Origin of the sequence: Bradyrhizobium sp. CCBAU 53421, assembly GCF_015291625.1 — a bacterium.
Lineage (GTDB): Bacteria > Pseudomonadota > Alphaproteobacteria > Rhizobiales > Xanthobacteraceae > Bradyrhizobium.
The window spans coordinates 2,666,542-2,724,212 of sequence record NZ_CP030047.1; the positions used below are offsets into that span (position 1 = coordinate 2,666,542).

The following is a 57,671-nucleotide window of genomic DNA, read 5'->3' on the forward strand; positions in this document are numbered from 1 at the left end:
GGCCGGAATTCGAGCTTCAGGCCCTGCTCGCCCTCGTCGACCGTGAGGTTTTCCCGCAAGTTGCGCAGGAACAGGCCGGTGAAGATCTGGTCGGTCGAGACATCGAGCAGCGTGCCCTCGCGCGCGCCCTGACGGACCGCGGCAAAGGCGCGCGGGTTGTAGCGCTCGCGGTCGAAGCGCACCCATTCGATCTGCATCGGCAGCACGTAGCGGCTGGTGACGCCGCGCTCGGTGGTTTCGAAGAAGATCAGCCAGGGCCGGTTGTCGCCGATGTCGCAGAACGGGATCGCGGAGACCAGCGTCGGCTGGATCGCCTTCGCGGAATGCTCCGGGTACCAGCGCGTGCGGGCGAGATGGCCGGGCAGCACGTCGTGCTCGAACACGCCGCGCTCCCGCGCCAGCGAGGTCCAGGTCGAATTCAGCGGCACCACCAGGGTCTCGAATTCCGGCACCGCCCGCGGCTTCACCGGCTCGGATTTGTCGCGCTCCTGCAACTGGAACCAGTAGAAGCCGTACGGCGCCAGCGTGATCATGTAGGGCAGCTCGCCGATCGCCGGGAAACGCGTGCGCCCGAGCATCTCGAGCGGAATGCGGTCCTTGAAGGCGGAGAGGTCGAGCTCGGTCGCCTGCGCCGAGCGCGACAGATTGGCGACGCACAGGATGACCTCGCCCTGGTACTGCCTGACATAGGCGAGCACCGAGCGGTTCTCGGGGCGGATGAAGGTCATGGTGCCGCGCCCGAAGGCAAGCGTCGACTTGCGCACCGCGATCAGCCGCTTGGTCGCCGACAGCAGGGATGACAGGCTGCGCGACTGCGCCTCGACATTGACGGCCTCGTAGCCGTAGACCGGATCCATGATCATCGGCGCGTACAGCCGCGCCGGGTCGGCGCGCGAGAAGCCGCCATTGCGGTCCGGCGACCATTGCATCGGCGTCCGCACGCCGTTGCGGTCGCCGAGATAGATGTTGTCGCCCATGCCGATCTCGTCGCCGTAATAGATGATCGGCGTGCCGGGGAACGACAGCAAGAGCGAGTTCATCAGCTCGATCTTGCGCCGGTCATTGTCCATCAGCGGCGCAAGGCGGCGGCGGATGCCGACATTGATCCGCGCGCGCGGGTCGTTGGCGTAGGTCGACCACAGATAGTCGCGCTCGACGTCGGTGACCATTTCCAAGGTCAGCTCGTCGTGATTGCGCAGGAACAGCGCCCATTGGGCCGCTGCCGGAATGTCGGGCGTCTGGCGGAGGATGTCGGTAATCGGAAAGCGGTCTTCCTGCGCGATCGCCATGTAGATGCGCGGCATCAGCGGGAAGTGATAGGCCATGTGGCATTCGTCGCCATGGCCGAAATATTCCTGCACGTCCTCCGGCCATTGGTTGGCCTCGGCCAGCAGAATCTTGCCCTTGGCATAGGCGTCGAGCTCCCGGCGCAGCCGCTTGATGATGGCATGCGTCTCCGGCAGGTTCTCGTTGTTGGTGCCGTCGCGCTCGCACAGATAGGGAATGGCGTCGAGCCGGAAGCCGTCGACGCCGGTGTCGAGCCAGCGCTTCATCACCTGGACGATGGCGCGCACCACGCGGGGATTGTCGAAGTTCAAATCCGGCTGGTGCGAGAAGAAGCGATGCCAGTAGAACTGGCCGGCCTCGGGATCCCAGGTCCAGTTCGACTTTTCCGTGTCGGTGAAGATGATGCGGGTATCGAGGTATTTCTGGTCGGTGTCGCTCCAGACATACCAGCTGCGCGCGCTCGAATTCGGCGGGCTGCGCCGCGCGCGCTTGAACCAGGCATGCTGGTCCGAGGTGTGGTTGACGACGAGCTCGGTGATGACGCGCAGGCCGCGTTTCTTGGCCTCCTGGATGAAGCGCTTGAAGTCCTTCATCGTCCCGAAATCGGGATTGATGTCGCCATAGTCGCCGATGTCGTAGCCGTCGTCGCGGCCGGGCGAGGGATAGAACGGCAACAGCCACAGCGCGGTGACGCCGAGCTCCTGCAGATAGCCGAGCTTCTCCGTCAGGCCCGCGAAGTCGCCGATGCCGTCATTGTTGCTGTCGGCGAACGCCTTGACGTGCAGCTGGTAGATGATCGCGTCCTTGTACCACAGCTGGTCGGCGGTCTCGGTCGCGATCTTCACCTCGGTATTGACGGAGGAGAAAACGTTCATGACGGCTCCTTCAGGCGACACAGCGCAACAGCAACGCGGGATCGCGCGCAGGATCTAGACGCAAGCGGGTGCCCCCCCATTCGAGCGCATGACGCTCGCCGGTGACAAGGTCTTCCACGGCCGTGACGGGGCGGCGGGCATCGCCACGGCCGACCATGACGTCGCCGAGCGGAAGCCAGACCTCACGCAACTCGCCTGATAATGCAACCGCGGCCGCGATCACATTGCCCTGATCGGCCGCCTCCTTGACGAAGCCGATCACGTCGCCGTCATCGACATTGATAAAGCGCAGATTGGCGAATTGTTGCAGGGCCGGATTGCCGCGCCTGATCTGGTTGAGGGCCGCGATATAGGGCTTGATGTTCCCGGCCTGATCCCAGTCGCGGACCTTGACCTCGTATTTCTCGGAGCTGAGATATTCCTCGCGGCCGGGGAGCGGCGTATGCTCGAGCAGTTCGAAGCCGCTATAGATGCCGTAGCTGCTTGAAAGCGTCGCGGCCAGCGCGAGACGCGACTTGAACATCCAGGATTCGCCGCTTTGCAGGTGGAAGGGCAGGATGTCCGGTGTGTTGACGAAGAAATTCGGCCGAAAGAAGTCACGCTCGGGATACGAGGTCAACTCGCCGAGATACTGTTCGAGCTCGAAGCGCTGCGTGCGCCAGGTGAAGTAGGTATATGATTGCGTGAAGCCGAGCTTGGCGAGGCCTTTCATCAGTTTCGGCCGGGCGAAGGCTTCGGAAAGGAACAACACGTCGGCATCGCGGTCCTGCACCTCGCGGATCAGCCATTCCCAGAATGCCAGCGGCTTGGTGTGCGGGTTGTCGACCCGGAAGATCTTGATGCCCTGTTCGACCCAGAACAGCACGACGTCGCGCAGCGCACGCCACAGCGCGGCTGCATCCGCCGAGCCGAAATCCGGATTGACCACGTCATCCCAGCGTTGCGGCGGATGTTCGGCCGCGCGCATCGACCCGTCCGGGCGTCGCTTGAACCACTCCGGATGCGCGGTCAGCCAGGGATGATCGGGCGAGCATTGCACCGCGAAATCGAGCGCGACCTCCAGGCCCTGCGCCCGGCATGCCGCGACGAAAGCGCGAAAATCGTCGAGCGTGCCGAGCTCCGGATGCACCGCGTCGTGGCCGCCCTCCGCCGTGCCGATCGCGTAGGGACTGCCGGGATCGCCTGCCAGCGCGATGGCGGCATTGTTGCGGCCCTTGCGATGGGTTCGCCCGATCGGGTGGATCGGCGCCAGCAGCACGACGTCAAAGCCCATCGCGGCGATGTCGGGAAGCCGCGCGACGCAATCGTTGAAGGTCGCGTGCACGCCCGGCGTCCTGCCCTGGCTGCGCGGAAACATCTGGTACCACGCGCCGCTGCGCGCCCGCGGCCGGTCTGCGGTGAGGGGATAGAGCTGCGATCGCACCAGGTCGCGGCGAAACTGGCTGCCGGCCATCGCTTCGCGCAATTCCGGTGCGAGCAGCGCGCCCGGCTCGCCGGTTTGCAGGAAGATCTCGCACTGCCTGATGATGATTGCGGCCGCGGCAGGGCCCCCGGCCTGCGCCCGGGTCAGCATGCCCGCGCCCTCGACGGCATCCAGCGTGTGGTCGCCGCCGTCGCGCTGCTTCTGCTCGAAGCGATGCCGCCAGCTGGCGAATTCGTCGGTCCAGGCTTCGATCGCGAAGCTGTAGCGACCGGGTCGCTCGGGCACGAAGGCGCCGCCCCAGCGGTCGTCGCTGTGCGGCGTCATCGGCACGTATTGCCATTCGGCGTCGCCGTCGTGCCGCCACACCAATGCCGCGGATATCACATCATGTCCGTCGCGGTAGATGTCGGCCCACACCGCGACAGGTTCGCCCGCAATGCGCTTGACCGGAAAGCGGCCGCCATCAACCGACGGATACACATCGGTGATATGAAAAGTGCCATGGGCACTCTCGACAGGCCGGAGGGTTTTGTTCACGGTGATGCCGCCATTGAAAATGCAAATGACGTCCCGGCGCCGGGAAGGAGGCGCGCCAGGCCCATATAGAAAGCCGCTCGCCGGGCAATGGTTCCCGGTGGGAACGCCGGATAGGGTAGAGCGTTGAACATCAACTATCCCTTTCCCGTATCTGTACAATTTAGCAACGATCCCAATACCGTTGCGAGCAGGCAGCGTGCCGAATGGACCTTTACGCCAAAGCCCAGACCCTGGGAATCCAGACCGAGTATATCGATGGTAGCGGTCACCGCCGTGTGACAACCCCCGAGGCGCTGACGGCGATCCTCGCGGCGCTGCCGCCCCAGACGCCGCGCCGGCTCGTCGCCGATCCCGTGGTCGTCAGAGCCGGCCATGGCGGGCAGACGCAGCTCTCCGAAGCGGCCCAGCTTCCGGTGCAATGGAAGCTCACGAGCGGCACTGCGGTGCTCGCACAAGGCGAGGTGCATGAGCGGAGCCTGACGTGGCCGTCCGGCTTGCCCGAGGGTGTGCACCGGTTGCAGCTCAAGGACGCATCGGGCAGCGAGGAGCTGCCGGTTCTGGTGGCGCCGGAAGCCGCGTTCGGCGGCGCGTTCGAGCGCTGCTGGGCGATCGCGGTGCAGCTCTATGGCGTGCGGTCGGCGCGCAACTGGGGCATCGGCGACTTCACCGATCTGCAGGGCCTGCTCGAATTTGCCCATCGGCTCGGCGCCGACGGCATCGGGCTCAATCCGCTCCACGCGCTGTTCGACGATCGGCCCGGCGATTGCAGCCCATACTCGCCGAACAGCCGGCTGTTCCTCAACGCGCTCTATATCGACGTCGAGAGGATTCCCGAATTCCGCGTCGATGCCGAGACGCAGGCCGCGCTGGCGCAGCTCCGTAGCCGCGACATGGTCGACTATGTCGGTGCCGCGGCGCTGAAATGGCCCGCGCTGCGCGCCGCCTTCGCGGCCTTCAAGGCCAATCCCGGCCTCGGCCGCTGGCAGGATTTCGAGGCCTATCGCAGCGAGCAGGGTGCGCTGCTGTCGCGCTTCGCCTGCTTCGAGGTGATGCGGCACAAATTCAACACACCGTGGTGGGAATGGCCGGACGAGTGGCGGCAGCCCAGTGACGCGGCGTGCGCCAAATTGCGCCGCGCCCGCGACACGGCCGCCGAGGTCGAGTTCGTCGAATTCGTGCAATGGACCGCGGACCGCCAGCTCGGCGCCTGCCAGACGCTGGCGCACAGGCTCGGCATGCGGGTCGGGCTCTATCTCGACGTTGCCGTCGGCGTGCAGTCGGACGGCTTCGACGCCTGGAATGAGCAGACCGCGATCTCGCGTCATCTCGGCGTCGGCGCGCCGCCGGACCCGCTCAACACCGCGGGCCAGGACTGGGGACTTGCCGGCTTCAATGCCGCGGGCCTCGAGCAGCGCGCGTTCGAGCCGTTCCGGCAGATGCTGCGCGCCTCGATGCACCATGCCGGCGCGATCAGGCTCGACCACGCCTTCGGGCTGAAGCGGCTCTATCTGGTGCCGCGCGGATTCGGCCCGGCCAACGGCGCCTATGTGCTGATGCCGTTCGAGGCGCTGCTGGCGGCGACCGCGCAGGAGAGCGTGGCGAGCCGCTGCGTCGTGATCGGTGAGGACCTCGGCACCGTGCCCCCGGGGTTCCGCGAGCAGATGAACGGCTGGGGCATCTGGTCCTATCTGGTGATGATGTTCGAGACCGACGATCAGGGCATGTTCCGCAACGCCGACTATTATCTGCCGAATGCGCTGGTGACGTTCAACACTCACGACCTGTCGACCTACGCCGGCTGGCGCTCGTTCAGCGACCTCAAGACCAAGCGCGCGCTCGGGATCGATCCCGGCGAGACCGACCAGGGGCGCTGGGACGCGCTCGGCCATCTCGACGACGTGCTGCGCCGTCACGACATCCACCACAATGATTTCTATTCGGTGGTGAGCTTCATGGCGCGGACGCGATCGCGGATGATGGCGGTTTCGATGGAGGACCTGCTCGGCATCGTCGAGCAGCCGAACATCCCGGGCACCGTCTACGAGCATCCGAACTGGAAGCGGCGGCTGCCGGTCTCGCTCGAGCATCTCGCGTCGGCGATCGACGTCGATGCGCTCAAGCGTGCAACCCGCGAGCGGTCGCACGCCGGATAACGCGGAGCACGGCGCGTGGCCTCTCGGATCGAGGACTATGGACTGATCGGCGATTGCGAGACCGCGGCGCTGGTCGGCCGTGACGGCTCGATCGACTGGCTGTGCTGGCCGGCATTCGGCTCCGACGCCTGCTTCGCGGCGCTGCTCGGCACGTCGCGGAACGGGCGCTGGCTGCTGGCGCCCGCTGGCGAGATCAGGCAGACCTCGCGCCGCTATTGGGACGATACGCTGATCCTGGAGACCCGCTTCGAAACCGAGCACGGCGTGGTCGCGCTGATCGACTTCATGCCGCCGCGCGGCAATGCCTCCGACGTGGTCCGCCTGGTGCGTGGCATCAGCGGCCGCGTCAAGATGCACATGGAGCTGGTGATCCGCTTCGGCTTCGGGGTCGATGTCCCCTGGGTGAGAAAGAACCCGGACGGCGAGGGGCTGCTGGCGATCAGCGGGCAGGACATGACCGTGCTGCGCACCCCAGTCGAGACGCACGGCGAGGATCTTACCACGCTGGCCGATTTCGAGGTCGGCGAGGGCGACACCGTGCCGTTCGTCCTGACCTACGGCGCATCGTTTCAGCCGGTGCCCGAGCCGATCGATCCCGCGGCGGCGCTGAAGGACACCGAGGACTACTGGAAGGAATGGTGCAGCCGTTCGACCTATGACGGCAGCTATCAACGCGGCCTCGTGATGCGCTCGCTGATCACGCTGAAGGCGCTGACCTTCAGGCCGACCGGCGGCATCGTCGCGGCGCCCACCACGTCATTGCCGGAAAAGCTCGGCGGCGCGCGCAACTGGGACTACCGGTTCTGCTGGCTGCGCGACGCCACCTTCACGCTGCTGGCGCTGATGAATTCGGGCTACACCGAGGAAGCGGCGGCATGGCACAACTGGCTGCTGCGGGCCGCGGCCGGCGCGCCGGCCAACATACAGATCATGTATGGCATCCTGGGCCAGCGGCGCCTGCTGGAATGGGAGGCCGGATGGCTGTCCGGCTACGAGGGGGCGCAGCCGGTGCGCGTCGGCAATGCCGCGCATGCGCAGCTTCAGCTCGACGTCTTTGGCGAGCTGATCGACGCCTTTCACCAGTCCCGCATGGCCAAGCTGAAGCTCGACGAAGAGAGCTGGTCGCTGGAGTGCACCGTCGTCGGTCATCTCGCCGACGTCTGGGACCAGCCGGATCACGGCATCTGGGAGCGTCGCGGCACTCCGAGGCACTATGTGTTCTCCAAGGTGATGTGCTGGGTCGCCTTCGACCGTGCCATCAAGAGCGCGGAGCGGTTCGGCTTCAAGGGACCGCTGGTCAAATGGCGGGTGCTGCGCGAGGCCATCCATCGCGACGTCTGCCGGCGTGGCTTCGATCCCGATCTCAACAGTTTTGTCGAGAGCTACGGCTCAACACTGCTCGACGCCAGCCTGCTGCTGCTGCCCTCAGTCGGCTTCCTGCCGCCGGACGATCCACGCATCCGCGGCACGATCGCGGCGGTCGAGCGGCACATGATGCGCGACGGCTTCGTGCTGCGGCACGATCCGCGCGAGGTGTCCGACGAAGTCCAGCCGATCGAGGGCGCATTCCTGGCCTGCAGCTTGTGGCTTGCCGACGCCCATGTGCTGGCAGGGGACCTCGACAAGGCGCAGACCATGTTCGACCGCGTCGTGGCGGTCGCCAACGATCTCGGGCTGCTGGCGGAGGAGTTCGATTCCGGCGCCGGCCGCCAGACCGGCAACTTCCCGCAAGCGCTGACCCATATCGCGCTGATCAACACGGCGCACAATCTCAGCGCCGCCAGGGCCGACGCCGAGAAGCCCGCGGTGCAGCGGTCGACCTGATCAGGCCATCGCCCTGCTCGGCGGCATTCGTCAGTGCAGGTCGATCGGCGGGTACGGCGTTCCCGGCGGCACGCCGAGATAGAGATATTCGAGGCCGAACTTGGCGGCGAATGCAGAGGCCACGTCATCGAGCAGGATCTGCCCCGACGCGTTGAGATGCAGCTCCGGGCGGGTGAAGCCGTTCAGTGTGAACGCCGGCAGCGTGTTCTCGTTGATCAACAGATCGTCGAATGTGTGCGCCACATGGGTGAGGTCGGCGAGGTTTCCGGCGATGTCGCTCACGACAGCGCCGTTGGCGCTGAAGCCGGTGATGGCGAGCGGCGAGGTCGGCGGATTGCCGGCCGTCACGACATGGTCGAACACCAGCTTGCTCGGATCGCCAAGCAGTGCGCTTGCCGCAGCATCGAACGTCGCCGTGCCACCGTCGTTCAGCGAAAGCGTCGGCGATCCGCCCGCGAGATGAACGGCCTCGTCGAAATCGAGCGTGAACTGGATCGTCGATCCGGCGGTCTGCGTGCCGCCTGCGGGGGCAGCGGTGATGTCGGTCAGGTGCGGCGCGATCGTGTCGATCTGCAGGGTACCGGCCGGATTGCCGATCGCGCCGGTGAGATCGGCATCGTGATTGAACTGGTCCTTCATCGTGCCGCCATGCAGGTCGGAGCCGATGACGGCAAGGTCGGGCGTGTTTTCGCCGGCGGCCACCGTGTATTGGTAGGTCAAGGCGTTGGTGCCGCTGCCGCTCACGAACGACGCGAAGCCGCCGTCGTTGAGCAGCAGATGCGGTTGACCGGTGACGGTCACGTTCTCGTCGAACGTCAGCGTGAAGGTCACGACGTGACCGGCATTCAGATCGCCGGACCCGGCCGTGATGCCGGTGCCCGAGGTGGTCACCGACGTCACGCTGGGTCCGCCGAAGATGAAATCATCGTCGCTGAGGTCGGTCTTCGTCACATTGTCAAGCGTCAGGATGTTGCCGCCGAAATCGATGACGGTGTCGGCTCCGGCTTGCGTGGCGAGTGCGAGCACGGCCGCGAGGTCGTGAATGCCGGCTGCCTTGAACGATCTGAGATCGATCCTGTCGTCGGTGCCCGCGCCGGCGATGAAGTCGGTGATGACGTCAGATCCGCTTCCTGCCTTGAAGACGTAGGTATCGTCGCCGGCGCCCAGCCTGATCAGATCATTGCCCGCGCTGCCAACGATGACATCGTCGCCCGCGCCGCCGTCGATCGTCAGCTTGATCGACCCGGCGCCGAGGCCGGACGCATCGATGTTGTCGGCGCCGCCAAAGCCGTTGATGATCAGAGAGTCGTTGGCAGCTTCCTGACCCAGAATCGAGACCTCGGCAGGCAAGCCGTCGACCAGAATGGTCCCGCCGCTCTGGGTCACCGTGATCCGATCGATTCCACCTGTGCCCTCGACCGTCACGGTATCGGCCGCGCCGTCGCCGGTGCCGCTATTGGCCGGCGAAGAGAGGTCGACGAGGACCTGCTTGACGTCGGTGCCCGCCAGATCGTGGATGGTGACGTGATCCGCTCCGCCCAGCGCGTGGAAGGCAATCTTCTCGATGCCATTGAGGTCCATCGTGACGTTGGCGACGTCCCGGGTCATGCGCACCCGCGACCCGTTGGCCGAGATGTCGATGTTCTCGGCAATATTGGCACCGTTGAATTGCAGGGTGTCGGTACCGGCCCCGCCCTCGACCATGTCGCTGCCGTCGCCGGGATTCCAGATGTAGGTATCGTCGCCGTTGCCGAGCAGGGCGGTGTCGTTGCCGCGTCCGCCGGTGACGACGTCGTTGCCGTTGCCGCCGATCAGGAGGTCGCTGCCGTCGCCGCCGGTGATGGTGTCGTTGCCGTCGCCGCCGTCGAGCGTGAGCGAGATCAGTGGCGCGAGCCCGTTGCCGGCCGTGATGATGTCGTCACCACCGCCGGCGTGGAGAACCAGGTTCTCGGTCGTGCCGATGTCGACGGCGAACGGATCGGGACTGGTCCGGTTGAGGCTGACATGGCTGCCATTGGCCGTGATGGTGAACACCTCGGCGGCGTCCTCGCCGTCGATGACGGCGGTATCGTTGCCCGCTCCGCCATCCAATGCGACCGGCGGCAGGCCGCCCGCGCTTGCGTCGAGCGTGACAGTGTCGTTGCCGTCCTGGCCGAGGATGCTGATGGCTGTCGTGTTGGCTGTGGCAGAGGGGCCGCCCGTGATCGGAACCGCGCCACCGTCGACCTGGATGTTACCTGCCGCTTCGCGGCCCGTGGTGATGGCGTTGTCGGCGGCGTCGCCGGTGACGGTGAGGACCCCGGCGGCGAGATCGGCGGTAACGGCCATGAATTGCGCTCCACAATATTGGCGGGTCTGGGTGCAGACTCGCGGAACTAACGTGATTGGCTGCGTCAGGAAAAATTCCTGGATGCGAGCGGCAGCAACCAAACGTGACGCAGGTGCTTTGCGAACTCCTCGATCGATCGCCGATGAACCGGCTTTGGGATAGTCGAGTGGAGCCGCGGATCGGTCGGGCGACAAATGGCCGCGCGATCACTGTGATGCGATCACATGATCAGTGTGACTCGATCGGATGTGGTGGACTGTAATCCCGGTCACGCTGCGGCCCGCGTTCGATCACGCGGGGAGCGATCATCCGGACGCTTCAGCGAAGCTGCAACACGACATCCATCGCGCGCGCGAAACCGTCGTGCTCGTTGGTTTCGGTAACATGCGTGGCGCGTGCCTTGACGTCGTCGCTGGCATTGCCCATCGCGAACGAGACGCCGCTTCGCGCGAACATCGGCAAATCGTTCTGCATGTCGCCGATCGTGACGACATTCTCGAGCGACACGCCGAGGCGCTTGGCGATGCCCTCGACGAAGGTGCCCTTGTCGTGGCCGGGCGGGGTGACGTCGAGATAATAGGTCTGCGACCGGACCGCGGTCGCATCATGGCCGACCATCTGCTGCATGTCGGCCTCGCAGCGCTGCAGCAGCGGCGCATCCGAGCTCGCGCCGACGATCTTGCAGGCCTGGTCGAGATAGGGCGTGAAGTCGTCGACGATGGTCGGATCATGCTTGATCGCGCGCTTTTCGTGCGCGTTGTATTCGCCGTCGGGATTTCGGGTCAGCCAGCGGTCGTTGGTGAACAGCCAGATATCGATGCCGCGCTCGCGGAGCAGCTCGATGCAGCGCCTGGCCACGGCCGGCGGAATCACATGCTGCTCGAGCGGCTTCAATTGCGGGTCGACGATCGACGAGCCGTTGAAGGCGCCGATCGGCAGCGTGATCGCGAGCGGCGCGACCAGGAAGCCCATCCCGATGGTCGGCCGGCTGGAGACGATGGTGAAGCCGATGCCGGCCTCATGCAGCTTGCGCACCGCCGCCCTGGCGCCGTCGGTCAAGGTCTTGTCCTTGGTGAGCAGCGTGCCGTCGACATCGGACACGACAAGAGCGATGCGGGTGGCGGTGTGGTTCATGGGCGGTCCAGCTTCAGTTGACTGACGATGTCTTCGATGATGGTGTCGACCGAGCGGTCGATCGCAACCGTGATCGGGCGTTCGTCCGGCGTCGGCGGCTCCAGCGTCTTGAACTGGCTGGCGAGCAGGCCTGGCGGCATGAAATGGTCCTTGCGCGCGGCCAGCCGCGTCGCGATCAGCTCCTGGGTGCCGTCGAGGAAGACGAGGCGGATATCGTCGCGGCCATGCACCAGGATGTCGCGATAGCTGCGCTTCAGCGCGGAGCAGGCGATCACGGCGCGTTCGCGGACGCCGCAGGTGCGGTCGATCTCGGCGGCGATCGCGCGCAGCCAGGGCCAGCGATCCTCGTCGGTGAGCGGCTGGCCGGAATGCATCTTCGCGACATTGCTCGGCGGGTGAAAGCTGTCGCCGTCCTCGAAGCGCCAGCCGATCCTGATCGCGAGGCGGTCGGCGATGGTGCTCTTGCCGGAGCCGGAGACGCCCATCACGACCAGTGCGCAGGGATTTTGCCCGTCACCCAAGAACGTCACCCAAGAAAATCATCAAACAGAATCCTCCGGCACCGCGGCCTGATCGATCAGCCAAACGGTCTCGCCCAGCGATCGCGCGCGGTTTGCCGGCAGGTTCTCGCCTGCGAACAGGCGCGTCAAGATCGCGCGCTTGCTTTCGCCTGACACCTCGAACAGCATCTCGCGGCAGGAAGCGAGCGCGGGCAGGGTCAGCGACACCCGCGGCACGAACGGCTCGACATTGGCCTTGGGCACCCCGACCACCCAGCGCTGCGTCTCCTCGACCGCGGGATAGCCCGGAAACAGCGAGGCGGTGTGGCCGTCGGGCCCGATGCCCATCAGCACCAGGTCGAACAGCGGCCGTTTCGGATCGAGCTGCTCGGCGCCGTAGAACGCCATCAGCTCGTTCTCGTACAGCGCCGCGCTGATGTCGGGATCCCTGAGATCGGCGGTGTCGGTCGCGATCGGATGGACGTTGGCTGCCGGCGCGCACCGGTCGAGGAAGGCCTGGCGCGCCATGCTCATATTGTGCAGCTTGTCCTTGCGCGGCACCAGGCGCTCGTCGCCGATGAACCAGTCAATGCGGTCCCACGGAATCCTCGCGCGATAGTCCGGCGTCGCCAGCAGCTGGTAGAGCGCTTTGGGGCTGGAGCCGCCGGTCAGGCACACCGCGATCCGGCCGCTGTTCTGGTCGATCCTGGCGATCACCCGCTCGGCGGCGGTCTTCGCCAGCTCTGCCGGATCGGCGACCGTGATGATTGTGCGCTCGCCGGGCGTAGCCATGTCAGCCCAGCTTCCGCCAGCTGCGGCCGTCGCGCGTCAGCAGCGCGTTGGCGGCCTCCGGGCCTTCGCAGCCGGCCTTGTAGGGTTGCAGCCCACGGCCGCCGGCAGTCTTCCAGGCGTCGATGAAGGGCTGCACCGCTTGCCATCCGGCCTCGACGCTGTCGGCGCGCTGGAACAGCAGATTGTCGCCGATCATGCAGTCATAGATCAGCGTCTCGTAGCCGGTCGACGGTTCGGCCTTGAAGTAGTCCTTGTAGCGGAACTTCATCTCGACGCCGTCGATGTTGATGGCCGGGCCCGGCACCTTGGTGTTGAACTGCAGCTCGATGCCTTCGGTCGGCTCGGTGGAGATGACGAGGTAATTCTGCGACAGGCGGTCGACCGCCGTATCGCGGAACATTGCGAACGGGGCCTGCTTGAACTTGATCGCGATCTCGGTGCGCTTGGTGGTCAGCGCCTTGCCGGTGCGCAAATAGAACGGCACGCCGGCCCAGCGCCAATTGTCGATGGTCAGCTTCAGCGCGGCGTAGGTCTCGGTCGAGCTGTCCGGTTTGACGTCCGGTGTCTTGAGGTAATCCTCGATCTCGGTGTCACCGATCCGGCCGGCGTGATACTGGCCGCGCACCGAGTTGGACAGCGCCTCCTGCTCGGTCTGGATCTGGATCGCGCTGAGCACCTCGGCCTTCTCCGAGCGCACCGCATGGGCGTCGAAGCGCGCCGGCGGCTCCATCGTCACCAGCGACAGCAGCTGGAACAGATGGTTCGGCACCATGTCGCGCAGCGCGCCGGTCGAGTCATAGAAGCTGCCGCGATGGCCGACGCCGAGCTTCTCGTCGACGGTGATCTGGATGTGGTCGATATGGTTGCGATTCCAGATCGGCTCGAACATGCCGTTGGCGAAACGCAGCACCAGGATGTTCTGGACGGTTTCCTTGCCGAGGTAATGGTCGATCCGGTAGATCTGGTGCTCGTCCATCAGCTTCAGCAGCGCGGAATTCAGCGCCCTGGCCGACGCCAGATCGGTGCCGAACGGCTTTTCGATGATCAGCCGCCGCCAGGCGCCGTTCTCCTCGAGCATGCCGGTGCGCCCGAGCTGCTCGCTGATCGGCAGGAAGGCGCTCGGCGGGGTCGCGAGATAGAACAGCCGGTTGCCGCCGGTGCCGCGTGCCTGCTCGAGCTTGTCGAGCCGTTCGTTCATGGCATCAAAGGAAGCCGGATCGCGCGGATCGGCCTCGATCGAGGTGACGCATTCGAACAGCCGCTTCGCGATCGCCTCGTCCACCGGGCGGGTGGCGAACTTGCGCAGCCCCTGCATCAGGCTGTCGGTCAGCTGCTCGCTCGACATGCCCTTGCGGACGATGCCGACGACGCAGAACTTGTCCGGCAGCAGATTGCCGGCGGCGAGATTGTAGAGCGCCGGGACCACCAGGCGGTGCGTCAGATCACCGGTGGCGCCGAAGATGATGAAGGAGCAAGGATCGGGTTTCTTCTGCACGTGACCTTCCAAAGTTCGCTTTAAGCCTTCTTCGGCGGCTCCTTGTGGCCGCCGAAGCCTGCGCGCATCGCCGAGAGGATCTTCTCGGCGAAGGTGTGATCCTTGCGCGAGCGGAAGCGGGTGTAGAGCGCGGCGGTCAGCACCTCGGCCGGCACCGCCTCGTCGACCGCGGCATTGACCGTCCAGCGGCCTTCGCCGGAATCCTCGACGAAGCCGGAATAATTGTCGAGCGTATGGTTCTGCGCCAGCGCCGAGGCCGTCAGGTCGAGCAGCCAGGACGGGATCACGCTGCCGCGCCGCCACACTTCCGCGATGTCGGCGATGTCGAGATCGAAGCGATGCTCCGGCGGCAGCGCCTCGATATTGGCATTCTTCAGGATGTCGAAGCCTTCGGCATAGGCCTGCATCAGGCCGTATTCGATGCCGTTGTGGATCATCTTGACGAAATGCCCCGCGCCGACAGGACCGGCGTGGATGTAGCCCTGTTCGATCCTGACATCGCGGCCCTCGCGGCCGGCGGTGCGCGGGATGTCGCCGATGCCCGGCGCCAGCGTCTTGAAGATCGGGTCGAGCCGGTCGACCACCTTCTTGTCGCCGCCGATCATCATGCAGTAGCCGCGCTCGATGCCCCAGATGCCGCCGCTGGTGCCGACATCGACATAATGCAGTCCGCGCTCCCTGAGCGCCTTGCCGCGGCGGACGTCGTCCTGCCAGAAGGTGTTGCCGCCGTCGATGATGACGTCGCCGGGCTGCATCAGCTTGGCGAGCGCCTCGATGGTGGCCTCGGTGATCTTGCCGGCCGGCAGCATCACCCAGGCGGTGCGCGGCGGCTCCAGCTTGAGGACGAAATCCTCCAGCGACGAGGCGCCGGTGGCGTTGTCGGCGACCAGCGCCGCGACCGCCTTGGGGTCCTTGTCGTAGACCACGGTGGCGTGGCCGTTGCTCATCAGGCGGCGGACGATGTTGCCGCCCATCCGCCCGAGGCCGATCATGCCGAGTTGCATTGCTCGCCTCCGTCAGTTCAGTGCGGCCGAGATCGCGGCATCGAGCGCCGCAAGCCCCGAGGTGAGATCACCCTTGAGATGTACCCGCAACGCCCGCCGGCCGCGCTCGGTGAGCACGTCGAAATCGCCGCGCGCCTGCGCCGCCTTGATCACGCCGAAGCTCGCCTTCTGGCCGGGCACCGCCAGATCCTTGCTATCGTCGGTCGTGACCTGCAGGAACACCCCACTGTCAGGCCCGCCCTTGTAGGCCTGTCCGGTCGAATGCAGGAAGCGCGGGCCGAACTCGGCGCAGGTCGCAAGATGCTTGGCATCGCGCACCTTGAGCCGCATCGCCTGCATGGCGTCGATGGTGTCGCCGTCGCGCTCGATATAGGCAAGCAAGGCGACATAGTCGCCGCGGCCCGAGCGCGCCAGATGCGCCTTGATCCAGGAGTTGAGATCGCCGTTGGCCCCGGCCTTGCGCAGCTCCTCGGCGTTCTGCGCGTCGGTGTAGAGATCGACCCCGTCCGCCGACACCACCGGCTGCTCGGCCGGCAGCGACCCGGTCTTCTCGAACGCCGCCGTCAGCTCGCGGGTCTTGATCTTGGCGGCCTCGACGTCGGGCTGGTTGAACGGGTTGATGCCGAGAATGGAGCCCGCGACCGCGGTCGCGATCTCGAAGCGGAAGAACTCCTGGCCGATATGGTCGATCGACTTCATCACGATCCGGACCACGGGATGACCGGCGGCCTCGAGTGCGGCGAGCTTGGCCTCATGCGCGGCGTCGGTCTCGCCTTCGGTACGCAGGTCGATGAAGAAGCGGTCGTTGCCGTAGACCGCGGCGTCGCCGATGGTCTCGCCCTCGATCGGGATCAGGCCCTTGCCGTCCTTGCCGGTCGATTCCGCGATCAGCTGCTCGGCCCAGGCGCCGAAATCGGCGACCTCCGGCGAGGCGAAGATCGTCACCTTGTCGCGGCCTTCGAGCCCGGCGATGCCCATCGCCAGCCCGAGCTGGACGCCGGGGTTTTCCTGCGGCGGCACGTCGGCGCCGCAGGAGCGCACCATGGCCAGCGTATGGCCGAGCAGGCTGCGGATGTCGATGCCCGCGGCCGCCGCCGGCACCAGGCCGAACGGCGACAGCACGGAATAGCGGCCGCCGATCGCGGGGTCCCCGTAGAAGATGCGGGCAAAGCCCTGCTTGATCGCCACCTTCTGCAGCGACGAGCCGGGATCGGTCACGGCGATGAAACGATGCCCGGCCTTGTCCTTGCCGATCGCCTCGGCCACCCGGTCGAAGAAATAGTCCTTCATCACGTTCGGCTCGGTGGTGCCGCCCGATTTGGAGGAGACGATGAACAGGGTCTTGGCGATGTCGACGTACTCCTCCATCGCCCGCACCTGCGCCGGGTCGGTGGAATCGAGCACGTGCAGCCGCGGGAAGCCGGATTTGTGCGGGAAGGTCTGGGCCAAGACCTCCGGCCCGAGGCTCGATCCGCCCATGCCGAGCACCACGGCGTCGGTGAAGTTCTGGCCCTTCACGCGCTTGGCGAAATCCTCGTAGTCGGCGACGTCGGCAGCGGCCGCGCTGGTCAGCCAGCCCAGCCATTTGTCCTCGTCATCGCCGGTCCAGACCGACTTGTCCTTGTGCCAGAGCCTTCGGATCTTGGCCGACGCACGCCATTCCTCGGTGCTTTTCTCGACCGCCTTCTCGATGGTGGCGCCGAGCGCCAGCTTCTGATGGTCGATGCCGCCGCCGAGCGAGGTCGCGCGCTTGTGGGCGACCGCGCCGTACAGCTTGTCGGCGGCGTCGGCGAACAGCTTGACGCCGTCCTTGACCAGCTCCTCGGTGATCGCATCGAGCGAGATGCCGGACTTCTCCAGCTCCTCCAGCACGTGGCGGGCGTCCTCGACATTCTCCTCGAGGCTGTCGCGGACCTTGCCATGGTCACGGAAGGCGTCGAGCGTTGCCGGCGGGACGGTGTTGACGGTGTCGGGGCCGATCAGCTCCTCGACATAGAGCACGTCGCTATAGTCCTTGTTCTTGGTCCCGGTCGACGCCCACAGCAGCCGCTGCGGCTTGGCGCCCTTGGCGGTCAGCTTGTCCCAGCGCGCGCCCGAGAACAGCCGCTTGTAGTCCTGGTAGGCGAGCTTTGCGTTCGCGATCGCGACCTTGCCCTTCAGGGCGGCGAGCCGCTCCTTTTCGGACGGGTCGTTGGCGCGCGCGATCTTCTCGTCGAGCTGCTTGTCGACCGCAGAGTCGATGCGGCTGACGAAGAAGCTGGCGACGCTCGCGACATGGGAGGGATCGCCGCCCTTGGCGATGTACTTCTCCAGGCCCTTGAGATAGGCCTCGGCGACCTGGCGGTAGACCTTCTGCGAGAACAGCAGTGTGATGTTGATGCTGATGCCTTCGCCGATCAGATATTCGATCGCCGGCAGGCCCTCCGGGGTCGCCGGCACCTTGACCATCAGGTTCTTGCGATGGACGTCCTTCCAGAGCCGCTCGGCCTCGGCGATCGTGCCCTTGGTGTCCACCGCCAGGTAGGGCGACACTTCGAGGCTGACGAAGCCGTCGCCGCCGTGGCTCTGGTCGTAGACCGGGCGCAGCACGTCGGCGGCATGTTGGATATCCACGACGGCAAGGTGTTCGAACAGGTCGGCGACCGAGCGGTCGCCCTTCTTGAGGGCCTGGCCGATCGCCACGTCATACTCGTCCGAACTGCCGATCGCCTTCTCGAAGATCGAGGGGTTGGACGTCACGCCTTTGACGCCGTCGGTCTCGATCAGCCGCTTCAGGTCGCCCTTGGCGACGAAGCCACGGGCAAGGAAGTCCAGCCAGACGGCCTGGCGGTGATTTTCGAGTGCTTTGACGGGGTTCATGGGTGCCTGTTCTCGTTCGATCGAGGGTCGATTTTTGGGTTCCCGGGCAGCTTTCGGGGGCGGCGGCGGATTGTCAACATGGCTGGGGGCCCGGGCGGAATATCAGCATTCCCAAGGGATAACGCCATTCACAACAGTTCGATCCCCTCGGAGCGCGGGTGGGAGCAGACCCCGATCTCGGCACATTTTTATGACGCGTGCGGCGCACGCCTGCGCGTCAGGGCCGCAGTGCGTCAAGGCCGCAGGTAGAGGTAGCCCTGGGATTGCAGCTCGGCGAGGCGGACCACGCCGCCGCGCTCGGCGGCGACGAAGCCCGGAAGCAGGCCGGCGAGGGTGATGTTCTGCGATTTCATGGTGTTGCCGCAGGCGGCGAGCTCGACGCCGTCCTTGGAGAACTGCCCGACATGCTTCGACAGGTCGGGATTGGCGGCTGCCGAATGAAACGCCTTCAGCGCCTGGCCGTGCACCACCAGCGCGATCGTCACATTGCCGGGGCCGCCGGCGCCGTCGAGATGGTTCTGGATGTTGCTGATCACGAAATTGACCTTGTCGAGGTCGTCGAGGTGGTAGGCCACCTTCAGCTTGCGTGGCGCTGCCTCGGTAGCGGCGTTCGCCCCTGATGTTGCGAAGGCCGCGCCGATCGCCGAGAGCGTGCCCCACAGGATGCTGCGTCGGTGCATGGCGTCCCTCGCGCAATTATTGTTGACCGCGCCAGCCTATCACTTGTGGCGGAGCGCAGCGAGTTCCTTGCGGTCGGTCACGAGTTCGGCGCATTCGCTCAGGTCCGCCCGATCGACGCGGAAGATCTTGTCGTCGGCGCCGGCGATCAGCTCTTCGCTCGCGTCATCGTCGGGCTTGTTGCGATTCCACATCCTGATGCTGCTCAGGCGTGCGATCGCGGATTTATCGTCCTTCGACAGCGCCACGTTGATACCGCCGCCCTCGCAATCGACGTTGCATTCGAAGCGTATTTCGTGCCCGGATTCGGTCGCGATCGCGTGGTTGCAGTAGCCGCTGGAGTCGAAATTGCCGGGGCGATGGCGGTAGCTGACGCCGAGCCGGAACGAATAATTGGTGGTCTTGTCCTCCGGCGCGTCCTCGGCGGCGACCAGCAGCTTCATCGCGCTGACCTTCTGCTTCGGATGCTGCGCCAGATGATTTGCATCGTATCGCCGCACGAAGCAGGCATAGGCTTTCGCGGCGGGCGGGCCTGCGAACATCCTGTTGTCGAAGGCGGCCGCCTTGGCCTTGTCGACGCCTTCCTGCGCCTGCCCGGCTGACGTGGCGGCGGCGCAGGCTGCGACGGCAAGTGCGACAACGAGGAACGTCTGCTTCATGACCGCCTCGGGAATAGCCCGCGCCTCGAAGGTGTCATCTCTACAGCGCGGCAATGGTGCCGCGCGGAACTGCGCGGGCTCGTTGCCTTAGTCGCGGCGACAAGGAGGCACGTTCAACGGCTTCTGAATGTTTGTTCATCCGAATCTGTGACGTGCACATCTTGACGCCAAGGCTGGACAGCCACACGTTTTCAGGGAGCCCAACGTTCATCGCCGGACGGGGAAGTCGCCCCGCTCGGATGTCCGCCAAGGAAGCCTGGGCCCCGGTAAACCACGGATGTGGCTGAGGAGTTACAACCGTTAAAAACAGGCTACCAACGGGGGATATTGATGAACCATTAAGCTTCCTGCCTGTTGATAAGGCAGAGGCTGCACGCGCCGTGCATTGCCGAAGCAAGTCGGTCGAGTGTCCAATGGACCCAGCGTGCCGACGCTGATTCGATCCTAGGACGCTCTGGTTACGACTCGTGTCAGTCGTGCGGCGATACATATCGTGGAGATAGGGATCATGTACAACGATTCTTTGTTCAACGCCTTCGCAAGGTCGTTTGAAGCGCGAAGCCAGACCGACATGTCGATGGCCGAGTATTTGGAGTCGTGTCGAAGTGATCCGATGCGATATGCCAATGCGGCCGAGCGGTTATTAGCGGCAATCGGTGAGCCCCAGATGATCGACACGGCCAAGGACCCACGCCTTGGCCGTATCTTTTTGAACCGTACGATCAGGTCGTATCCGGCCTTCGCCGGCTTCTACGGCATGGAAGACACGATCGAGCGCCTCGTCGGCTTCTTCCGCCACGCCGCACAGGGCCTCGAAGAGCGCAAGCAGATCCTCTATCTGCTCGGACCGGTCGGCGGCGGCAAGTCGTCGCTCGCCGAGCGCATCAAGGCGCTGATGGAGATCCATCCGATCTACGTGCTGAAGGCGGGTGACGAACTGTCGCCGGTGTTCGAGAGCCCGCTCGGGCTGTTCGACCCCGAGACGCTTGGCCCGATGATCGAGGAGAAGTACGGCATTCCGCGCCGCCGGCTGAGCGGGCTGATGTCGCCCTGGGCCTACAAGCGGCTCGAGGCCTTCGGCGGCGACATCTCGCAATTCCGCGTCGCGCGCATCCAGCCCTCCCGGCTGCGCCAGATCGCGGTCGCCAAGACCGAGCCCGGCGACGAGAACAACCAGGACATCTCCTCGCTGGTCGGCAAGGTCGACATCCGCAAGCTGGAGACCTACGCCCAGAACGACCCGGACGCCTACAGCTATTCCGGCGGCCTCAACCGCGCCAACCAGGGCGTGCTCGAGTTCGTCGAGATGTTCAAGGCGCCGATCAAGATGCTGCACCCGCTGCTGACCGCGACGCAGGAGGGCAACTACATCGGCACCGAGAACATCGGTGCGATCCCGTTCACCGGCATCATCCTCGCGCACTCCAACGAAGCCGAGTGGCAGAGCTTCAAGACCAACAAGAACAACGAGGCCTTCATCGACCGTATCTGCGTCATCAAAGTCCCGTACGTCCTGCGGGTCACCGAGGAGCAGAAGATCTACGAGAAGCTGATCCAGGGCTCCGAGCTTGCCGCCGCGCCGTGCGCTCCGGCGACGCTGGAGACGATGGCGCGCTTCTCGGTGATGTCGCGGCTGCGCAAGCACGAGAACTCGACGCTGTTCGGCAAGATGCGGGTCTATGACGGCGAAAGCCTGAAGGAATCCGATCCGAAGGCGCGCAGCGTGCAGGAATACAAGGACGCGGCCGGCGTCGACGAGGGCATGGACGGCGTCTCCACCCGCTTCGCCTTCAAGGTGCTGGCCTCGACCTTCAACCACGATACCACCGAGGTCGGCGCCGACGCGGTGCACCTGATGTATGTGCTGGAGATGGCGATCCGCCGCGAGCAGCTGCCTGACGAGACCGAGAAGCGCTATCTCGAATTCATCAAGGCCGACCTCGCGCCGCGCTATGCCGAGTTCATCGGCAACGAGATCCAGAAGGCCTATCTGGAATCCTATGCCGACTACGGGCAGAACCTGTTCGACCGCTATGTCGACTACGCCGACGCCTGGATCGAGGACCAGGACTTCAAGGATCCTGACACCGGCCAGCTGATGAACCGCGAGCTCTTGAACCAGGAGCTGACCAAGATCGAGAAGCCGGCGGGCATTGCCAACCCGAAGGACTTCCGCAACGAGGTCGTCAAGTTCTCGCTGCGTTCGCGGGCGCACAATGGCGGCAAGAACCCGAGCTGGACCTCCTACGAAAAGGTTCGCGACGTGATCGAGAAGAGGATATTCTCGCAGGTCGAGGATCTGCTTCCGGTCATCTCGTTCGGGTCCAAGAAGGACGGCGAGACCGAGAAGAAGCACGGCGAGTTCGTCGAGCGGATGGTGGAGCGGGGTTACACCGAGCGCCAGGTCCGCCGGCTCGTCGAGTGGTACATGCGGGTGAAGCAGGCCGGCTAGTGCACGATCCGGAAAGCCGGCAGCGGCTTTCCGTCTCGTCCCGTCCCGTCCGTCCAATAAGAATGCGATGCGACTGTCATGATCGCATCCGGCGCGAGGCAGATGCAACGTGGTCATGCATATCGTCGATCGGCGGTTGAATCCGGGTAGCAAGAGCCTGGAGAACCGCCAGCGCTTCCTGCGGCGCGCCAAGGCGCTGGTGCAGGGAGCCGTCAAGAAGTCGTCACAGGACCGGGACATCAAGGATGTCCTGGAGGGCGGCGAGGTGACCATCCCGCTGGACGGCATGGATGAGCCGCGGTTCCGGCGCGAGGGCGGCACGCGCGACATGGTGCTGCCCGGCAACAAGAAGTTCGTCGAGGGCGACTGGCTGCAGCGTCCGAACCAGAGCGGCGCCAAGGGTTCCGGCGCGGGCGAGGGCGACAGCGAGGACGCCTTCCGCTTCGTGCTGAGCCGCGAGGAGTTCGTCGACCTCTTCCTCGACGACCTCGAATTGCCCGACCTCGCCAAGCGCAAGCTCGCGCAGACCGAGAGCGAGGGCATTCAGCGCGCCGGCTATGCGACCTCGGGCTCGCCCGCCAACATCTCGATCAGCCGCACCGTGAGCCGGGCACTGGCGCGCCGCGTGGCGCTGCGCCGGCCGCGCAAGGACGAGATCGAGGCGCTCGAGGAGGAGCTTGCGGCGTGCGAGGACGAGACCCGCCGCGCCGAACTGCTCGCGCTGCTCGAAGCGCTGAGGGCCAAGGCCAAGCGGATCCCGTTCATCGATCCGATCGACATCCGCTACCGCCGCTTCGAGACGGTGCCGAAGCCGGTGGCGCAGGCCGTGATGTTCTGCCTTATGGACGTCTCGGGCTCGATGTCCGAGCACATGAAGGATCTGGCAAAGCGGTTCTACATGCTGCTCTACGTCTTCCTGAAGCGGCGGTACAAGCATGTCGAGATCGTGTTCATCCGGCACACCGACCGCGCCGAGGAGGTCGACGAGGATACGTTCTTCCATGGACCGGCGTCCGGCGGCACCCTGGTATCGAGCGCGCTGGTTGCGATGAACGACATCGTCCGCACCCGCTTCCGTCCCGCCGACTGGAACATCTATGCCGCCCAGGCTTCGGACGGCGACAACATGACCTCCGACAGCGGGCTGACCGGGCATCTCTTGACCGACAAGATCCTGCCGGTCTGTCAGTTCTTCGCCTATCTCGAGGTCGGCGAGGCCGCCAACTACACCTTCGACATGCCGGACTCCTCGCTCTGGACGCTCTATGAGCGTCTGCGCAACGACGGCGCGCCGTTGTCGATGCGCAAGGTGAGCGAGCGCGGCGAGATCTTCCCGGTGTTCCAGGACCTGTTCAAGCGTCGCACCACCAGTCAGGAAAGGGTATAGGTTGATGGGGTCTTCCGGCGAACGTCTGTTCGAGGGCGCCGACTGGGATTTCCAGACGCTGCAGCGGATTCACGATGCCTGCGAGCAGGTCGCGCGCAAGGAGCTCGGGCTCGACGTCTATCCCAACCAGATCGAGGTGATCACCGCCGAGCAGATGCTCGACGCCTATTCATCGGTCGGCATGCCGCTGTTCTACAAGCACTGGTCGTTCGGCAAGCAGTTCGCCTTCCAGGAGGCGTCCTACCGCAAGGGCCTGATGGGCCTCGCCTATGAGATCGTGATCAACTCCTCGCCCTGCATCTCCTATCTGATGGAGGAGAACACCGCGACGATGCAGACGCTGGTGATCGCGCACGCGGCGTTCGGGCACAATCACTTCTTCAAGAACAACTACCTGTTCAAGCAGTGGACCGATGCCGACGGCATCCTCGACTATCTCGAATTCGCCAAGGGCTACATCGCGGCCTGCGAGGATCGCCACGGCCGCGAGACAGTGGAGCGGACGCTGGATGCCGCGCATGCGCTGATGTCGCACGGCGTCGACCGCTATCCCGGCAAGAAGACGCTCGACCTGCGCGCCGAGGAGAAGCGCGCCGGCGAGCGCCGGCAGCACGAGGAATCCGTGTTCAACGATTTGTGGCGGACGGTGCCGAACATCAAGGCCAAGAGCAAGGCTACGCTTACCGCCGAGCGACGCCGCGCGCTGCTCGGTCTGCCGCAGGAGAACATCCTCTACTTCCTGGAGAAGACCGCGCCGCGTCTCGCACCTTGGCAGCGCGAGCTCATTCGCATCGTGCGTCACATCGCGCAGTACTTCTACCCGCAGGGCCAGACCAAGGTGATGAACGAGGGCACCGCGACCTACGTGCATTACCGGATCATGAGCCGGCTGCATCAGCAGGGCCGGCTCACCGACGGCAACTTCCTCGAATTCCTGCAGTCGCACACCAATGTGGTGTTCCAGCCCGAGTTCGACGATCGCCGCTATTCCGGCTTCAATCCCTACGCGCTCGGCTTTGCCATGATGCAGGACATCGAGCGGATCGTGAAAAATCCGGAGGACGAGGATCGCGACTGGTTCCCCGATATTGCCGGCAAGGGCGACGTCGAGGGCGTGCTGCGCGAGATCTGGAGCAACTACCGCGACGAGAGCTTCATCAACCAGTTCCTCAGCCCGGCGCTGATCCGGCGCTTCCGCATGTTCCATCTGCACGACGACCCAGCCGAAAGCCAGGGCATCAAGGTCGATGCGATCCATGACGAGCGTGGTTACCGCCGAGTGCGCCGCGAGCTGGCGCGGCAATACGACGTCGGTTTCGTCGACGCCAATATCGAGGTCATGGATGTCGATCTCGACGGCGATCGCCGCCTGATGCTGCGTCACACCACCGTCAAGGGCGCGCAGCTCAACGAGACCGACACGCGGCGCGTGCTGCAGCATCTGGCCGATCTGTGGTCCTACGACGTCGCGCTGACCGAAGTCGACGGCACCGACAAGGTGCTGAAGGAATACGTCGTCAGCCCGCGCGCGGCTGCGGTCGCCGCCTGAGGATCACGCTCTCGCGATCATGAGCGCGGCGCACACCGCCGCGCGGAATGCTGATCTTGCATGATGAACCTTCGCGTCTATCGAAGGCTCACATCATGAACATCACGGCAACGTACCGGATACTGAAAGCGCATCATGTTCCGTGCGCGCATCTGATTGCCGGCGTGCGGAAATCTCGCGAGGCGTTCTTGGTGATTGCCTGCGCGGGCGCGATTGATAAGGTGCGCCGCGTCAAGAAAACCAAGAAAAGGATATGCTCTTGTCAACTCGCTCTCGCCTCGCGGCCCTTCTTGCCCTTGCCGCGCTGACGGCATCGACGATCCCGCCATCCATCGCAGCCGATTCCGCAATCAAGATCGGAAACACCGCGCCCTATAGCGGCCCGGCGTCGGCCTACGGCACGATTGCGCGCGCCGAAGCCGCGTACTTTCAGATGCTCAACGATCAGGGCGGCATCGGCGGCCGCAAGATCGACTTTGCGAGTCTCGACGACGCCTATTCGCCGTCGAAGACCGTCGAGCAGACCCGCAAGCTGGTCGAGCAGGACGAGGTGCTTGCGATCTTCAGCGCGGTCGGCACCGCGCCGAACATCTCGGTGCAGAAATATCTGAACATCAAGCACGTGCCGCAGCTGTTTGTGTCGTCAGGCGCGACGCGCTGGAACGATCCGAAGCAGTTCCCGTGGACGGTCGGTTTCAATCCGACCTACGAGCTCGAGGGACGGCTCTATGCAAAGTACATCCTGAAGACCAAGCCGGACGCCAAGATCGCGGTCATCACGCCGAACGAGGACGCGGGCAAGGACTATCTCAGGGGCCTCAAGGACGGGCTCGGCGAGCACGTCGGCCAGATCGTCGCCGAGACCACCTACCTCACCACCGATCCGACTATCGATTCCCAGATGGTGACGATGCGCGAGTCCGGTGCCGACGTGTTCTTCGCCGAAGCGACGCCGAAATTCGCGGCGCAAGCGTTGCGCAAGGCGGCCAGCATGGGCTGGAAGCCGCTCACCATCCTGCCGACCGTCTCCAATTCGGTCTCCGCGGTGCTTGAACCCGCCGGGCTTGAGAATGTCATCGGCGTCGTGACCGGGCTCTATCTGAAGGATCCGACCGATCCGCGCTGGGCCGATGATGCCGGGCAGAAGGAATTCTCGGCCTGGATGAAGAAATATCAGCCGAATGCGAGCCCGGGCGATCTCTTCAACGTGCAGGGCTACACCGTCGCGCAGGTCATGGCGGCGGTGCTGAAGAACTGCAACGGCGATTACAGCCGCGACAACATCATCAAGCAGGCGACCAATCTGAAAGCGCTCGAATTGCCGATGCTGCTGCCGGGCATCAAGGTGCAGACCGAGCCCGACAACGTAACGCCGATCCGCCAGATCCAGATGGCGCGGTTCGACGGCAAGTCCTGGGCGCTGTTCGGCGACGTGCTGAGCGACAAGTAGCCGTCTGTCGTCCCTGCGAAAGCAGGGACCCATACGCCGCGGCTTCTGTTGTGAACGGGACTCGTTGTTCCAGCGTAGCCCGACAATCTGCATCGGTGGTTATGGGTCCCTGCTCCCGTGCGCAATTGCGCACTAGGCAGGGACGACACGGAGTTTGTCGCCGTCCTTCACGCCATTGTGCCGGCGAGAACGAGCGCTCAGCGCAGGCTGGCGTTGATCTTGTCCAGCACGGCCGAGCCGGGGCAGAGCGCTTGTTCGTCCAGCGTGTTGAGCGGCGTCTCGACGGTGTCGAGATGGGTGTGCAGATCCTCGGCTTCCGGATCGACATAGAGTAGGCCAGTGACGATCTGGCCCTTGGCTGCATGCTTCTGCAAGAAGGTCATCGCGCCGAGCCGATCGTGCGGATCGTAGTCGGCGTCGAGCTTGCGCAGCGCCAGCCTGGAGCCGTCATGCTGCTCGACCACCTGCACGGTGCCGGGCGCGTAGTCGACGCTGATCGGATCGCGGCCGACCAGCACGTCGAGGCGGTTCACCGCGTCATTGTGCTCGCGCACATAGTCGAAGCTCTTGGTCGAGCCGGCGTGGTTGTTGAAGGCGATGCAGGGGCTGATCACGTCGATGAAGGACGCGCCCTTATGGCGGATCGCAGCGGCAATCAAGGGAACCAATTGCGTCTTGTCGCCGGAGAAGCTGCGCGCCACGAAGGTGGCCCCTAACTGCAGCGCGATCGCGACCAGGTCGATCGCATTGTCGGTGTTGGTGACGCCCTTCTTCGACTTCGAGCCGCGGTCGGCGGTCGCCGAGAACTGGCCCTTGGTCAGGCCGTACACGCCGTTGTTCTCGACGATGTACGTCATGTTGACGGCGCGCCGGATCGAATGCGCGAACTGGCCGAAGCCGATCGAGGCGCTGTCGCCGTCGCCGGATACGCCGAGATAGATCAGATCGCGGTTGGCGAGGTTGGCGCCGGTCAGCACCGACGGCATCCGGCCGTGCACCGAGTTGAAGCCGTGCGAATTGCCGAGGAAATAGTCCGGCGTCTTCGACGAGCAGCCGATGCCGGAAATCTTCGCCACCCGGTGCGGCTCGATCGAGAGCTCGTAACAGGCTTCGATGATCGAGGCGGTGATCGAATCGTGGCCACAGCCCGCGCACAGGGTCGAGATCTTGCCCTCGTAGTCGCGATGGGTATAGCCCAGCTCGTTCTTCTTCAGGCCGGGATGATGAAACTTCGGCTTTGCAATGTAGGTCATGTCACGGCCTTGCGGAGAGGGGTCACCTTGAGGTGGTCCTGGTGGTCGCCGATGGCGTTGGCGATGAAGCGCGCGGTGATCGGCGTGCCGTCATAGTGCAGGATCGGCACCAGCCGCACCGGGTCGATGCCGTTCTCGTTGACGATCAGCTGGCGCAGCTGGGCGTCGCGGTTCTGCTCGACCACGTAGACGAAGTCGTGGTCGGCGATGAAGCTCGCGACACTGGAGTGGAACGGGAAGGCGCGGATGCGCATGCGGTCGAGCTGATGGCCGCGTGCCTCCAAAATCCCGATCGCCTCGTCCATCGCGGGCGAGGTCGAGCCGAAATACAGCACGCCGTACTTGGTCGGCTTCGCCGCGTTGGCCTGCAGCGGCCGCGGCACCATGTCCTGCGCGGTCTCGAACTTGCGCACCAGGCGCTGCATGTTGTCGGCGTAGACAGCGCCTTCCTCGGAATACCGCGCGTAGCGGTCGCGCGAGGTGCCGCGGGTGAAGTAGGAGCCCTTGGTCGGATGGGTGCCGGGATAGGTGCGATAGGGGATGCCGTCGCCGTCGACGTCGAGGTAGCGGCCGAAGTCGCGGCCTTCCTCGAGCATCTCCGCCGTCATCACCTTGCCGCGGTCGTATTGCTTGGCGTCGTCCCACTTCAGCGGGCGGCACAGCCGGTGATTCATCCCGATGTCGAGATCGAGCATCAGGAAGATCGTGGTCTGCAGCCGCTCGGCGAGATCGAAGGCGGCGGCGGCGAACTCGAACGCCTCCGCAGGATCCTCCGGGAACAGCAGCACGTGCTTGGTGTCGCCGTGCGAGGCATAGGCGCAGGCGATCACGTCGCATTGCTGGGTGCGGGTCGGCATGCCGGTCGAGGGGCCGGCGCGCTGGATGTTCATGATCACGGCCGGGATCTCGGCGAAGTAGGACAGGCCGATGAACTCGGTCATCAGCGAGATGCCCGGACCCGATGTCGCGGTGAAGGCCCGCGCGCCGTTCCAGGAGGCGCCGATCACGATGCCGATCGAGGCGAGCTCGTCCTCGCCCTGCACGATGGCATATTTCGCCTTGCCGGTCTCGGGATCGTGACGGTACTTCTTGCAGTGGCTGGTGAAGGCTTCCGCCACCGACGATGACGGCGTGATCGGATACCAGGCGCACACGGTGGCGCCGCCATAGACGGCGCCGAGCGCGGCGGCGCTGTTGCCTTCGATGAAGATGCGGTCGCCGACCTTGTCGGACTTCTTCACCCGCAGCCCGAGCGGGCATTTCAGGTTCTGCAACGCCCAGTCGCGGCCGAGATGCAGCGCGTGGACGTTGGAGGACAGCAGCTTCTCCTTGCCCTTGTACTGCTCGCCGATCAGCTGCTCGACCAGCTTGGGATCCAGGTCGAGCAGGGCGCAGAGCGCGCCGAGATAGATGATGTTCTTGAACAGCTGGCGCTGCCTGGGATCGGTGTAGGTCGAGTTGGTGATCGCGGTCAGCGGCACGCCGATGACCGTGATGTCCTCGCGGAATTTCGACGTCGGCATCGGCTTGGTCGAATCGTAGAACAGATAGCCGCCGGGCTCGATCGAGGCGACGTCCTTGTCCCAGGTCTGCGGGTTCATCGCCACCATCATGTCGACGCCGCCGCGGGCGCCGAGATGGCCGTCCTCGGTGACGCGCACCTCGTACCAGGTCGGCAGGCCCTGGATGTTGGACGGGAAGATGTTGCGCGGCGAGACCGGCACGCCGTGGCGCAGGATCGAGCGCGCGAACAGTTCGTTGGCGGAAGCCGAGCCCGAACCGTTGACGTTGGCGAAGCGGACGACGAAGTCGTTTACGCTGCTGATCGGGCTTTGGACTGACATGTTGATCCCGCTTGAACCATATCGATGAGGTACTTCTGCATGTCCCAGGCGCCGGTCGGGCAGCGCTCGGCACACAGTCCGCAATGCAGGCAGACGTCTTCGTCTTTCACCATGACGCGGCCGGTCTTCAGGTCGCCGGAGACGTAGAGCGCCTGGTCGTGATGCGGCGACGGCGCTTTGAGGCGCTGCCGCAAATCATCCTCCTCGCCGTTCTCGGTGAAGCTGATGCAGTCCATCGGACAGATGTCGACGCAGGCGTCGCATTCGATGCACAGTGGCGCGGAGAACACCGTCTGCACGTCGCAGTTCAGGCAGCGCTGCGCCTCGCCGAGCGCGAGCTTGAGGTCGTAACCGAGCTCGACCTCGGCGCGGATGTCCTTCAGCGCGACCACCTTGTCGCGATGCGGCACCTTGAAGCGCTTGTCGGCGGAGATATCGTTGTCGTAGCTCCACTCGTGGATGCCCATCTTCTGCGAGGAGACGTGCACCTCGGGCAGCGGGCGCTCGGTGATGTCCTCGCCCGACAGCATCTTGTGAATGGAGAGCGCGGCATCGTGGCCATGCGCCACCGCCCAGATGATGTTCTTCGGTCCGAACGCCGCGTCGCCGCCAAAGAACACCTTCGGATTGGTCGAGACGAACGTCTTGGGGTCGACCTTCGGCATGTGCCACTTGTCGAATTCGATGCCGCAATCGGCTTCGATCCAGGGGAATGCATTCTCCTGGCCGACCGCAACGAGCACATCGTCGCAGGGGATGGTCTCGTCCGGCTCGCCCGAGGGCACCAGATTGCGCCGGCCCTTGTCGTCGTATTCGGCCCGGACCTTCTGGAACGTGACGCCGATCAGCTTGCCGGCCACGTGCTTGAACGCCACCGGCACCATGTAGTTGAGGATCGGGATGTCCTCGTGGATGGCATCTTCCTTCTCCCACGGCGAGGCCTTCATTTCCTCAAAGCCGGAGCGGACCACCACCTTGACCATCTCGCCGCCGAGGCGGCGCGCGGTGCGGCAGCAATCCATCGCGGTGTTGCCGCCGCCGAGCACGATGACGCGGCGGCCTATCTTGTCGACATGGCCAAACGACACGTTGGCGAGCCACTCGATACCGATATGGATGTTGGCGGCGGCCTCCTTGCGGCCGGGAATGTCGAGCTCGCGGCCGCGCGGCGCGCCGCTTCCGACGAAGATCGCGTCATAGTTTTCGGCGAGCAGCTGCTTCAGGCTGTCGACGCGCTGGCCGCCCTTGAACTCGACGCCGAGGCCCAGGATGTAATCAGTCTCCTCGTCGATCACGCTGTCGGGCAGGCGGAATTTCGGAATCTGGCTGCGCATCATTCCGCCGGCCTTGGGATCGCCGTCGAACACGGTGCAGTGATAGCCGAGCGGGGCGAGATCGCGCGCCACGGTGAGCGACGCGGGGCCGCCGCCGACCAGCGCGATGCGCTTGCCGTTCTTCGGACCCGGCTTCGGCAGCCGATGCTTGATGTCGTCCTTGAAGTCGGCGGCGACGCGCTTCAGGCGGCAGATCGCGACCGGATTGTCCTCGACCCGGCCACGGCGGCACGCCGGCTCGCACGGGCGGTCACAGGTGCGCCCCAAAATCCCGGGGAACACGTTGGACTTCCAATTGATCATGTAGGCGTCGCTGTAACGCCCCTCAGCAATCAACCGGATGTACTCGGGAACGGGGGTGTGTGCGGGGCAAGCCCATTGGCAATCGACTACTTTATGGAAGTAATCCGGCGCCGAGATATCAGTCGGTTTCATTCCTACCTTTGACCCGCGCGAAAATGCCTGACCGCGCGGCCTTATCGTTGACCACGAACGCTCACACGGCGTTGTTCTGGTTTTTGAATTGGATCATAGGCTTATCTTATTAGAGCCGTTCCAGAGAAGGCAAAGGCTAAATTGTCCGATCATCAGCTTTCGCGCGGCTGATGCGCGTGTAGCGTTAATCTCGATTGCGTTATGTGGCGGTGCAGCATGAGTGCCCCGCCACTTCGCAAGTGTATGGGGATGATCTCCACGCGAACGTTGCGCGTTCGCTTCAGCCGCGCGGAAGATCGCTCTTCGCGATATCCCACAACAGCCTGTAGACGCCGCTGGTGATCACGAGCGGCTTCAAGGCTGCGTTGCCGGTGATGCTTGCTGCGGCCGCAGGCACCGCGCTGACATCGGTCGCGTCGATCAGGACGAACCAGTCGCCGGCGCCGGGATCGGCCTTGTCGGCATCGGGCGTCAGCGGCTTCGACAGCACGGGATCGTTCTCGAGCAGGTGCATCGAGATGATGCCGTCGCGCGCCGCCGGATCGAGTTGCTCCCGCAATGCAGCGCGAAGCTTGTCCGTGCCCTCGGCCGGCGGGCGCAGCCGGATGATGCCAAGCGCCGCGCCGCGGCCGACGCCGCGGCTGATCGTGATGCGCGCGACCCCGCGGATCATGTTCTGGAAGCGCGCAATGTTGGCCTTCGACCAGTCGGTCTGGCTGGCGAGCGCCCTGCGGTAGGCCGGGCTCTCAAGCACGTCGAAGGTCGTGGTCGAGTAGAGGCTGAGATATTTCGGCTTGCCGTCATGGGCGACGTAGCGGCGGGCCTCCAGGAAGCCGTCGATCGCGACCCGTTCCTCGAGATGCTCGCGATCGTACCAGCGGTTGAATTCAGCTTCGTGTAAGCTGTCGATATCCATCGAGGTCAGCAGCATGCCTTGTCCGGCGATTGGCATCGAGTGCTCCTTTTTTGCCTGTTTTATCCGCGCAATATCGCCTGGTCGCACGCGCCCGGGAAGCCGGTTCCGCCGTGCCCGAGACCGTGCAGACCAAGGATTGCCACAATTGCTGCAGTCCTGTTCAGCGCCGGTTCACAGAGGTAGCATTTCATTCGTTACGCCAACTCTAGAGAAGAAAAGGTACGACCACTATGGCGCGCATTCTGTGGGCATTGATCTTCGGTCTGGTGTCACTGGTGTCGCTTCCCGTGCATGCGCAGGACCAGGAGAAGCGCCTCGCGCTCGTCGTCGGCAACGGCGCCTATCAGGCCGGCGCGTTGCAGACCGCCGCAAATGACGCCGGCCTGATCGCGCAGACATTGCAGGCCGCCGGCTTCGACGTGATCGGCGCGCGCGATCTCGACGCCGAGACGCTGCGCAAATCATTCCGCGATTTCATCCAGAAGGTGCAGGACGCCGGGCCCAATGCGGTGGCGTTCGTCTACCTCGCCGGCTATGGCGTGCAGCTCACCGGCGAGAATTACTTCGTGCCGGTCGACGCCAAGATCGCCCGCGATACCGACGTGCCGGTCGAGGCGATTCGCCTCTCCGACTACAGCCATCAACTCTCGGCGCTGCCGATCAAGGCCGGCGTGATCGTGCTCGATGCGGCGCGCAGCAATCCTTTCGCCAAGGACGGCCAGCCGCTGGCCGGCGGCCTTGCGCTGGTCGATCCCGATCCGAAGATGCTGATCGCCTTCAATTCGGCGCCCGGCACCGTCGCCCCTGACGGCGCGCCGCCTTACGGGCCTTACGCGCAGGCGCTGGCGGAAATGATTCGCGCCGGCGGCCTGACTCTGCCCGAGGTGTTCGACCGCGTTCGCCTGCGCGTCAACGAGATGACCAAGGGCGCCCAGATCCCGTGGAACGCCCAGAAGGTCGACGCGCCCTTCATGTTCTTCGAGCGCAAGCCGGACGCGCCGCCGCAGCAGGTCGATGCCGGATTGCGCACCAAGCCGATCCGCGACTTCCCGGCGCAGGACGCCTACGCGGCGGCGCTGGAGCGCGACACGCTGCAGGGCTACGAGGATTACCTGCAGGCCTATCCGACCGATCCGCTCGCCAAGCGGGTGCGCGCGATCGTGGCGGCGCGGCGCGAGGCCATCACCTGGCGGCGCACCTACAACGCCGACACGCCTGATGCCTATTGGTCGTATCTGCGCCGTTATCCGCGCGGGCCGCATGCCTATGACGCAAGGCGCCGGCTTGCCTATTTGTCGGCCGCGCTGGAGCCGCCGCCGCAGTTCACCGCGCTCGACTACGACGTGCCGCCGCCGCCGCCCGACGAGATCGTCTATGTCGATCGCCCGGTGCTCTACTACAGCGATCCGGTGTTCGCCTTCGCGCCGCCTCCGCCGCCGCCGGTGTTCTTCCTGCCGCCGCCGCCGCCGGACTTCGTCGTGCTGCCGCCGCCGCCGCCGCCGATCGGGCTGTTCGTGCTGCCGACGCCGTTCTTCGTGGCGATGCCGGCCTATGTCGCCGCACCGGCCTATGTCGTGCCGCCGCAGAACAACATCGTGTTCAACAACATCCACAACACGACGGTCATCAACACGGTGATCAACAATCCCAACCCGACGCCGGCGCAGCTCCACGCCGCCGGGGTGACGGCGGCGATGGGCGGTGCGCCGGTCACGGCGGCACCGCAGCTGCCGGCCGCGGCGATGCAGCGCGCCAATCTGGCCCGGCCGGGCGGTCCGCAAGGCGTGACGCCGGCGCAAGGCGCGGCGATGGGAGCGCCCGGCGCTGCGCCGAACGCAGCCGCCGCGCCGAACGCGATGGGCGCGCCGGGTGCGCACACCTTGCCGGGTGCGAAGAACGGACCGCCGCTGCCGCAGTCGGCGACCGCGCCGGCCAATCCGGCGCAGCAGCATGGCGCCGTGCAGCCGGGCACCGTGCAGCCTGGCGGCGCAGCGCAGCCCGGGACCGCGCAGCCTGGAGCAAAGCCGGGTGCGCCGGCGCCCGGCAAGCCGGCGACAGCCATGGCGCCTGCTAACGCGCAGCCGGCTCCGCCTACCAAGCCCGGCGTTGCCCCCGTTGCCCCCGCGACCAACGCGCCGGCTTCGCCCGCGGCCGGCGGCAAGCCCGGGCGGCAGCAACCGCTCTCGCATGCCGCGACCGCGCCGACCACGAACGTGAAGCCCGCAGCGGCGCCGTCGCCGGCAAGCCGCGCGGCCCCGGCACGGCCGGCGCCGGCTGCGCGTTCGGCACCCGCGCATGCCGCGGTGTCGCCTGCGCCGGTCTCCCGGCCTGCGCCGGTACGGGCCGCACCTCCGCCGCGAGCCGCGCCTCCGCCGCCGCGTGCCGCAGCCGTTGCGCCGCGTCCGGCACCCGCACCGGCGCCGCGCGCCGCCCCGCCGCCGCCACCACGGCCGGCAGTGCAGGCGCAACGTGCAGCACCGCCGCCAAGGCCCGCGGCACCACCTCGAGCCGCAGCGCCGGCATGTCCTCCCGGCAAATGCAAACACTGAGGGCATGACACCATGAGCCGGGCAGGTCAGCCTTCATGAGCATCACGGCCACACTCGGATCGCGGATATCAGCGAAACTCACAATCGGTACGATCGCGGCGCTGGTGGCGTTCCACCAGCCGGCGCGGTCGGCCGAGCTTTCAGCGCAGGACATCGCGCTGCTCGATCGCCTGACCTGGGGCGTCAACGCCACGAGCGCGGCGCATCTGCGCGAGATCGGCACCGAACGCTGGCTGCAGGAGCAGCTGCATCCGGCCAACGTCGCGCTGGCGGCCGCCGTGCAGAAGCAGATCGAGGCGATGCCGGACGTGCATCGCTTCCCGTTCGACATCGCGGCCTCGTTCGACCAGCAGGGCAAATCCGCCAACCAGGTCGCCGATCCGGAGCAGCGCAAGGCGGCGCAGCAGGTCTATCAGCAGGCCATGAACGACCGCGCCAGGCAGGCCGCGGCCCGCACCATCCTGCGCGCGCTCTACGCGCCGGATCAATTGCGCGAACGCCTGACCTGGTTCTGGTTCAACCACTTCAACGTCCACCAGTACAAGGCCAACATCCGCGTGCTGGTCGGCGACTACGAGGATCGCGCGATCCGCGCCAATGCGCTCGGCAAGTTCCGCACCCTGCTGTCGGCGACGCTGCATCATCCGGTGATGCTGCGTTACCTCGACAATGCCGACAACGCGGCCGGTCATCTCAACGAGAACTACGCCCGCGAGATCATGGAGCTGCACACCATGGGCGTCGGCTCCGGCTACACCCAGGCCGATGTCGAGGCGCTGGCGCGGATCCTCACCGGCGTCGGCATCGACTTCAAGTCGGAGGATCCGAAGCTGAAGCCCGAGCTGCAATCCCAGCTGGTGCGCGAGGGCGCCTTCGAGTTCAATCCGGCACGCCACGATTTCGGCGACAAGACTTTCCTCGGCCATCAGATCAAGGGCCGCGGCCTCGCCGAGGTCGACGATGCCCTCGACATCCTCTGCCGTCACCCGGCGACCGCCACGCATATCGCAAAGCAGCTTGCGACCTATTTCGTGTCGGACAATCCGCCGCCTGCGCTGGTGCAGCAGATGGCGCAGACCTTCCAGAAGACCGACGGCGATATCGCGGCCGTGATGTCGACGCTGGTCCATGCGCCGGAATTCACCGCGAGCTTGAAGGGCGGCGCCAAGTTCAAGGACCCGATGCTCTACGTGATGTCGTCGGTGCGGCTCGCCTACGACAACAAGGTCGTCCTCAATACCCTGCCGATCCAGGGCTGGCTCAACCGCCTGTCCGAGGGCCTGTTCAACCACGAGACGCCCGACGGCTATTCGATGCTGTCGGCGGCCTGGAACGGTCCCGGGCAGATGATGCTGCGCTTCGAGATCGCGCGTGCGATCGGCTCGGGATCGGCCGGGCTGTTCAAGCCGAACGAGCCCAACGCCGTCGACCAGCCGGCGTTTCCGCTGGTCATGAACGGGCTCTATTTCAGCAACATCCGGCAGACGCTGAGTCCGACCACGCTCGCCGCGCTCGACCAGGCCGTGTCGCCGCAGGACTGGAATACGCTGTTTCTGTCGTCACCCGAGTTCATGCACTGAAAGGGAGGTTCGCCAATGGACCGCCGTGAACTGATCAAGGCCTTCGCCGCTTCCGCTTCGCTCACCCTTGCCGGCCGGGTGTGGGCCGCGCCCGCCACCGACGCGCGCCTGCTCGTGGTGTTTTTGCGCGGCGCCTATGATGCGGCCAACGTGGTGGTGCCGGTCGGCAGCGAGTTCTACTACGCGTCGCGCCCGACGCTCGCGGTCGCACGGCCCGACGCCGGCAATCCGAACGCGGCGCTGGCGCTCGACGCCGGATGGGGACTGCATCCAAGCTTGCGCGATTCGATCTATCCGCTGTGGGCCAGGCGCGAGATCGCGTTCGTTCCGTTTGCCGGCACCAGCGATGATCTCTCGCGCAGCCATTTCGAGACCCAGGACACGATCGAGCTCGGGCAGGCGGTCGGCGGCAGCCGCGACTACCGTTCCGGCTTCATGAGCCGGCTCGCGACCGAGCTGACACGGGTGAAGCCGATCTCCTTCACCGACCAGCTGCCGCTGATCTTCCGCGGCCACAACCAGATCCCGAACATCGGCATCGCCAGCGTCAGCAAGCCGGGCGTCGACGACCGCCAGGCGCGGCTGATCCGGGAGATGTATGCCAAGGGCGATCTCGCCAATTCGGTGTCGGAAGGCTTTCGGGTCCGCGACGACGTCTACAAATCGGTTTCCGAGGAGATGATGGCGGCCAACCGTGGCGCGGTGTCGCCGCGCGGCTTCGAACTGTCGGCGCGGCGGATCGGCCGGCTGATGCGCGAGCAGTTCAACCTCGGCTTCGTCGATGTCGGCGGCTGGGACACCCATGTCAACCAGGGCGCGGCGACCGGCTATCTTGCCGATCGTCTCGGCGAACTGGGCAGGGGCCTTGCCGGCTTCTCCGAGGAGATCGGCCCGGCGATGTGGCGCGACACCGTTGTGGTCGTGATCTCCGAGTTCGGCCGCACCTTCCGCGAGAACGGCGACCGCGGCACGGATCACGGCCATGGCAGCGTCTATTGGGTGATGGGCGGCGGCATCAACGGTGGACGCATGGCCGGCGAGCAGGTCCAGGTCGCGCAGGCGACGCTGTTCCAGAACCGCGACTATCCCGTCCTGACCGACTACAAGGCGTTCTTCGCCGGCCTGATCCAGCACGTCTACGGCCTGCAGCAGGCGAGCCTGGAGCGCATCTTCACCGGTATCAAGCCGAAGGATCTGAACCTGGTTTGAAGCGGCGCTGGCAAAATATCGAAAACAACCCCATGCACAGTAGCCGTCGGCTCCCGGTGTTCGACCCGGCAACTTGACACGTCGGGCAACTCAGCGGTACTTTTCCATTATTCAGAAATCGTGGAATATCGCCCGCGCGGCCTTCGCGCCGCCGTGTTTATCGTTCGAAAGCCGAGCTTTCCGCAGCTCTACTGCGGTTGTGTCTGAGCACAGCGCGCCAGGTTGGCCCTGACCACGAGGTGATGAAAAGGCCTGATCGCGTTGAGATAGGTGAAGCCCAGGGCATTGTGGGTATGCACGACGGTTGTCGCGATCAGCAACGTGCCCATTGGAGAATGGCGTCGCAGCAGAGATAGCCGGAAGTCCAGGTGCCGGTCATCCGCACCGAGCACGATTTCGTCCTTGCCCTCCCAGTGCACCGGGAAGAAGTCCACCCGTTCAAGGCTGTCCTGCGACGTCCTGACCGTATCGGAAGTCTTGATGCCAAACGGTGTGACCATGGCGTCCCGCAGCGCGATCAACGTCTTTTGCCACGCGGGTGGATTGACGAGTGTCCGCGTCGCCAGCTCGCGCATGCTCGACTGTTCCGATGCATTCAAGTCGATGCTGTAGCTATCGAGCAAACTGGCGTTCTCGTACCAGCTCGCAACCACGCTTTCCGACGGCGGCGTCGTCCGGCGTACCTGCGGTTTGCGGTCGAAACCCATGCTCATGATGACGTCACCTGTTCAAGGGGCCAATAGGAAGAGCTATTCTCAGTTTTGGACGCGTGCAATGACCGGGCTCTGAGAGCCGACAGTAGTCCGAAGTTCAACCCGCTTTCGCCGCGAGGTCCGCGATCGCCTTCATCACGGCGTTGCGGATGCCGGGATCGTAGAGGATGTGGCCGGCGCCATCGACGATGCGAACCTCGCTGCCCGGCCAGCGCGCGGCGAGCGCGTGCGACGTCGCGGGCGGGCACAGCAGGTCGTAACGGCCCTGCACCAGGATGCCGGGAATGCCGGCGAGCTTGCCGGCCTCGTCCATCAGCTGGTTCGGCCGCATGAAGCAATTGTTGGCGAAGTAGTGCGCCTCCATGAACGGCGTTGAGGGCAGGGCGCCAGATGCCTTCGTCAGGTCGAGCCGGGTCTGCTTCGGCGTGTGCTCCGACAGCGTGCGTTCGGTGTCGTGCCAGGCGCGCGCGGCCGGCGCATGCACGGCTGTGTCGGGATCGAGGATGCGGCGGTAATAGGCCGCAAGCGGCGTCGCACGCTCGGGCTCGGGCAGGAAGTTGAGGAAGTCCTCGGAGAGGCCGGGATAGACGCGCGGCAAAGCGCGCAGGAACACGTCTTCCAGTTCCTCAGCCGTGCCGAGAAACGTCGCGCGCAGTGCGAGCCCGCTGACCCGCTCCGGATGCGCCTCTGCATAGGCCAGCGCCAGCGTCGCGCCCCAGGAGCCGCCGGCCACCATCCAGCGCGCGAAGCCGAAGCGCTCGCGGATCTTCTCCAGGTCGGCGATCAAATGCTGGGTCGTGTTGTGGTCGCGGCCGCCCTTCGGCCGGCTGCGGCCGCAGCCGCGCTGGTCGAACAGCACGGCGTGAAAGCGTTCGGGATCGAACAGCCGGCGGTGATCCGGCTGGCAGCCGCTGCCCGGGCCGCCATGCAGATAGACCGCTGGGATGCCGCCCTCGCGCCCGACGCTCTCGACGTGCAAATTGTGCCCGTCGCCGACATCGAGCCACTCCGATGTCAGGGGAGCAAAGGGATCGGCGCGCCTTGCAGCCTTGCCGGCATCGGCATCAGGCGCCATTGCGCTGGTCTCCGTGTTCGTCCGTCTCCAGCGTGCCGCCGGCGAAGTTGCGGTAGAGGAAGCGGTTCTGCGTGCCGGCGGATTCCTGCTCGGCCTGCTTGAAGATCTCCTCGTGCCGCGGCGACAGCGCGCAGGCCGGGTCGGTATTGGCGGCATCGCCGGTCAGCGCAAAGGCCTGGCAGCGGCAGCCGCCGTAGTCGACCTCGCGGAATTCGCAAGACTTGCACGGCTCCGGCATCCAGCCGGTGCCGCGATAGCGGTTGAAGGCCTCCGAGTTCTGCCAGATCCAGGCGATCGAATGATTCGAACGGACGGATTCGAATTCGAGCCCGGTGATGCTCTCGGCGGCGTGGCACGGCAGCACCTTGCCGGCCGGCGAGATGTTGAAGAACTGGCGACCCCAGCCGCCCATGCATTTCTTCGGCCGCAGCGCGTAGTAATCCGGCACCACATAGTCGATCGCGAGCGTGCCCTTCAGGCGCGCCTGGGCTTCCTCGACGATCCGGCTGGTCTCCTCGATCTGCGCGATCGTCGGCATCAGCGCGGCGCGGTTCTTCAGCGCCCAGCCGTAATACTGCACGTTGGCGACTTCGAGCCGGTCGGCATCGAGGTCGACCGCCATCTGGATGATGTCGGACAGCTGATGCAGGTTCTGCCGGTGCATCACGGCGTTCACCGTGAGCGGCATGTCGAGCTCGCGCGTCCATTTCGCGACTTCGAGCTTCTTGCGATGTGCGTCCTTCAGGCCCGCGACGCGATCGGCGACCACGGGTTCATTGCCCTGGAAGCTGATCTGTACATGGCTGAGGCCGGCATCGGACAGCGCCGAAAGCTTGTCCCTGGTCAACAGCACGGCTGATGTGATCAGGTTGGAATAGAGCCCGACATCGGTCGCGTGCTGCACCAGCTCGACGATGTCCTTGCGCGCGGTCGGCTCGCCGCCGGAGAAATGGACCTGCAGCACGCCGAGCTCGGCAAGCTCGCTCAGCACCTTCTTCCATTCCTCTGACGTGAGCTCGGTCGAGCCGCGGTCGAGCTCGACCGGGTTGGAGCAATACGGACATTGCAGCGGGCAGCGGTGGGTGATCTCGAGCAGCACCGCGAGCGGGATGCCGTAGGTCTCGGCCGCCGAGCGGGTTTGCTCGAGCACCGCGAGCCCGTCGGTCGGGCCTGCCGTCGTTGTCTTGTTGCCGGCGAGCGTGTCACTCATGCTGTGCTCTCGCGCGCTTCGGTGAGAAAGCCCTTGTCGGCCAGGTCCTGCAGCATCGCGATCACGTCGGTCGCGATCGCCTCGCGTGGCGCGGCGTATTTTTCCGCGAGCTGATCCACCATCTCTGCGACGCTGCGCACGCCGTCGCAAAGCTGCAGCACCTCGACCGCGATCTCGTCCGGCGCCAGCACGCGCTCCGGGGCCAGGATCACCCAGACCTGCCGCGTTTCGTCGAATTTCAGCTTGGTATGGCGCGGCAGTTTCGGCCGGCTGGTCTCGCTGACGCTGATGTTGCGGCTGGCCATGATGTTGTCTCTAACTTGGCTTCGGCACGAAGGCGCCGGGCGGAATCTGGCCATCGACATAGGCGTGATACAGCGCGTCGAGCTGCACCCACAGCACGTTGGTCTTGAAGATCAGCGCGTTGCAGACCGCCTCGCGCTCGGCGGGCGTCTTCGCATGCTGCTTGACGTATTCGAGCGCAAAGCCGGCATCGCGCGGCGCCTGGGTCAGGCGGCGGCTGAAATAGCTCATGATGTCGGGGTTGACGAAATCGTAGTGCTTCAGCATCCCCGAGATGCGCTCCTCGTGCAGGTTCGGCGCGAACAATTCGGTGAGCGAGGAGGCGATCGCCTCCAGCGGCGTGCGGTCGCGGCAGAAATGCACATAGGCCTCCACGGCGAAGCGCGTCGCCGGCAGGATGCCTTCGGTGGATTCCACATAGGCGGTGTCGAGGCCGAGGCCTTCGGTCAGCTTCAGCCAGCGCTCGATGCCGCCTTCGCTGCCGATATCGCCGTCGTGGTCTTCGATGCGATGCCGCCACTCGACGCGCGTGTTGCGATCGCGGAAGCGCGAGATCACCATCGCGTCCTTCAGCGGGATCGTGCTCTGGTAGTAATAGCGGTTGAGCGCCCAGGCCTGGACCTGGCCCTTGTTGAGCTTGCCGCCGTGCAGCAGGCGGTGGAACGGATGCAGGCTGTGGTAGCGCGTCGCACCGATCGTGCGCAGCGTCGCTTCCATCTCCTCGGCACTGTCGAGCGTGATGCCCTTGCCGATCGAGAGCGCGGTCATTCCGTTTGTAGGCACGACATTCACAGCACGATCTCCGTTCCGTCGGAGGGAATCTGCCAGCCCGCCTGTTCGGCCGCCTTGCGTTCGGCCGAGGTCCCAAGCAGCGCCGGGTTGGAGTTGTTGATATGCAAAAACACTTTTCGTCCGATGTCGAGCCCGGCGAGGCTCGCGATCGCGCCCTGATCGCCCGACATCGCGATATGTCCCATGCCCTGGCCGGTCTTGTTGCCAAGCCCGGCCGCGATCAGCTCGTCGTCGCGCCACACCGTGCCGTCGAAGAACACCAGCGGCGCGCCCTTGAGCCGGGATTTCAGCTCGTCGGTCACCCGGGCGCAGGCGGCCAGGAAGTAGAAATATTTGCCGCTGAGCTTGTCCGCAATACGCAGGCCAAGCGTATCGCCAACGCCGTCGGCCCCCGCCGGGTGCGCCTTGCCTTCGAGATACCAGGCACCCTTGCCGGGAACCTCGAACGGCAGCACCTCGAGCCCGGACGGCGATCCGTCGGGCAGGGCCGGTTCGAAGGCGTGGTCGACGGCGATCGGCCGGCGGGCGACGTTCTTGTCGCTCAGCACGTTGAAGATGCTGTTCGCGCGCAGGATCGCCAGCACCCGTTCATGCGCGTAGATCGCAAACGGCGAGCCCTCGCGCATCGACAGCAGCCCGGCGACGGCATCGATCTCGCCATTGGTGAGGATGACGCCCGCGATCGGGCTATGGCGCAGGGCGCCGTGCTTCGGATGCAGCTGTGGCGTCGCGATCAGCTGCTGGCGCAGATCCGGGGAAGCGTTGACCAGGAACCAGTGCGCGCCGTCGCCGCTGACGGCGATCGAGGCTTGCGTGCTCTGCAATTCGGGATGGTCGCTTCGCGCCGTCCTGCAGACGGCACAGCCGCAGTTCCACTGCGGAACGCCGCCACCCGCTGCGGCACCCAGGACGACGACACGAAGCATGATCCGTCCCCTGGAGACGTTTGACTCGGACCCAACGATTTCGACCCGCTAACCTGGGCCCAGAAACGTTACGAGGTGGACCCCGGCTTTGGAACACACCCCCATGCTCGGGAGCGCGTTACGCCCGGATGTCCACCTGCGCTAAAACGCTAAACGTGTATAGGGCGCTGCCGCTTACTTGCGGGTGGCGCACATATACATGTTGATTTCCATGCCGACCGACACTTCGACGATCTTCGGTGCTTTCCAGGCCATTAGGCTCTCCTTGTTGCAACCGGACGAACTTTCCGCCCTGCAATTAAACTACTGCGGTTCGAAAAGTTCGCCACTTAAATTTTTCGCAAGCTGCTCTGCTCAAGGACATGCTGCACTGCGAAGGGTGAATTCCGGCCAGTCACAAATTTGTGCGCGCATTTCCCGTCAAAACCCGGTGCCATCAGACCTTTTTCCTGTTGTTCGCCACACGGTGAATGGTGATCTTGGACTAAGAGACAGGGGCCGTTCGATCCTCCGAAGGTCCTGATGACGATTCTGTGCTTCCCGGTGACGGGAGGCGACTAACCGAGCCGAGTTCAGCCGATGCCACGCTATTTCTTCAATACCCGTATCGGCGACGAGCTGATCTCCGATCCCGACGGCGAAATCCTGCGCGATCCCGATCGCGCGTGGGAGATGGCGCGGGCTATGATTCGCGAACTGCTCAAGACCGAGGGCGCCGACGGCGCGCTGCTCAGCGCCGTGATCGAGGTGACCGACGACGAGGGCGAGATCGTGCTGGAGTTTCCATTCACCGAGGCGATTCTCGATCGCCCGGACCGCTCCATGACAAGGCATTGAGATAGGCCGACAGGCACGCGTGGCTGCAACCATGCGTTGGCCGATGCCGGCATGTTTCCGATTGCAATTGTCCGGACAAATTCGCAAGACTATGAACGGAAAGCCTGATAGCGCCGGTCGACCTCAATGGCGCAATGAACAAACGGCTTCCACCCAGGGGAGATCACCATGAAAAAACACTCGTTCGCACCGCGCAGCCTGCTGCTCGCGGGCGTCATGCTCGGGGCGTTCACACTCTCTGCTGCGGCGCAACAGCCGGCGGCCGCGCCGGCCGCAGGTGCCGCGCCGGCCGCCCAGCCGCTGCCGCCGGGCTCGCCCCTGATCGGGCGCCCGGACAATGAAGCCGCCGCCAAGCTCGCGCCGGTGGCACCGCCGCCACTGCCGTCAGCGCCGGACAAGCTGCCGCTTGCCAAGCTCAAGGTGCCGGCCGGCTTCAATGTCGAGGTCTATGCCGCCGGCATGGCCAATGCGCGCTCGCTGGCGCTCGGCGACAAGGGCACCGTGTTCGTCGGCAGCCGCCTCGTCGACAAGGTCTATGCGATCGTCAACAAGGACGGCAAACGCTCGGTCAAGGTGATCGCGTCCGGCCTCTACCGCCCGAACGGCGTCGCCTTCAAGGACGGCACGCTCTACATCGCCGAGCTTTCGAAGGTCTCCAAGATCGACAAGATCGAGGACAATCTGGACAACCCGCCGAAGCCGACCGTCATCTACGACAAGCTGCCGAAGGACGAGGCGCATGGCTGGAAGTTCATCGCCATCGGTCCGGACAACAAGCTCTATGTCCCGGTCGGCCAGCCCGGCAACAACGTGCTGCATGACGCCGATCACGGTCAGATCCGCCGCATGAATCTCGACGGCTCCGGCGCCGAGGTCTACGCGCTCGGCGTCCGCAACTCGGTCGGCTTCGACTGGAATCCCGAGACCAAGCAGATGTACTTCACCGACAACGGCCGCGACTGGCTGTCGGAGACGGTGCCGGAGGACGAGCTCAACCGCGTCACCAAGGCGGGCGAGGATTTCGGCGCGCCGTTCTGCTACCAGGGCAACATCATCGACCAGGAGCTCGGCTGGGGCAAGAACTGCAAGGACTACACCGCGCCGGTCGGCCTGATGGGTCCGCACACCGCCTCGCTCGGCATGCGCTTCTACACCGGAAGCCAGTTCCCGAAGGCCTACAAGAACGCGATCTTCGTGGCGCGTCACGGCTCCTGGAACAAGTCGCAGAAGCAGGGCGGCGACGTCGTCGTCGTCAAGCTGAACAAGGACGGCACCGTGAAGTCGGTCGAGCCGTTCCTGACCGGCTTCCTCGAGGACAACAAGTATGTCGGCCGCCCGGTCGACGTGATGCTGCTGAAGGATGGCTCGATGCTGGTGTCCGACGACTGGAACGGCGCGGTCTATCGCGTCAGCTACGGCAAGCCGAAGGTCGCTAATCAGTAACAACCGCTAACGTCATTCCGGGCTGGTGCGACAGCACCAGACCCGGAATCTCGAGATTCCGGGTTCGCCCTTCGGGCGCCCCGGAATGACACTGAGAAAATCAGGAGCAGACGATGCGTAAGATCATGATCTCTGTGCTCCTGTTTGCATCAACTGCTCTTTCCGCAAATGCCGAGACCATCCAGGAGCGCGCTGCGGCATGCTTCGCCTGCCATGGCGAGCATGGCATGTCGGAGACCGAGAACACGCCGTCGCTTGGCGGCCAGACGGCGCCCTATGCGCTGATCCAGCTCTTCATGTTCCGCGAGAAGCTCAGGGTATTCGACCCGATGAACGAGATGGCGAAGCCGATGACCGACGACGATCTGCGCGCCTTCTCCGATTTCATCGCCACCCTGCCGAAGCCCGCGCCGCCCGCGGACGCCGGCGATCCGGCGCGGATGGCGCGCGGCCAGGCGCTGGCGCAGCAGAACCGCTGCAACAGCTGCCACAACACCGATTTTTCGGGCAAGGACAACGTCCCCCGCATCGCCAACCAGCGCGAGGACTACCTCGCCAAGACGCTGGCCGAATACAAGGACAACAGCCGCCACGGCTACGACGCCACCATGGCCGACGTGATGCAGACGGTCACCAAGGAGCAGATCGGCGACCTTGCCTATTACATCGCGCACGTCCGCTGAAACATCAGGCGGCGGGCCGCTGGCCTTGCTGTTCGTGTGGGGCTAAAACGCCTCCGTCATACGGAGTGTCACATGCAGGATCTTTGGCGTCTGTCGGCGGCTGAACTCGCCTCCCTCATCAAATCGAAGAAGGTATCGGCGAAGGAGGCGGCGGAGGCCGGGCTCGCCCGGCTCGATGCGGTCAACCCGAAGATCAATGCGGTGGTCGATCACCGGCCGGACGACGTGCTGGCACAGGCAGCCAAGATTGATGCGGCCATTGCGCGCGGTGAGGCGGTCGGGCCGCTCGCCGGCGTGCCTGTCACCATCAAGGTCAATGTCGACCAGGAGGGCTACGCCACCACCAACGGGCTGAAGGCGCAGCGCGACGTCATCGCCAAGGTCGACAATCCGGTGGTCGCCAATCTGCGCAAGGCCGGCGCGGTGCTGCTCGGCCGCACCAATTGTCCGGCGGTGTCCTATCGCTGGTTCACCACCAACCTCATTCACGGCGACACCAAGAACCCGCGCGACCCCGGTATCACCCCGGGCGGCTCGTCCGGCGGCGCGGGCTCCGCGGTCGCGGCCGGCATCGGCCATATCGCGCATGGCACCGATATCGCGGGCTCGGTCCGCTATCCGGCCTATGCCTGCGGCGTGCACGGCCTGCGGCCGAGTATGGGCCGCATTCCCGCTTTCAATTCGGCATTGCCGGAGCGTCCGATCGGCCCGCAGATCAGCGCGGTGTCGGGCCCGCTGGCGCGCACCGTCAACGACCTGCGCATCTCGCTCGCGGCGATGTCGGCGCCGGACTATCGCGATCCCTGGTACGCGCCGGTGCCGCTCGACGGACCGCCCCGGGAGAAGCGGGTTGCGATGTGCCTCAATCCCGATGGCCTCAACCCGGTGCCGGAAGTGGTCGCCGCGGTGGCCGATGCCGGCAAGCGGTTGCGCGAGGCCGGCTGGATCGTCGAGGAGATCGCCGACACGCCGTCGCTGCGCGAGGCGGCCGAGATCCAGACCCGGCTCTGGCTCGGCGACGGTTACGAGGCCCAGCTTGCGTTCGCCGAACGCGAGGGCGATCCCGGCGCGCTGGCCTGCCTGCGCGGCGTCCGCTCCAAAGTGCATCCGTTCGACCTGTCGCAGGCGCTGACCCGCCGCGCCACCTTGACCCGCGAGTGGTTCGCCTTCTTCGACAAATATCCGGTGCTGCTGATGCCGGTGTCCGGTGAGCTGCCGTTCCCCGATCATCTCGACCGCAAGGACGAGGCGTCGTTCGCGCGGGTCTGGCACGCCCAGCTGCCGCAGATCGCGATCCCCTTCATGGGATTGCCGGGGCTTGTCGTCTCCACGGGCCTCGTCGGGCGAATCCCGGTAGGTGTGCAGCTGGTGGCCGGGCGCTACCGCGAGGACCTCTGCCTTGCCGCGGGCGAGGCGGTCGAGGCCGGCGGCACGCCGTCGTCGCCGATCGATCCGGTGATTTAAGATGGCGACGGTCTACGATTTCACAGCCAAGTCGCTCGCCGGCGACGACATGCCGTTGCGGCGGTTCGAGGGGCAGGTGCTGCTGATCGTGAACACCGCGAGCGCCTGCGGGTTCACGCCGCAATACAAGGGCCTGCAGGAGCTGCACGCCGGGCTGTCGCCGCGCGGCTTCGCCGTGCTCGGCTTCCCCTGCAACCAGTTCGGCGCGCAGGAGCCGGGCGATGCGAAGCAGATCGCCGCGTTCTGCGAGACCAACTACGCCGTGACGTTTCCAATGTTCGCCAAGATCGACGTCAATGGCAGTGGCGCGCATCCATTGTACGAACATCTGAAACGTGAGAAGTCGGGCCTGCTCGGGCCGGCGATCAAATGGAACTTCACCAAGTTCCTGGTCGATCGCGCCGGCAAGGTCGTGGCGCGGCATGCGCCGACCGCCCGGCCCGAAGGTTTGAAGAAGGAAATCGAGGCGCTGCTATGAGCGACGACATCAACGACCAATTCCCCGACCGCCTCTCGGTCGATCCGAACAGCCCGTATTACAACGCGGAGATTCTCGCCCGCGATGTCGGCATCCGCTTCAAGGGCGCCGAGAAGACCAATGTCGAGGAATACTGCATCAGCGAGGGCTGGGTGCGCGTCACCGCCGGCAACGCCAAGGACCGCTACGGCAACCCGCTGACCATCAAGGTGCACGGGCCGGTCGAGCCGTATTTCCGGGACAAGGCGAAGTCCTGACTGCCTCCACCGTCATTGCGAGCGAAGCGAAGCAATCCACGTCTCCGCTCGTTGAGAAATGGATTGCTTCGTCGCTTCCCTCCTCGCAATGACGAGGAGAGGGTGACGATCTAACTTGAAGGGCTGTGCATGTCCGTCCGCATCGTCGACGTCCGCGAGGTGACCAAGCCGATCTCCTCGCCGATCCGCAACGCCTATATCGACTTCACCAAGATGACCTCGAGCCTGGTCGCCGTGGTCACCGACGTGGTGCGCGATGGCAGGCGGGTGGTCGGCTATGGCTTCAATTCCAACGGCCGTTACGGGCAGGGCGGTCTGATCCGCGAGCGCTTTGCGCCGCGCCTGCTCGAAGCCGATCCGGCATCGCTGCTCGATAGCTCCGGCGCCAATCTCGATCCGGACAAGGTCTGGTCGACCCTGATGTCAAACGAGAAGCCGGGCGGCCATGGCGAGCGTTCGGTCGCGGTCGGCACCATCGACATGGCGGTGTGGGACGCGGTGGCGAAGATCGCGGGCAAGCCGCTGTTCCGGCTGCTCGCCGAGCGTCACGGCGTGACCGCCAATCCGCGCGTCTTCGTCTACGCCGCCGGCGGCTATTATTATCCGGGCAAGGACCTCGGGAGCTTACGCAAGGAGATGCGCGGCTATCTCGACCGCGGCTACAACGTCGTGAAGATGAAGATCGGCGGCGCGCCGCTTGCCGAGGACCGCGAGCGCATCGAAGCGGTGCTGAAGGAGATCGGCAGCGAGGCGCAGCTCGCGGTCGACGCCAACGGCCGCTTCGACCTGGAGACCGCAATCGCCTACGCCAAGATGCTGCGGGAGTATCCGCTGTTCTGGTACGAGGAGGCCGGCGATCCGCTCGACTATGCGCTGCAGGCCGCGCTGGCCGAGTTCTATCCGGGGGCGATGGCGACCGGCGAGAACCTGTTCAGCCACCAGGACGCGCGCAACCTGATCCGCTACGGCGGCATGCGGCCGGACCGCGACTGGCTGCAATTCGACTGCGCGCTGTCCTACGGTCTTTGCGAGTATCAGCGCACGCTCGCGGTCCTGAAGACCCACGGCTGGTCGCCGAGCCGCTGCATCCCGCATGGCGGTCACCAGATGTCGCTCAACATCGCAGCCGGCCTCGGCCTCGGCGGCAATGAGAGCTATCCCGACCTGTTCCAGCCCTATGGCGGCTTCCCCGATGGCGTGCGGGTCGAGGGTGGCCACATCGTCATGCCCGACCTTCCCGGCATCGGCTTCGAGGGCAAGTCGGATCTCTACAAGGAGATGAAGGCGCTGGCTGATTAGCCCGTGCCGGTCCGGCCGGCCCGGCGGGCCTGAATCTACTTGCAAAATTAATTGAGCGTCGCTCAAAAAATATTGAACGTTGCTCACGTTCCGCTATACTCATACGGGAGAGACGCCGTTCCCGGGTCACCCGGGAGGCGCCGGAACCGGCCATGAGGATCGCCGCATGCCATATTCAACGAAAAGTCTTCGGGAAGCCGCCGATGCCGGGGTGATCAGCCCGGCGGATCTGGACCGGTTGCTCGCCTTCCTGGCCAGCCATGAGGGCCCGGGCGCGACGGGCGAGGCCAGCCCGGCGGCGAGGTTCGATGCCGCCCATGTGCTCTGGTACGCCGGCGCGCTGATCGTGATCGGCGCCATGGGCCTGTTCTCGACCCTGGCCTTCACCCAGATGGGCGGCCGGGCACTGACGGCGTGCGCGATCGCCTACGCCACCGCTTTCGCCGTGGCCGGTCACCACCTCTGGTACGGCAAGAATTTGCGGGTTCCCGGCGGCCTGCTGATCGCGATCGCGGTCTCGATGGCGCCGCTTGCGGTCTATGGCATCCAGGACGAACTCGGCTGGTGGGGCAAGTTCGGCAAGCCCGGAACCGTGCAGGACTTCTACGTCTGGGTGAAGGGCAGCTGGATCTTCATGGAGATCGCGACCGTTGCGGCCGGCATCGTCGCGCTGCGCTACTTCCGCTTCGCCTTCATCATCGCGATCATTTCGGTGGCGCTGTGGTTCATGTCGATGGATCTGGCGCCATGGTTCAGCGGCACCGCGCATGCCGACTTCGAGACGCAGCGCCGCGTGTCGGTGTGGTTTGGCCTCGCCGTGCTCGCGGTGGCCTGGATCGTCGACTATCGCAGCCGCAATGGTGACTTTGCGTTCTGGCTGCATCTGTTCGGCCTGATGGCGTTCTGGGGCGGCATTACCGCATCCTCGAGTTCGACCGAGCTCTCGAAAGCGGTCTATTGCCTGCTCAACGTCGGTCTCGTCGCTGTCGCCGTGATCCTGTCGCGGCGCGCCTATGCGGTGTTCGGTGCGTTCGGCATCTGCCTCTATCTCGGACATCTCGCCGACGTCGTGTTCAAGGACTCGCTGTGGTTTCCGTTCTCGCTGTCGCTGATCGGAATTGCGGTGATCGCCGCAGGCCTCGTCTACCATCGCAACGAGCGCGCGATCACTGGCTGGATCGACACGCATCTGCCGGCGGGGCTGCGGCCGCGATCCGCGGCGGCGTGAGGACACTCTTCGTCGCTTTAGAAGCGCTACAATCTGGAATCCCTACAAGAAGTGCGGCGCGTAAGCGCCGTTCTTGGTTTCCCGGCGCAAATCCGGAAGCCGACGGAAACCGTTTGCATCCTTGACTTTTCCCACCCGACGCGCGGTTCGCGCAGCACCTGCGCGCTTTCGTCGCGATTTTATTCCGTCGCCGCGCAAAAATTTTCCGACGCCCGTCGTCTGGACGCACTGCACCTCACGTCTCTAGAGGACGCGCATCGCCTTCACGCAAGGCGAGCGTTGCTTGGGGACGACGTCATGACATCAAGATCACAGAATAATCGCCGCATCGCTTGGCTTGCGAAGCTGGCGCTGCTCACCGCGAGCTATCTTGCACTGAGCGTTCCGTTCGCAGCGTCATCTGCACAGGCGCAGTCGGTGCCGGCGCAAGCCGCATCGTCGCTGCCGCCGGTGACCGTCACCCCGCCGGCCACGCAGCGTCGCCGCAGCGCGCCATCGACTTCGCGCAACACCGCCGCAGCTCGAGGCCGGCGCAGCCAGACCGCGCGGCGGATCGAGTCTGCGGCCGCGGCAAAGCCATTCGCGGAATCGCAGGATGCCCGCACCGGCACGTCGGGCTATTTCGCCAACAGCACACAGGTTGCGACCAGGATCAACACCGCGATCGTCAACATTCCGCAATCGCTCAACGTCATCACGCGCGAGCAGATCCGCGACCAGAATTATCAGGGCGTCACCGACGTCACCCGCTACGTTCCAGGCGTCGCGGTGCATCAGGGCGAGGGCAATCGCGACGAGCTCGTGATCCGCGGCGTCGATTCCAGCGCCAACTTCTTCGTCAACGGCTTCCGCGACGACGTGCAGTATTTCCGCGACATGTACAACGCCCAGAGTATCGAGGTGCTGAAGGGGCCGAGCGCGCTGACCTTCGGCCGCGGCGCCGGCGGCGGGCTGCTCAACCGCACGCTGAAAGAGGCGGACGGCAACCGCGTTTACGAGGCGACGGCGCAGACCGGCTCTTGGGGCGATCGACGCGTCACCCTCGACGCCGGGCAGGCCATCAACGAGAACGTCGCAGCAAGGCTCAACGTGTTCTACGAGGGCGCCGACGCCTTCCGCGACTTCAACCATCTCGAGCGCTACGGCATCAATCCGACGGTGACGCTGAAACCCGACGACAACACGAAAATCAAGCTCAGCTACGAGTACTTCCACGACGAGCGCACCGCCGACCGCGGCAACCCTTCGCAGGGGCTGCCGGGCGGCGCGACCCGCTTCAACCCGACGACGCCGTTCGCGCCGAACGGCGACTTCTCGACCTTCTTCGGCAGCCCGAGCCTGAACACCGCGCAGGCGACGGTGCAGACCGGCATGGCCATCATCGAGCACGATTTCGAGAACGGGCTGACGGTGCGCAACGGCACCATCGCCGCCGACTACCAGAAGTTCTACCAGAACGTCTATCCCACCGGCGGCGCGCTGGCGGGCGCGGTCAACCCGGCGGATACCGCGGTCAACCTCGGCGCCTATCAGCACACGACGAACCGCGACAACGTCTTCAACCAGACCGATTTCACCTACAAGACCTGGACCGGGCCGCTGTTCCACACCGTCGGCTTCGGCACCGAGTTCGGCCGTCAGAGCGGCGTCGACATCCGCAACACCGGCGTGTTCCCGAACGGCACCAACACCATCGTGCAGAACCCGTTCGCGCCGACCTATTTCGGCACGGTGACGTTCCTTCACCATTTCACCGGCACCAATACCGACGGCGTCACCACGCCGGACTCCAACAGCCGCTACGCGCTGAACATCCAGTCCGGTTATGTCAGGGACACCATCGAGATTTCCCGCGCCGTGCGGATCATCGCCGGCGCGCGCTTCGATCGCTTCGACATGTCGGCGACCGACATGAACACCAACACCAATCGCGGCCGCGTCGACAATCTGGTGTCGCCGCAGGCCGCCCTGATCATCAAGCCGATCGAGCAGATGTCGGTCTATACCGCCTACAGCATCTCCTATCTGCCGGCCTCGGGCGACCAGTTCAGCTCGCTGACCGCCGGCACGCTGATCCTGCAGCCGCAGCGCTTCGAGAATGTCGAGCTCGGCATGAAGTGGAACATCAATCCGAAGCTGCTGTTCTCGACCGCGGCCTACAATCTGAACCGCACCAACCAGCCGATCCCCGACGGCAACAATCCCGGCTTCTTCTTCCCTTCGGGCAGCACGCTCACGCGCGGCATCGAGGCGAGCCTGACCGGCCATGTCACCGAACAGTGGCAGTCGTCGCTGGCCTATGCCTACACCGATGCCAAGATCACCGGCGCCACCTCGGCAACCGTCGTGCCCGGCAACCGCGTCCAGCTCGTGCCGTACAATCAGTTTGCCTGGTGGAACAAGTATCAGTTCACCCCGATGTGGGCGGCCGCGCTCGGCGTGATCTATTTCGGCGATTCCTTCGCCTCGTCCGACGATACCGTGCGGCTGCCGAGCTTCGTCCGCTTCGACGCGGCGGTCTACGCCAAGATCGACGAGACCTGGAGCGCCCAGCTCAATGTCGAGAACATCTTCGACAAGGGCTATTGGGCGTCGGCCGATGGCAACAACAACATCTCGCCGGGGCAAGGACGCACGGTGCGGCTGTCGGTGAGGGCGAGGTTCTGAACGCCGGGGGAGTCGATCGCCGCGCCGTCATTGTTGTCGATGTTCACTGCTCCGTCATTCTGAGCGGATGTGAGGCTATATCCTCGTCAATCGCTGTCATCGCCCGGCTTGACCGGGCGATCCAGTACGCTGCGGCCCCTCGGCTCAAGCACTGCGGCCTCTGGAATACTGGATCACCCGCATGCGCGAGGGCTTTGCGAAAGTCGAACAGCTCGACGGGGCCGGACGGCTGTTGTTTGGGCCGGTTAGCGGCTGGACGGGCCAGCCATGATGGCTGGGTGCCTCGTTTGGTTAGGCGATGTGGGGTGGCGTCCTGGCCCATCGCTGGAGATTGATCGCGGTCGCGGCGAGCTGGAAAGCTGCGGCATTGCGTATCAGGCCCCGATAGCGGGCACGCGCAAGGCCGTAGACGCGCTTGAGCAATGCGAACAACGGTTCGATCGGCGCGCGTCGATGCGAGATGACCGCGTTACGACGCACCGCCCAAGGCCCCAAGCGAAGCCAGCGGTTGTGTCTGCGCATAATGCCGTCGCGAATATCCATCTGCTTCAGCCGCCCACGTCGCGCGATGGTATCGTAGGCTTTGTCAGCGTAGACTGTTGCCTCGTCGCCGCAGATCAGCTCGTCGGCGGGCACGGTGTCGTTGACATTGGCTGGCGTAAAGGCAAGGCGCCGGATGATGCGACTGCCTTGGTCCATCGCCACGTGCATCTTGTAGCCGAAGGCATATTTGCCGTCCTTCCTGGTCCAGGCGGCGTCAGGATCGTGAGGGCTTTTGACCAGCTTGCTGGCGGGGCGCCCGTCCGCATCCGGGGGCAAATCGGGATCCGGTGGTTCGGGCGGATTAACCGCCGAGCGGATCAGCGAAGCGTCAATCAATGTGCCGCGCTTCAAGACGAAGCCGGACTTCTCGATCTGCGCCGTAATCAGGGCAAAAGCGCGCTCCGCCAGCCCGCTCCTGGCCAGCTGTTCGCGGAAACGCCACAGCGTGGAATGATCCGGTACCGGCTCACTCAGCGACAGGCCCAGGAAGCGCCGGAACGACAGGCGGTCCACCAGCGCCTCCTCAAGGCCCGGATCGGACAACCCATACCATTGCTGCAGCAACAGCGCCTTAAACAGCGCCAGCGACGGGTAAGCGGGCGCTCCCATCGACCCGCTACGCAAGCCGCTCAGCAGCGCTTCAATCGCGCTCCAGTCGACCAGTTCCGATACTCGCTGCAAAGGCGCGTTGGCTCGAGCCGCGTCATTCACCAGCCCGTCGGTAAAGCTCAATTGACCAATCTGCCGCTCCGCCATCCGTTCCTCCGGCGAATCCTTCACCAAAGAGAATCATCCCGGCAGACTTCTGCAAAGCCCTCGCATGCGCGGGTGATGACACTGAGCAAGCTGAGCATTCACTCTCTGCAACGACGGGATGGCGCTACATCCCCGTCACCCCAACCGCATGTCAAGCAGCCGCCGGCCTTCGCCCTTCAACAGCTTCTTCACCGCGCTCGAGGCGATCACCTCGCCGTTGTTGGCGTAGGCCTCGTGGTTCTTCTCGATGTCGTCGAGGCGGTAGAGGTAATTGACCATCACGCCGGCGGATTCGCGCAGGCCCTTGGGCGAGAGGTCGCCGAGCCAGTTGATCCGCTCCAGCCGGGCGCCGTTGCCGAGATGGAAGCGCGCGACCGAATCGATCTGCCGTCCCTTCGGCGTCCGCGCCTTCAGGAAGTAATAGGCGGCGAGCGGCTCCAGCACGGCGCGCAGCTGCGCGGCGAGCTCGGCGTTCTCGGACCAGTCCGGCTTGCCGAGGCTTTCGAGCAGCTGGCGATCCTCGTCGGTAAGCGGCACGTCATCGGCCTGCTTCACCCACTGCATGAAGCCCGGCACCGGCGACAACGTGACGAAATTGTCGAGCTTGGGCAATTCGCGGCGCAGCTCCTCGACCACCTGCTTGATCAGGAAGCTGCCGAACGAAATGCCGCCGAGCCCGCGCTGGGTGTTGGAGATCGAATAGAATACCGCGGTGCGGGCCTTCTCGACCGGCACCGGCTCGCGCTCTTCCGCAAGCAGCGGCGCGATCGCGCCCGGGATGGCTTCGGTCAGCGCGACCTCGACGAAGATCAGCGGCTCGTCGGCCAGTGCCGGGTGGAAGAACGCGTAGCAGCGGCGGTCCACCGGATCGATGCGTCGGCGCAGATCGTCCCAGTCGCGGATTTCGTGCACGGCCTCGTAGCGGATGATCTTCTCCAGAATATTGGCCGGCGACGACCAGTCTATCCTGCGCAGCACGAGGAATCCCCTGTTGAACCAGGACGAGAGCAGATGCACCACGTCGCGATCGAGCGCGGCGAGGTCCTTGTTGCCCTTCATCAATGAAAGCAGATCCGAGCGGATCGACACCAGCTCGCCGGTGCCGCCCGGTGCGCGATTGAGCCGCCGGATCAGTTCCTGGCGGCGCGGTTCGGAGGCGAAATGCAGGTCGCTGGCGTCGTCGCCATTGGCTTTGGCGCGCCAGCTCTCGATCGCCTGCGCCAGCCTGGCGTGATCGGGGCCGAAATCGCGCGCCAGCGTCTGGAAGAACGACAGCCGCCCGGCGGCGTCGAGGTGGTGGTAGCGGTCGAGCACTTCGCGCGCCATCGCGGTGCCGGAGGCTTCGCCGCGGCCGGACAGCAGCGCCTCGCACAGTTCCAGCAGTTCGGACGCATCCTGCTTGTCGTCGGCCGGGCTGGCGCGGCCGAGCAGGACGCGGCCGCGTTCGGAAATCGTCGAGAGCAGGTCGGAGAAGAAAGCGTTGGCCATTTACGGGTCGTATCCAGCGGGTCGTATCCAGTGAAGCCGGACCTTACACGGGATTTAAGGTCGGCAGGAATGCAATCAAGCGCATGGATCGTACGGAAATATGTCGCCGCGCGACAGCGGTATAATTCGTCATCGCTGCGCCCGGTGACAAATCCCGTTCACGTTTTCTCCGCGAACGCGGTCGGTGTCTTGCCGGTAACCTGACGGAACGCGTGGGAAAACGCCGGCACGCTGGCATAACCGAGGTCGGAGGCGACCTGCTTGACCGACACGTTCGCATTGGTCGACAGCCGTTCGATCGCGGCCGCGATGCGGGCGCGCTGGCACCAGCTCTTGAACGAGAGCTGCGTCTCCGCCGCGAACAGCCGCGACAGCGTCCGTGCCGAGGTGCCGACGGTGCGCGCCAGCGCATCGATCTCGTGGTCCCTGGTCGGATCGGCCAGCACGATGTCGGCGGCGCGTCGGCAGCGCGGCTCCTGCGGCAGCGGGATGAAGGTCGCGGAATCCTCGGCCTGGTGCAACTCCAGCATCACCAGCCTGATCAGCAGATCGGTGCGCTCGCGTCCGCATGATGCGTCGAACAGCGCAAGGATCGCCTGGTGCACCAGCGGCGAGACACGGACCACGAATTCATGGCCGAGGCTGTTGCTGCGCCTCTCGCGCGCGAGCCAGGCCTGGTCGAAATACAGCGTGCGCATCTCGATGTCGGCGAGCACGTCGATCGCATGGGGAAGCAGGGCAGGGACCCACACCGCGCGGTCCGGCGGCACCAGCCAGCGGCCCTTCGGCGTCGTCACCTGCATGGTGCCGCTCGCGGCATAGACCAGCTGTGCCTCGCGGTGCATGTGCGGGTCGAGCCGGACGCCCTTCTCATAGGAGCGCGCCACCAGATGCACGCCGTCGCCGGTGACGCGCCGGTCCTGGTGCAGGGCTCTTATTGGCGGTTCAGCGATAGTCATTGGCGACATCCCGTCAGGGCAAGCACCTATAACCTATTTTCGAGCAATTGAAGAATCGCGTGAAGAGACGTGCCGGTGAAAGATTTGCCCATGAACAGTCCAAGCAATAGTCCGAGCCGGGTGATCGGCTTCGTCAACGCCGGCCATTTCATCGACCACTATGCGATGCTGATCTTCGCGGCCGCCGTCATCATCATGGGTCCGGCGCTCGGCATGGCCTATTCGGAACTCTTGCCCTATGCGACCCCGGGCTTCATCGCCTTCGGCGCCGGCTCGCTGGTCACGGGTTGGCTCGGCGATCGCTGGAGCCGCCGCCACATGATGGTGATCTTCTTCGTCGGCATCGGGCTGTCGATGATCTCGGTCGGCTTCGTGCAGACGCCGCTGCAACTCGGCGCCGCACTGCTGGCGATCGGCGTCTTTGCCTCGATCTACCATCCGGTCGGCACCGCGATGATCGTGTCCTATGCCGAGAAGCTCGGCGCCCAGATGGGCGTCAACGGCGTCTGGGGCAATCTCGGCGTCGCCTCCTCGGCGCTGGTCACCGGCGTGATCGGCCAGTATCTCGGCTGGCGCTGGGCCTTCATCGCGCCCGGAACGGTCACCGTGCTGATCGGCATCGCCTTTGCGATGACGGTGGTCCATGAGGACCGCAAGGGCTCCAGGCAGGCCGCAGCCCAGGTGCGCGTCGCCAAGGAAGACATGTGGCGGGTGGTGCTGTCGCTCTTGATCGTGGTGATCGCGATCTCGACAACGTTCAACGCGGTGACGGTGGCGTTGCCAAAGCTGTTCGCCGAACGGCTCTCGGATCTGACCAAGAGCCCGGCATTGCTCGGCGTGATCGCGGCCGGGGTCTATGTGTTCGGCGCGATGACGCAGTACACGATAGGCAAGCTGCTCGACCGATATTCCTTGAAGACGGTGGCGCTGCCGCTGTCGTTCCTGCTGGCGCCGTTCCTTTATCTGGCGGCGAGCCTGTCCAATCTGCCGCTGATCGTGGTCTCGATCGGCATCGTGATGGGGGCGTTCGGCCAGGTCACGGT

45 protein-coding genes (2 of these 45 only partly in view) are annotated in these 57,671 nt (G+C 65.1%); 20 read left to right on the forward strand and 25 right to left on the reverse strand.

The window, feature by feature from the left end:
• Window positions 1-2,162, reverse strand: the 5' portion of a protein-coding gene (gene treS / locus XH92_RS12580) for a maltose alpha-D-glucosyltransferase (RefSeq protein ID WP_194459491.1). Its footprint begins 1,147 nt before the window's first position; 2,162 of the gene's 3,309 nt are visible here — the first part of the coding sequence; it begins with the start codon at window positions 2,160-2,162; its stop codon lies beyond the left edge, outside the window.
• Between the two features lie 10 nt (window positions 2,163-2,172).
• A complete protein-coding gene (locus XH92_RS12585) occupies window positions 2,173-4,122 on the reverse strand; it encodes an alpha-1,4-glucan--maltose-1-phosphate maltosyltransferase (protein ID WP_194459492.1) in 1,950 nt (649 codons plus the stop codon).
• 203 nt (window positions 4,123-4,325) lie between these two features.
• On the opposite strand from XH92_RS12585, the gene malQ reads away from it, so the two are divergent.
• Complete coding sequence (gene malQ / locus XH92_RS12590) at window positions 4,326-6,275, forward strand: 4-alpha-glucanotransferase (protein ID WP_194459493.1); 1,950 nt, start codon at window positions 4,326-4,328, stop codon at window positions 6,273-6,275.
• A gap of 15 nt (window positions 6,276-6,290) precedes the next feature.
• On the forward strand, window positions 6,291-8,099 hold the full coding sequence (locus tag XH92_RS12595; RefSeq protein ID WP_194459494.1) for a glycoside hydrolase family 15 protein: 1,809 nt from the start codon (window positions 6,291-6,293) through the stop codon (window positions 8,097-8,099).
• Window positions 8,100-8,129: 30 nt separating this feature from the next.
• Here the strand turns inward: XH92_RS12595 and XH92_RS12600 are convergent, their stop codons facing one another.
• The 9 genes from XH92_RS12600 to XH92_RS12635 all read right to left on the reverse strand — a co-directional run bounded on the left by XH92_RS12600 (window position 8,130) and on the right by XH92_RS12635 (window position 19,549).
• A complete protein-coding gene (locus XH92_RS12600) occupies window positions 8,130-10,427 on the reverse strand; it encodes an S-layer family protein (RefSeq protein ID WP_194459495.1) in 2,298 nt (765 codons plus the stop codon).
• Between the two features lie 319 nt (window positions 10,428-10,746).
• Window positions 10,747-11,562 carry a Cof-type HAD-IIB family hydrolase gene (locus XH92_RS12605; protein WP_194459496.1) on the reverse strand — a complete coding sequence of 272 codons (816 nt, stop codon included), beginning with the start codon at window positions 11,560-11,562 and terminating at the stop codon, window positions 10,747-10,749.
• Window positions 11,559-12,047 (reverse strand): gluconokinase, encoded by a 489-nt coding sequence (locus tag XH92_RS42950; protein WP_371818075.1) that lies wholly within the window; start codon window positions 12,045-12,047, stop codon window positions 11,559-11,561. Before XH92_RS42950 ends, XH92_RS12605 begins: the two co-directional genes overlap by 4 nt.
• 57 nt (window positions 12,048-12,104) lie before the next feature.
• Window positions 12,105-12,854: a 6-phosphogluconolactonase gene (gene pgl, locus XH92_RS42955; RefSeq protein ID WP_246788386.1), complete on the reverse strand. Its 750-nt coding sequence runs from the start codon at window positions 12,852-12,854 to the stop codon at window positions 12,105-12,107.
• A gap of 1 nt (window position 12,855) precedes the next feature.
• Entirely contained in the window at window positions 12,856-14,349 is a 1,494-nt protein-coding gene (gene zwf, locus XH92_RS12615) for a glucose-6-phosphate dehydrogenase (protein ID WP_194459497.1), read from the reverse strand.
• A 20-nt stretch (window positions 14,350-14,369) separates the two neighbouring features.
• A complete protein-coding gene (gene gnd / locus XH92_RS12620) occupies window positions 14,370-15,353 on the reverse strand; it encodes a phosphogluconate dehydrogenase (NAD(+)-dependent, decarboxylating) (protein WP_194459498.1) in 984 nt (327 codons plus the stop codon).
• 12 nt (window positions 15,354-15,365) lie between these two features.
• Window positions 15,366-18,212, reverse strand: a complete 2,847-nt coding sequence (locus XH92_RS12625) for a bifunctional transaldolase/phosoglucose isomerase (protein WP_194459499.1) — start codon at window positions 18,210-18,212, stop codon at window positions 15,366-15,368.
• Between the two features lie 233 nt (window positions 18,213-18,445).
• Window positions 18,446-18,892: a DsrE family protein gene (locus XH92_RS12630; protein WP_194459500.1), complete on the reverse strand. Its 447-nt coding sequence runs from the start codon at window positions 18,890-18,892 to the stop codon at window positions 18,446-18,448.
• Window positions 18,893-18,931: 39 nt separating this feature from the next.
• Window positions 18,932-19,549, reverse strand: coding sequence for a hypothetical protein (locus tag XH92_RS12635; protein WP_194459501.1), 618 nt, complete (start codon window positions 19,547-19,549; stop codon window positions 18,932-18,934).
• A gap of 508 nt (window positions 19,550-20,057) precedes the next feature.
• Here XH92_RS12635 and XH92_RS12640 point away from each other — a divergent pair.
• The 5 genes from XH92_RS12640 (at window position 20,058) to XH92_RS12660 (ending at window position 26,387) form a co-directional block, all read left to right on the forward strand.
• Window positions 20,058-22,001 (forward strand): PrkA family serine protein kinase, encoded by a 1,944-nt coding sequence (locus tag XH92_RS12640; protein WP_194459502.1) that lies wholly within the window; start codon window positions 20,058-20,060, stop codon window positions 21,999-22,001.
• A gap of 115 nt (window positions 22,002-22,116) precedes the next feature.
• On the forward strand, window positions 22,117-23,388 hold the full coding sequence (locus XH92_RS12645) for a YeaH/YhbH family protein (protein ID WP_194459503.1): 1,272 nt from the start codon (window positions 22,117-22,119) through the stop codon (window positions 23,386-23,388).
• Between the two features lie 4 nt (window positions 23,389-23,392).
• Complete coding sequence (locus XH92_RS12650; protein WP_194459504.1) at window positions 23,393-24,937, forward strand: SpoVR family protein; 1,545 nt, start codon at window positions 23,393-23,395, stop codon at window positions 24,935-24,937.
• 95 nt (window positions 24,938-25,032) lie between these two features.
• The gene (locus XH92_RS12655) at window positions 25,033-25,245 is read left to right on the forward strand and encodes a hypothetical protein (RefSeq protein WP_194459505.1); all 213 of its coding nucleotides are present in this window, start codon (window positions 25,033-25,035) and stop codon (window positions 25,243-25,245) included.
• Window positions 25,191-26,387: an ABC transporter substrate-binding protein gene (locus XH92_RS12660; protein ID WP_371818001.1), complete on the forward strand. Its 1,197-nt coding sequence runs from the start codon at window positions 25,191-25,193 to the stop codon at window positions 26,385-26,387. Before XH92_RS12655 ends, XH92_RS12660 begins: the two co-directional genes overlap by 55 nt.
• A 197-nt stretch (window positions 26,388-26,584) precedes the next feature.
• Here XH92_RS12660 and XH92_RS12665 read toward each other — a convergent pair whose 3' ends face one another.
• The 4 genes from XH92_RS12665 to XH92_RS12680 form a co-directional block, all read right to left on the reverse strand.
• On the reverse strand, window positions 26,585-27,640 hold the full coding sequence (locus tag XH92_RS12665; RefSeq protein ID WP_194459507.1) for a 2-oxoacid:ferredoxin oxidoreductase subunit beta: 1,056 nt from the start codon (window positions 27,638-27,640) through the stop codon (window positions 26,585-26,587).
• Complete coding sequence (locus tag XH92_RS12670) at window positions 27,637-29,484, reverse strand: 2-oxoacid:acceptor oxidoreductase subunit alpha (protein ID WP_076865744.1); 1,848 nt, start codon at window positions 29,482-29,484, stop codon at window positions 27,637-27,639. Before XH92_RS12670 ends, XH92_RS12665 begins: the two co-directional genes overlap by 4 nt.
• The gene (locus tag XH92_RS12675; RefSeq protein ID WP_194459508.1) at window positions 29,454-31,253 is read right to left on the reverse strand and encodes an FAD-dependent oxidoreductase; all 1,800 of its coding nucleotides are present in this window, start codon (window positions 31,251-31,253) and stop codon (window positions 29,454-29,456) included. Before XH92_RS12675 ends, XH92_RS12670 begins: the two co-directional genes overlap by 31 nt.
• Before the next feature lie 280 nt (window positions 31,254-31,533).
• Entirely contained in the window at window positions 31,534-32,205 is a 672-nt protein-coding gene (locus tag XH92_RS12680) for a DUF4286 family protein (protein WP_194459509.1), read from the reverse strand.
• A 194-nt stretch (window positions 32,206-32,399) separates the two neighbouring features.
• On the opposite strand from XH92_RS12680, the gene XH92_RS12685 reads away from it, so the two are divergent.
• Genes XH92_RS12685 through XH92_RS12695 form a run of 3 tightly spaced genes read left to right on the forward strand, consistent with a single transcriptional unit; the run spans window position 32,400 to window position 37,507 of the window.
• A complete protein-coding gene (locus tag XH92_RS12685) occupies window positions 32,400-34,718 on the forward strand; it encodes a caspase domain-containing protein (RefSeq protein ID WP_194459510.1) in 2,319 nt (772 codons plus the stop codon).
• 35 nt (window positions 34,719-34,753) lie between these two features.
• On the forward strand, window positions 34,754-36,298 hold the full coding sequence (locus XH92_RS12690; protein WP_194459511.1) for a DUF1800 domain-containing protein: 1,545 nt from the start codon (window positions 34,754-34,756) through the stop codon (window positions 36,296-36,298).
• Between the two features lie 15 nt (window positions 36,299-36,313).
• The gene (locus XH92_RS12695; protein ID WP_194459512.1) at window positions 36,314-37,507 is read left to right on the forward strand and encodes a DUF1501 domain-containing protein; all 1,194 of its coding nucleotides are present in this window, start codon (window positions 36,314-36,316) and stop codon (window positions 37,505-37,507) included.
• Window positions 37,508-37,695: 188 nt separating this feature from the next.
• Here the strand turns inward: XH92_RS12695 and XH92_RS12700 are convergent, their stop codons facing one another.
• The 7 genes from XH92_RS12700 to pqqA form a co-directional block, all read right to left on the reverse strand.
• Window positions 37,696-38,220, reverse strand: a complete 525-nt coding sequence (locus XH92_RS12700; RefSeq protein WP_194459513.1) for a DUF2867 domain-containing protein — start codon at window positions 38,218-38,220, stop codon at window positions 37,696-37,698.
• Window positions 38,221-38,317: 97 nt separating this feature from the next.
• A complete protein-coding gene (pip, locus tag XH92_RS12705) occupies window positions 38,318-39,295 on the reverse strand; it encodes a prolyl aminopeptidase (RefSeq protein WP_194459514.1) in 978 nt (325 codons plus the stop codon).
• Window positions 39,285-40,505, reverse strand: a complete 1,221-nt coding sequence (gene pqqE / locus XH92_RS12710; RefSeq protein ID WP_194459515.1) for a pyrroloquinoline quinone biosynthesis protein PqqE — start codon at window positions 40,503-40,505, stop codon at window positions 39,285-39,287. The genes pip and pqqE overlap by 11 nt, the downstream gene beginning before the upstream one ends.
• Window positions 40,502-40,810: a pyrroloquinoline quinone biosynthesis peptide chaperone PqqD gene (gene pqqD, locus XH92_RS12715; RefSeq protein ID WP_076865728.1), complete on the reverse strand. Its 309-nt coding sequence runs from the start codon at window positions 40,808-40,810 to the stop codon at window positions 40,502-40,504. The genes pqqE and pqqD overlap by 4 nt, the downstream gene beginning before the upstream one ends.
• Window positions 40,811-40,820: 10 nt before the next feature.
• Window positions 40,821-41,576, reverse strand: coding sequence for a pyrroloquinoline-quinone synthase PqqC (gene pqqC, locus XH92_RS12720; protein ID WP_194461237.1), 756 nt, complete (start codon window positions 41,574-41,576; stop codon window positions 40,821-40,823).
• 20 nt (window positions 41,577-41,596) lie between these two features.
• Window positions 41,597-42,526 carry a pyrroloquinoline quinone biosynthesis protein PqqB gene (pqqB, locus tag XH92_RS12725; RefSeq protein ID WP_194459516.1) on the reverse strand — a complete coding sequence of 310 codons (930 nt, stop codon included), beginning with the start codon at window positions 42,524-42,526 and terminating at the stop codon, window positions 41,597-41,599.
• Window positions 42,527-42,700: 174 nt separating this feature from the next.
• Window positions 42,701-42,781, reverse strand: coding sequence for a pyrroloquinoline quinone precursor peptide PqqA (pqqA, locus tag XH92_RS12730; RefSeq protein WP_035635412.1), 81 nt, complete (start codon window positions 42,779-42,781; stop codon window positions 42,701-42,703).
• A 324-nt stretch (window positions 42,782-43,105) separates the two neighbouring features.
• Here pqqA and XH92_RS12735 point away from each other — a divergent pair, with 324 nt between their 5' ends.
• From XH92_RS12735 to XH92_RS12775, 9 genes are all read left to right on the forward strand, one after another.
• Complete coding sequence (locus XH92_RS12735) at window positions 43,106-43,363, forward strand: hypothetical protein (RefSeq protein ID WP_016839844.1); 258 nt, start codon at window positions 43,106-43,108, stop codon at window positions 43,361-43,363.
• A 168-nt stretch (window positions 43,364-43,531) separates the two neighbouring features.
• Complete coding sequence (locus XH92_RS12740) at window positions 43,532-44,806, forward strand: sorbosone dehydrogenase family protein (RefSeq protein ID WP_194459517.1); 1,275 nt, start codon at window positions 43,532-43,534, stop codon at window positions 44,804-44,806.
• A gap of 113 nt (window positions 44,807-44,919) precedes the next feature.
• The gene (locus tag XH92_RS12745) at window positions 44,920-45,489 is read left to right on the forward strand and encodes a c-type cytochrome (protein ID WP_194459518.1); all 570 of its coding nucleotides are present in this window, start codon (window positions 44,920-44,922) and stop codon (window positions 45,487-45,489) included.
• Window positions 45,490-45,561: 72 nt separating this feature from the next.
• A complete protein-coding gene (locus tag XH92_RS12750; protein WP_194459519.1) occupies window positions 45,562-46,953 on the forward strand; it encodes an amidase family protein in 1,392 nt (463 codons plus the stop codon).
• A gap of 1 nt (window position 46,954) precedes the next feature.
• Complete coding sequence (locus tag XH92_RS12755) at window positions 46,955-47,431, forward strand: glutathione peroxidase (RefSeq protein WP_194459520.1); 477 nt, start codon at window positions 46,955-46,957, stop codon at window positions 47,429-47,431.
• Complete coding sequence (locus tag XH92_RS12760) at window positions 47,428-47,688, forward strand: DUF3297 family protein (RefSeq protein WP_194459521.1); 261 nt, start codon at window positions 47,428-47,430, stop codon at window positions 47,686-47,688. Before XH92_RS12755 ends, XH92_RS12760 begins: the two co-directional genes overlap by 4 nt.
• Window positions 47,689-47,817: 129 nt before the next feature.
• Window positions 47,818-48,987 (forward strand): mandelate racemase/muconate lactonizing enzyme family protein, encoded by a 1,170-nt coding sequence (locus XH92_RS12765; protein WP_194459522.1) that lies wholly within the window; start codon window positions 47,818-47,820, stop codon window positions 48,985-48,987.
• Window positions 48,988-49,153: 166 nt separating this feature from the next.
• Window positions 49,154-50,215: a hypothetical protein gene (locus XH92_RS12770; protein ID WP_194459523.1), complete on the forward strand. Its 1,062-nt coding sequence runs from the start codon at window positions 49,154-49,156 to the stop codon at window positions 50,213-50,215.
• Window positions 50,216-50,512: 297 nt separating this feature from the next.
• A complete protein-coding gene (locus XH92_RS12775) occupies window positions 50,513-52,882 on the forward strand; it encodes a TonB-dependent siderophore receptor (RefSeq protein WP_194459524.1) in 2,370 nt (789 codons plus the stop codon).
• A gap of 291 nt (window positions 52,883-53,173) precedes the next feature.
• Here XH92_RS12775 and XH92_RS12780 read toward each other — a convergent pair whose 3' ends face one another.
• The 3 genes from XH92_RS12780 to XH92_RS12790 all read right to left on the reverse strand — a co-directional run bounded on the left by XH92_RS12780 (window position 53,174) and on the right by XH92_RS12790 (window position 56,628).
• A complete protein-coding gene (locus XH92_RS12780; protein ID WP_194455643.1) occupies window positions 53,174-54,181 on the reverse strand; it encodes an IS5 family transposase in 1,008 nt (335 codons plus the stop codon).
• A 135-nt stretch (window positions 54,182-54,316) separates the two neighbouring features.
• On the reverse strand, window positions 54,317-55,669 hold the full coding sequence (locus XH92_RS12785; protein WP_194459525.1) for a malonyl-CoA decarboxylase: 1,353 nt from the start codon (window positions 55,667-55,669) through the stop codon (window positions 54,317-54,319).
• Between the two features lie 158 nt (window positions 55,670-55,827).
• The gene (locus XH92_RS12790; protein ID WP_194459526.1) at window positions 55,828-56,628 is read right to left on the reverse strand and encodes a helix-turn-helix domain-containing protein; all 801 of its coding nucleotides are present in this window, start codon (window positions 56,626-56,628) and stop codon (window positions 55,828-55,830) included.
• 90 nt (window positions 56,629-56,718) lie between these two features.
• Here XH92_RS12790 and XH92_RS12795 point away from each other — a divergent pair, with 90 nt between their 5' ends.
• Window positions 56,719-57,671: the 5' portion of an MFS transporter gene (locus tag XH92_RS12795; RefSeq protein WP_194459527.1), read on the forward strand. It continues 238 nt past the right edge of the window; the window shows 953 of its 1,191 coding nt (coding positions 1-953); its start codon is at window positions 56,719-56,721; its stop codon lies beyond the right edge, outside the window.

What these genes read in the sequence shown, in the direction of transcription:
- XH92_RS42950 (WP_371818075.1), bottom strand. Translation starts at nt 12,047, where the DNA reads ATGGGCGTCTCCGGCTCCGGCAAGAGCACCATCGCCGACCGCCTCGCG.
- XH92_RS12645 (WP_194459503.1), top strand. Translation starts at nt 22,117, where the DNA reads ATGCATATCGTCGATCGGCGGTTGAATCCGGGTAGCAAGAGCCTGGAG.
- XH92_RS12640 (WP_194459502.1), top strand. Translation starts at nt 20,058, where the DNA reads ATGTACAACGATTCTTTGTTCAACGCCTTCGCAAGGTCGTTTGAAGCG.
- XH92_RS12630 (WP_194459500.1), bottom strand. Translation starts at nt 18,892, where the DNA reads ATGCACCGACGCAGCATCCTGTGGGGCACGCTCTCGGCGATCGGCGCG.
- XH92_RS12635 (WP_194459501.1), bottom strand. Translation starts at nt 19,549, where the DNA reads ATGAAGCAGACGTTCCTCGTTGTCGCACTTGCCGTCGCAGCCTGCGCC.
- XH92_RS12755 (WP_194459520.1), top strand. Translation starts at nt 46,955, where the DNA reads ATGGCGACGGTCTACGATTTCACAGCCAAGTCGCTCGCCGGCGACGAC.
- XH92_RS12765 (WP_194459522.1), top strand. Translation starts at nt 47,818, where the DNA reads ATGTCCGTCCGCATCGTCGACGTCCGCGAGGTGACCAAGCCGATCTCC.
- XH92_RS12760 (WP_194459521.1), top strand. Translation starts at nt 47,428, where the DNA reads ATGAGCGACGACATCAACGACCAATTCCCCGACCGCCTCTCGGTCGAT.
- XH92_RS12780 (WP_194455643.1), bottom strand. Translation starts at nt 54,181, where the DNA reads ATGGCGGAGCGGCAGATTGGTCAATTGAGCTTTACCGACGGGCTGGTG.
- pip (WP_194459514.1), bottom strand. Translation starts at nt 39,295, where the DNA reads ATGGCGCCTGATGCCGATGCCGGCAAGGCTGCAAGGCGCGCCGATCCC.
- malQ (WP_194459493.1), top strand. Translation starts at nt 4,326, where the DNA reads ATGGACCTTTACGCCAAAGCCCAGACCCTGGGAATCCAGACCGAGTAT.
- XH92_RS12655 (WP_194459505.1), top strand. Translation starts at nt 25,033, where the DNA reads ATGAACATCACGGCAACGTACCGGATACTGAAAGCGCATCATGTTCCG.
- XH92_RS12670 (WP_076865744.1), bottom strand. Translation starts at nt 29,484, where the DNA reads ATGTCAGTCCAAAGCCCGATCAGCAGCGTAAACGACTTCGTCGTCCGC.
- XH92_RS12740 (WP_194459517.1), top strand. Translation starts at nt 43,532, where the DNA reads ATGAAAAAACACTCGTTCGCACCGCGCAGCCTGCTGCTCGCGGGCGTC.
- XH92_RS12680 (WP_194459509.1), bottom strand. Translation starts at nt 32,205, where the DNA reads ATGCCAATCGCCGGACAAGGCATGCTGCTGACCTCGATGGATATCGAC.
- pqqE (WP_194459515.1), bottom strand. Translation starts at nt 40,505, where the DNA reads ATGAGTGACACGCTCGCCGGCAACAAGACAACGACGGCAGGCCCGACC.
- pgl (WP_246788386.1), bottom strand. Translation starts at nt 12,854, where the DNA reads ATGGCTACGCCCGGCGAGCGCACAATCATCACGGTCGCCGATCCGGCA.
- XH92_RS12660 (WP_371818001.1), top strand. Translation starts at nt 25,191, where the DNA reads ATGCTCTTGTCAACTCGCTCTCGCCTCGCGGCCCTTCTTGCCCTTGCC.
- pqqA (WP_035635412.1), bottom strand. Translation starts at nt 42,781, where the DNA reads ATGGCCTGGAAAGCACCGAAGATCGTCGAAGTGTCGGTCGGCATGGAA.
- XH92_RS12770 (WP_194459523.1), top strand. Translation starts at nt 49,154, where the DNA reads ATGCCATATTCAACGAAAAGTCTTCGGGAAGCCGCCGATGCCGGGGTG.
- XH92_RS12695 (WP_194459512.1), top strand. Translation starts at nt 36,314, where the DNA reads ATGGACCGCCGTGAACTGATCAAGGCCTTCGCCGCTTCCGCTTCGCTC.
- pqqB (WP_194459516.1), bottom strand. Translation starts at nt 42,526, where the DNA reads ATGCTTCGTGTCGTCGTCCTGGGTGCCGCAGCGGGTGGCGGCGTTCCG.
- XH92_RS12700 (WP_194459513.1), bottom strand. Translation starts at nt 38,220, where the DNA reads ATGAGCATGGGTTTCGACCGCAAACCGCAGGTACGCCGGACGACGCCG.
- XH92_RS12690 (WP_194459511.1), top strand. Translation starts at nt 34,754, where the DNA reads ATGAGCATCACGGCCACACTCGGATCGCGGATATCAGCGAAACTCACA.
- XH92_RS12745 (WP_194459518.1), top strand. Translation starts at nt 44,920, where the DNA reads ATGCGTAAGATCATGATCTCTGTGCTCCTGTTTGCATCAACTGCTCTT.
- XH92_RS12625 (WP_194459499.1), bottom strand. Translation starts at nt 18,212, where the DNA reads ATGAACCCCGTCAAAGCACTCGAAAATCACCGCCAGGCCGTCTGGCTG.
- gnd (WP_194459498.1), bottom strand. Translation starts at nt 15,353, where the DNA reads ATGCAACTCGGCATGATCGGCCTCGGGCGGATGGGCGGCAACATCGTC.
- XH92_RS12685 (WP_194459510.1), top strand. Translation starts at nt 32,400, where the DNA reads ATGGCGCGCATTCTGTGGGCATTGATCTTCGGTCTGGTGTCACTGGTG.
- XH92_RS12735 (WP_016839844.1), top strand. Translation starts at nt 43,106, where the DNA reads ATGCCACGCTATTTCTTCAATACCCGTATCGGCGACGAGCTGATCTCC.
- XH92_RS12605 (WP_194459496.1), bottom strand. Translation starts at nt 11,562, where the DNA reads ATGAACCACACCGCCACCCGCATCGCTCTTGTCGTGTCCGATGTCGAC.
- XH92_RS12600 (WP_194459495.1), bottom strand. Translation starts at nt 10,427, where the DNA reads ATGGCCGTTACCGCCGATCTCGCCGCCGGGGTCCTCACCGTCACCGGC.
- XH92_RS12675 (WP_194459508.1), bottom strand. Translation starts at nt 31,253, where the DNA reads ATGAAACCGACTGATATCTCGGCGCCGGATTACTTCCATAAAGTAGTC.
- XH92_RS12785 (WP_194459525.1), bottom strand. Translation starts at nt 55,669, where the DNA reads ATGGCCAACGCTTTCTTCTCCGACCTGCTCTCGACGATTTCCGAACGC.
- XH92_RS12650 (WP_194459504.1), top strand. Translation starts at nt 23,393, where the DNA reads ATGGGGTCTTCCGGCGAACGTCTGTTCGAGGGCGCCGACTGGGATTTC.
- pqqD (WP_076865728.1), bottom strand. Translation starts at nt 40,810, where the DNA reads ATGGCCAGCCGCAACATCAGCGTCAGCGAGACCAGCCGGCCGAAACTG.
- XH92_RS12750 (WP_194459519.1), top strand. Translation starts at nt 45,562, where the DNA reads ATGCAGGATCTTTGGCGTCTGTCGGCGGCTGAACTCGCCTCCCTCATC.
- pqqC (WP_194461237.1), bottom strand. Translation starts at nt 41,576, where the DNA reads ATGACCGCGCTCTCGATCGGCAAGGGCATCACGCTCGACAGTGCCGAG.
- XH92_RS12790 (WP_194459526.1), bottom strand. Translation starts at nt 56,628, where the DNA reads ATGACTATCGCTGAACCGCCAATAAGAGCCCTGCACCAGGACCGGCGC.
- XH92_RS12665 (WP_194459507.1), bottom strand. Translation starts at nt 27,640, where the DNA reads ATGACCTACATTGCAAAGCCGAAGTTTCATCATCCCGGCCTGAAGAAG.
- XH92_RS12775 (WP_194459524.1), top strand. Translation starts at nt 50,513, where the DNA reads ATGACATCAAGATCACAGAATAATCGCCGCATCGCTTGGCTTGCGAAG.